50 protein-coding genes and 1 tRNA gene (1 of these 51 running past the window's edge) are annotated in these 57,671 nt (G+C 68.7%); 33 read left to right on the top strand and 18 right to left on the bottom strand.

Features of this window, described 5'->3' with window-relative positions; all coding sequences use genetic code 11:
- The 7 genes from obgE to H507_RS0110030 all read left to right on the top strand — a co-directional run.
- Window positions 1-1,554: the 3' portion of a GTPase ObgE gene (obgE, locus tag H507_RS16040; RefSeq protein WP_022910588.1), read on the top strand. It extends 42 nt beyond the left edge of the window; only the last 1,554 of its 1,596 coding nucleotides appear in the window; the start codon falls outside the window, past its left edge; it ends in the stop codon at window positions 1,552-1,554.
- Entirely contained in the window at window positions 1,547-2,671 is a 1,125-nt protein-coding gene (gene proB / locus H507_RS0110060) for a glutamate 5-kinase (RefSeq protein ID WP_022910587.1), read from the top strand. Before obgE ends, proB begins: the two co-directional genes overlap by 8 nt.
- Window positions 2,668-3,324: a SemiSWEET family sugar transporter gene (locus H507_RS0110055; RefSeq protein ID WP_022910586.1), complete on the top strand. Its 657-nt coding sequence runs from the start codon at window positions 2,668-2,670 to the stop codon at window positions 3,322-3,324. The genes proB and H507_RS0110055 overlap by 4 nt, the downstream gene beginning before the upstream one ends.
- A gap of 19 nt (window positions 3,325-3,343) precedes the next feature.
- A complete protein-coding gene (locus tag H507_RS0110050) occupies window positions 3,344-4,618 on the top strand; it encodes a glutamate-5-semialdehyde dehydrogenase (protein WP_022910585.1) in 1,275 nt (424 codons plus the stop codon).
- Between the two features lie 123 nt (window positions 4,619-4,741).
- On the top strand, window positions 4,742-5,494 hold the full coding sequence (nadD, locus tag H507_RS16035; protein WP_022910583.1) for a nicotinate-nucleotide adenylyltransferase: 753 nt from the start codon (window positions 4,742-4,744) through the stop codon (window positions 5,492-5,494).
- Window positions 5,491-5,898: a ribosome silencing factor gene (rsfS, locus tag H507_RS0110035; protein ID WP_040438073.1), complete on the top strand. Its 408-nt coding sequence runs from the start codon at window positions 5,491-5,493 to the stop codon at window positions 5,896-5,898. The genes nadD and rsfS overlap by 4 nt, the downstream gene beginning before the upstream one ends.
- A gap of 23 nt (window positions 5,899-5,921) precedes the next feature.
- Window positions 5,922-6,539: a histidine phosphatase family protein gene (locus tag H507_RS0110030; RefSeq protein ID WP_026378073.1), complete on the top strand. Its 618-nt coding sequence runs from the start codon at window positions 5,922-5,924 to the stop codon at window positions 6,537-6,539.
- Between the two features lie 176 nt (window positions 6,540-6,715).
- Here H507_RS0110030 and H507_RS0110025 read toward each other — a convergent pair whose 3' ends face one another.
- On the bottom strand, window positions 6,716-7,663 hold the full coding sequence (locus tag H507_RS0110025) for an L-lactate dehydrogenase (protein ID WP_026378072.1): 948 nt from the start codon (window positions 7,661-7,663) through the stop codon (window positions 6,716-6,718).
- A 93-nt stretch (window positions 7,664-7,756) separates the two neighbouring features.
- On the opposite strand from H507_RS0110025, the gene H507_RS0110020 reads away from it, so the two are divergent.
- The 4 genes from H507_RS0110020 (at window position 7,757) to trxA (ending at window position 9,557) form a co-directional block, all read left to right on the top strand.
- Window positions 7,757-7,832, top strand: a tRNA-Ala gene (locus tag H507_RS0110020).
- Window positions 7,833-8,023: 191 nt separating this feature from the next.
- A complete protein-coding gene (locus tag H507_RS16030) occupies window positions 8,024-8,560 on the top strand; it encodes a DUF2127 domain-containing protein (RefSeq protein WP_022910581.1) in 537 nt (178 codons plus the stop codon).
- Window positions 8,561-8,634: 74 nt separating this feature from the next.
- Complete coding sequence (locus H507_RS0110010) at window positions 8,635-9,108, top strand: hypothetical protein (protein ID WP_022910580.1); 474 nt, start codon at window positions 8,635-8,637, stop codon at window positions 9,106-9,108.
- Between the two features lie 74 nt (window positions 9,109-9,182).
- Complete coding sequence (gene trxA, locus H507_RS0110005) at window positions 9,183-9,557, top strand: thioredoxin (protein ID WP_022910579.1); 375 nt, start codon at window positions 9,183-9,185, stop codon at window positions 9,555-9,557.
- Window positions 9,558-9,609: 52 nt separating this feature from the next.
- On the opposite strand, the gene crcB is transcribed toward trxA, so the two are convergent.
- Window positions 9,610-9,987 (bottom strand): fluoride efflux transporter CrcB, encoded by a 378-nt coding sequence (gene crcB, locus H507_RS0110000; RefSeq protein ID WP_022910578.1) that lies wholly within the window; start codon window positions 9,985-9,987, stop codon window positions 9,610-9,612.
- Complete coding sequence (locus H507_RS0109995; protein WP_022910577.1) at window positions 9,984-10,571, bottom strand: fluoride efflux transporter FluC; 588 nt, start codon at window positions 10,569-10,571, stop codon at window positions 9,984-9,986. The genes crcB and H507_RS0109995 overlap by 4 nt, the downstream gene beginning before the upstream one ends.
- 205 nt (window positions 10,572-10,776) lie before the next feature.
- Here H507_RS0109995 and H507_RS0109990 point away from each other — a divergent pair, with 205 nt between their 5' ends.
- Window positions 10,777-11,652, top strand: a complete 876-nt coding sequence (locus H507_RS0109990; protein WP_022910576.1) for a hypothetical protein — start codon at window positions 10,777-10,779, stop codon at window positions 11,650-11,652.
- Here the strand turns inward: H507_RS0109990 and H507_RS17365 are convergent.
- Window positions 11,623-12,162 (bottom strand): DUF1707 SHOCT-like domain-containing protein, encoded by a 540-nt coding sequence (locus tag H507_RS17365; RefSeq protein ID WP_051139738.1) that lies wholly within the window; start codon window positions 12,160-12,162, stop codon window positions 11,623-11,625. The genes H507_RS0109990 and H507_RS17365 overlap by 30 nt on opposite strands.
- A 268-nt stretch (window positions 12,163-12,430) precedes the next feature.
- On the opposite strand from H507_RS17365, the gene H507_RS17360 reads away from it, so the two are divergent.
- Window positions 12,431-13,594 (top strand): L,D-transpeptidase family protein, encoded by a 1,164-nt coding sequence (locus H507_RS17360; RefSeq protein ID WP_022910575.1) that lies wholly within the window; start codon window positions 12,431-12,433, stop codon window positions 13,592-13,594.
- 59 nt (window positions 13,595-13,653) lie between these two features.
- Here the strand turns inward: H507_RS17360 and H507_RS0109975 are convergent, their stop codons facing one another.
- Window positions 13,654-14,352, bottom strand: a complete 699-nt coding sequence (locus H507_RS0109975; RefSeq protein ID WP_022910574.1) for a hypothetical protein — start codon at window positions 14,350-14,352, stop codon at window positions 13,654-13,656.
- A 146-nt stretch (window positions 14,353-14,498) separates the two neighbouring features.
- On the opposite strand from H507_RS0109975, the gene H507_RS0109970 reads away from it, so the two are divergent.
- Window positions 14,499-15,461, top strand: coding sequence for a DUF4192 domain-containing protein (locus H507_RS0109970; RefSeq protein WP_022910573.1), 963 nt, complete (start codon window positions 14,499-14,501; stop codon window positions 15,459-15,461).
- 19 nt (window positions 15,462-15,480) lie between these two features.
- Here H507_RS0109970 and H507_RS0109965 read toward each other — a convergent pair whose 3' ends face one another.
- Window positions 15,481-16,524 carry a Gfo/Idh/MocA family protein gene (locus tag H507_RS0109965; protein ID WP_022910572.1) on the bottom strand — a complete coding sequence of 348 codons (1,044 nt, stop codon included), beginning with the start codon at window positions 16,522-16,524 and terminating at the stop codon, window positions 15,481-15,483.
- A 257-nt stretch (window positions 16,525-16,781) separates the two neighbouring features.
- On the opposite strand from H507_RS0109965, the gene leuS reads away from it, so the two are divergent.
- From leuS to holA, 6 genes are all read left to right on the top strand, one after another.
- A complete protein-coding gene (leuS, locus tag H507_RS0109960) occupies window positions 16,782-19,301 on the top strand; it encodes a leucine--tRNA ligase (RefSeq protein ID WP_022910571.1) in 2,520 nt (839 codons plus the stop codon).
- A gap of 125 nt (window positions 19,302-19,426) precedes the next feature.
- Window positions 19,427-20,323, top strand: coding sequence for a ComEA family DNA-binding protein (locus tag H507_RS0109955; RefSeq protein ID WP_022910570.1), 897 nt, complete (start codon window positions 19,427-19,429; stop codon window positions 20,321-20,323).
- Between the two features lies 1 nt (window position 20,324).
- On the top strand, window positions 20,325-22,739 hold the full coding sequence (locus H507_RS0109950; protein WP_022910569.1) for a ComEC/Rec2 family competence protein: 2,415 nt from the start codon (window positions 20,325-20,327) through the stop codon (window positions 22,737-22,739).
- A 45-nt stretch (window positions 22,740-22,784) separates the two neighbouring features.
- Complete coding sequence (locus H507_RS0109945) at window positions 22,785-23,432, top strand: SanA/YdcF family protein (protein WP_026378068.1); 648 nt, start codon at window positions 22,785-22,787, stop codon at window positions 23,430-23,432.
- A 3-nt stretch (window positions 23,433-23,435) separates the two neighbouring features.
- Complete coding sequence (gene treY, locus H507_RS18290; RefSeq protein ID WP_245558888.1) at window positions 23,436-27,611, top strand: malto-oligosyltrehalose synthase; 4,176 nt, start codon at window positions 23,436-23,438, stop codon at window positions 27,609-27,611.
- 67 nt (window positions 27,612-27,678) lie between these two features.
- Window positions 27,679-28,641 (top strand): DNA polymerase III subunit delta, encoded by a 963-nt coding sequence (holA, locus tag H507_RS0109930; RefSeq protein WP_022910567.1) that lies wholly within the window; start codon window positions 27,679-27,681, stop codon window positions 28,639-28,641.
- A gap of 136 nt (window positions 28,642-28,777) precedes the next feature.
- On the opposite strand, the gene rpsT is transcribed toward holA, so the two are convergent.
- Entirely contained in the window at window positions 28,778-29,041 is a 264-nt protein-coding gene (gene rpsT / locus H507_RS0109925; RefSeq protein WP_022910566.1) for a 30S ribosomal protein S20, read from the bottom strand.
- Window positions 29,042-29,317: 276 nt separating this feature from the next.
- Between rpsT and lepA the strand changes: the two genes are divergently transcribed.
- On the top strand, window positions 29,318-31,180 hold the full coding sequence (gene lepA / locus H507_RS0109920) for a translation elongation factor 4 (protein WP_022910565.1): 1,863 nt from the start codon (window positions 29,318-29,320) through the stop codon (window positions 31,178-31,180).
- Between the two features lie 24 nt (window positions 31,181-31,204).
- Here the strand turns inward: lepA and H507_RS0109915 are convergent, their stop codons facing one another.
- From H507_RS0109915 to H507_RS0109905, 3 genes are read right to left on the bottom strand one after another with little or no spacing between them, the layout of a single operon-like run.
- A complete protein-coding gene (locus H507_RS0109915; RefSeq protein WP_026378066.1) occupies window positions 31,205-32,038 on the bottom strand; it encodes a carbohydrate ABC transporter permease in 834 nt (277 codons plus the stop codon).
- 2 nt (window positions 32,039-32,040) lie between these two features.
- A complete protein-coding gene (locus H507_RS0109910) occupies window positions 32,041-33,057 on the bottom strand; it encodes a carbohydrate ABC transporter permease (protein ID WP_022910563.1) in 1,017 nt (338 codons plus the stop codon).
- On the bottom strand, window positions 33,057-34,370 hold the full coding sequence (locus H507_RS0109905; RefSeq protein WP_022910562.1) for an ABC transporter substrate-binding protein: 1,314 nt from the start codon (window positions 34,368-34,370) through the stop codon (window positions 33,057-33,059). Before H507_RS0109905 ends, H507_RS0109910 begins: the two co-directional genes overlap by 1 nt.
- A gap of 195 nt (window positions 34,371-34,565) precedes the next feature.
- Here H507_RS0109905 and hemW point away from each other — a divergent pair, with 195 nt between their 5' ends.
- The 3 genes from hemW (at window position 34,566) to H507_RS16010 (ending at window position 37,547) form a co-directional block, all read left to right on the top strand.
- Window positions 34,566-35,810: a radical SAM family heme chaperone HemW gene (gene hemW, locus H507_RS0109900; RefSeq protein ID WP_022910561.1), complete on the top strand. Its 1,245-nt coding sequence runs from the start codon at window positions 34,566-34,568 to the stop codon at window positions 35,808-35,810.
- 25 nt (window positions 35,811-35,835) lie between these two features.
- Window positions 35,836-36,699: a DUF3097 family protein gene (locus H507_RS0109895; RefSeq protein ID WP_026378064.1), complete on the top strand. Its 864-nt coding sequence runs from the start codon at window positions 35,836-35,838 to the stop codon at window positions 36,697-36,699.
- A 62-nt stretch (window positions 36,700-36,761) separates the two neighbouring features.
- Window positions 36,762-37,547 carry an inositol monophosphatase family protein gene (locus H507_RS16010; protein WP_022910559.1) on the top strand — a complete coding sequence of 262 codons (786 nt, stop codon included), beginning with the start codon at window positions 36,762-36,764 and terminating at the stop codon, window positions 37,545-37,547.
- Window positions 37,548-37,621: 74 nt separating this feature from the next.
- Here the strand turns inward: H507_RS16010 and H507_RS0109885 are convergent, their stop codons facing one another.
- Complete coding sequence (locus tag H507_RS0109885; RefSeq protein ID WP_022910558.1) at window positions 37,622-41,182, bottom strand: ATP-binding cassette domain-containing protein; 3,561 nt, start codon at window positions 41,180-41,182, stop codon at window positions 37,622-37,624.
- A gap of 65 nt (window positions 41,183-41,247) precedes the next feature.
- Window positions 41,248-42,150 carry an MBL fold metallo-hydrolase gene (locus H507_RS16005; protein ID WP_022910557.1) on the bottom strand — a complete coding sequence of 301 codons (903 nt, stop codon included), beginning with the start codon at window positions 42,148-42,150 and terminating at the stop codon, window positions 41,248-41,250.
- Window positions 42,151-42,223: 73 nt separating this feature from the next.
- On the opposite strand from H507_RS16005, the gene hrcA reads away from it, so the two are divergent.
- The 4 genes from hrcA to tgt are packed head-to-tail and all read left to right on the top strand — an operon-like array spanning window position 42,224 to window position 46,434.
- The gene (gene hrcA / locus H507_RS0109875; protein ID WP_022910556.1) at window positions 42,224-43,240 is read left to right on the top strand and encodes a heat-inducible transcriptional repressor HrcA; all 1,017 of its coding nucleotides are present in this window, start codon (window positions 42,224-42,226) and stop codon (window positions 43,238-43,240) included.
- Between the two features lie 28 nt (window positions 43,241-43,268).
- Window positions 43,269-44,465: a molecular chaperone DnaJ gene (gene dnaJ, locus H507_RS0109870; RefSeq protein ID WP_022910555.1), complete on the top strand. Its 1,197-nt coding sequence runs from the start codon at window positions 43,269-43,271 to the stop codon at window positions 44,463-44,465.
- The gene (locus H507_RS0109865) at window positions 44,462-45,199 is read left to right on the top strand and encodes a 16S rRNA (uracil(1498)-N(3))-methyltransferase (protein ID WP_022910554.1); all 738 of its coding nucleotides are present in this window, start codon (window positions 44,462-44,464) and stop codon (window positions 45,197-45,199) included. The genes dnaJ and H507_RS0109865 overlap by 4 nt, the downstream gene beginning before the upstream one ends.
- A complete protein-coding gene (tgt, locus tag H507_RS0109860) occupies window positions 45,196-46,434 on the top strand; it encodes a tRNA guanosine(34) transglycosylase Tgt (protein WP_022910553.1) in 1,239 nt (412 codons plus the stop codon). The genes H507_RS0109865 and tgt overlap by 4 nt, the downstream gene beginning before the upstream one ends.
- A 28-nt stretch (window positions 46,435-46,462) precedes the next feature.
- Here tgt and H507_RS0109855 read toward each other — a convergent pair whose 3' ends face one another.
- From H507_RS0109855 to H507_RS16000, 3 genes are all read right to left on the bottom strand, one after another.
- Window positions 46,463-47,170, bottom strand: a complete 708-nt coding sequence (locus tag H507_RS0109855; protein ID WP_026378062.1) for a queuosine precursor transporter — start codon at window positions 47,168-47,170, stop codon at window positions 46,463-46,465.
- Window positions 47,171-47,203: 33 nt separating this feature from the next.
- On the bottom strand, window positions 47,204-47,980 hold the full coding sequence (locus H507_RS0109850; protein WP_051139770.1) for a hypothetical protein: 777 nt from the start codon (window positions 47,978-47,980) through the stop codon (window positions 47,204-47,206).
- A 262-nt stretch (window positions 47,981-48,242) separates the two neighbouring features.
- The gene (locus tag H507_RS16000; protein WP_022910550.1) at window positions 48,243-48,938 is read right to left on the bottom strand and encodes a PadR family transcriptional regulator; all 696 of its coding nucleotides are present in this window, start codon (window positions 48,936-48,938) and stop codon (window positions 48,243-48,245) included.
- A 220-nt stretch (window positions 48,939-49,158) separates the two neighbouring features.
- Here H507_RS16000 and H507_RS15995 point away from each other — a divergent pair, with 220 nt between their 5' ends.
- Window positions 49,159-49,653, top strand: coding sequence for a DUF5709 domain-containing protein (locus H507_RS15995; protein ID WP_022910549.1), 495 nt, complete (start codon window positions 49,159-49,161; stop codon window positions 49,651-49,653).
- 22 nt (window positions 49,654-49,675) lie between these two features.
- On the opposite strand, the gene H507_RS0109835 is transcribed toward H507_RS15995, so the two are convergent.
- Window positions 49,676-50,971, bottom strand: a complete 1,296-nt coding sequence (locus H507_RS0109835; protein ID WP_022910548.1) for an MFS transporter — start codon at window positions 50,969-50,971, stop codon at window positions 49,676-49,678.
- 309 nt (window positions 50,972-51,280) lie between these two features.
- On the opposite strand from H507_RS0109835, the gene H507_RS0109830 reads away from it, so the two are divergent.
- From H507_RS0109830 to era, 4 genes are read left to right on the top strand one after another with little or no spacing between them, the layout of a single operon-like run.
- Window positions 51,281-52,240, top strand: a complete 960-nt coding sequence (locus H507_RS0109830; protein ID WP_022910547.1) for a PhoH family protein — start codon at window positions 51,281-51,283, stop codon at window positions 52,238-52,240.
- Complete coding sequence (gene ybeY, locus H507_RS0109825; RefSeq protein WP_022910546.1) at window positions 52,237-52,695, top strand: rRNA maturation RNase YbeY; 459 nt, start codon at window positions 52,237-52,239, stop codon at window positions 52,693-52,695. The genes H507_RS0109830 and ybeY overlap by 4 nt, the downstream gene beginning before the upstream one ends.
- The gene (locus tag H507_RS0109820; protein ID WP_022910545.1) at window positions 52,696-53,997 is read left to right on the top strand and encodes a hemolysin family protein; all 1,302 of its coding nucleotides are present in this window, start codon (window positions 52,696-52,698) and stop codon (window positions 53,995-53,997) included.
- The gene (era, locus tag H507_RS0109815; protein ID WP_022910544.1) at window positions 53,990-54,946 is read left to right on the top strand and encodes a GTPase Era; all 957 of its coding nucleotides are present in this window, start codon (window positions 53,990-53,992) and stop codon (window positions 54,944-54,946) included. The genes H507_RS0109820 and era overlap by 8 nt, the downstream gene beginning before the upstream one ends.
- A 36-nt stretch (window positions 54,947-54,982) precedes the next feature.
- Here the strand turns inward: era and H507_RS0109810 are convergent, their stop codons facing one another.
- Both H507_RS0109810 and H507_RS0109805 read right to left on the bottom strand, forming a co-directional pair.
- Window positions 54,983-56,509, bottom strand: a complete 1,527-nt coding sequence (locus H507_RS0109810) for an amidohydrolase (RefSeq protein ID WP_022910543.1) — start codon at window positions 56,507-56,509, stop codon at window positions 54,983-54,985.
- An 82-nt stretch (window positions 56,510-56,591) separates the two neighbouring features.
- The gene (locus H507_RS0109805; RefSeq protein ID WP_084707739.1) at window positions 56,592-57,638 is read right to left on the bottom strand and encodes an LCP family protein; all 1,047 of its coding nucleotides are present in this window, start codon (window positions 57,636-57,638) and stop codon (window positions 56,592-56,594) included.
- Window positions 57,639-57,671 lie beyond the last annotated feature (33 nt).

Here is a 57,671-nt window from a genome sequence, read left to right as displayed (position 1 = left end):
CGGGCGGGCCATGGCGGCCACGGATGCGTCTCGGTGCACCGCGAGAAGTTCAAACCCCTGGGCGGCCCTGACGGCGGCAATGGCGGCAACGGCGGGTCCATCATCCTGCGGGTCGACACCCAGCTGACCACGTTGGTCGACTATCACCGACAGTCGCTGCGCAAGGCTCCCAATGGTGAACCCGGCAAGGGTGACCACCAGAACGGCGGGCTGGGGGAGGACATCGTTCTGCCCGTGCCCGACGGAACCGTGGTCACCGACACGGAGACCGGCGAGGTGCTGGCCGACCTCACCGGCGAAGGCACTCAACTCGTCGTCGCCCAGGGCGGGAAGGGCGGTCTCGGGAATGCGTCCCTGGCCTCGTCCACCCGCAAGGCACCCGGTTTCGCACTGCTCGGCGAGGAGGGGGAGGAACGCCAGATCCAACTGGAGCTCAAGGTCGTGGCAGACGTCGGCCTGGTCGGCTTCCCCAGCGCCGGCAAGTCGTCATTGGTGGCGGCCATCTCCAGAGCTCGTCCCAAGATCGCTGACTACCCCTTCACCACCCTGATCCCCAACCTCGGTGTCGTGATCGCCGGGAACACGACCTTCACGGTCGCCGACGTGCCGGGGCTGATCGAGGGTGCCTCGGACGGTCGCGGCCTCGGCCACGACTTCCTGCGGCACATCGAGCGGTGCCAGGCCCTCGTCCATGTGATCGACACCGCGACCTTCGAGCCTGGGCGGGATCCCCTGTCGGACCTCGACATCATCGAAGCTGAGTTGGCTGCCCACGGTGGTCTCGAGGACCGTCCGAGGTTGGTTGCCCTGAACAAGGTCGACGTTCCCGATGGCGCCGAGATTGCCGCCATGGTCGAAGCCGAGATCCGTGCGCGCGGCCTCAAGGTGTTCCCGATCTCGACGAAATCGGGCGAGGGGCTGCAGCAGTTGACGTTCGCGATGGCCGAGATCGTTCGTCAGCGACGGGCAGCTCTGCCCCCCAAGGCGGCGCCCACCATCGTGCTGCGGCCCAAGGCCGTGAAGGCAGCCTCTGAGTTCAGTGTGAAGAAGCAGGGTGACGGCGAGGGTGGATTCGTCTGGCGGGTGCGGGGCGAGAAGCCCGAGCGCTGGGTGCGACAGACCGACTTCAGCAACGCGGAGGCGGTCGGGTTCCTCGCGGACCGGCTCAACCGACTCGGTGTGGAGGACCAGCTGTCCAAGCTGGGTGCGGTTCCGGGCGATGCGGTCGCGATCGGCGGGGACAACGCCGTCGTCTTCGACTACGCACCCCAGATCCAGGCCGGTGCCGAGATGCTGGGGCGACGCGGCGAGGACCAGCGCTTCGACACCGAGCGTCCCTCGGCCACCCGCCGCCGGGAGGACGACAAGGCCTACCACGAGGCTCGCGAGCAGTACGGCGTGGTCGGACGGGATCCCCGCGGCGTGAACTGGCGTGCGGGCGTGCCTTTCGACATCGACGCCGACGAGGAGGACGCGGCGAATCGTCCCAAGGCGAGCGACTTCGGCGACTTCGACGAGGACTTCTCGGACGAGGCAGACCACGGCCGTGACTGAACGCCAGGCCCTCACCCAGGCGCGGCGCGTGGTGGTGAAGGTCGGGTCGTCGTCGCTCACCTCGTCCGACGGCGGCATCGCACCGGATCGCATCGCCCTCCTGGTGGACGCTCTGGCGAACCTGCGGGCCTCCGGCAAGGAGGTGGTGCTGATCTCGTCCGGTGCGGTCGCGGCGGGGTACCCGAGGCTGGGTCTCCCCAGCCGTCCCCGTGACCTGGCCGGCCAGCAGGCCGCGGCGTCGGTCGGACAAGGACTGCTGATGGCCCAGTACGGCGAGCAGTTCGGGCGGCACGGACTGACGACCGGGCAAGTGCTGCTCACGGTGGACGACCTCACCCGCCTGTCGAGCTACCGCAATGCGACCCGAACCCTGGGGCGGTTGCTGCAGCTGGGGGTGGTACCCGTGGTCAACGAGAACGACACCGTGGCCACCCATGAGATCCGCTTCGGTGACAACGACCGGCTGGGCGCGCTCGTGGCCCAGGCCGTACGCTCCGACGTGCTGGTGCTGCTGTCGGACGTCGACGCTCTCTACACCGCCCACCCCTCCTCGCCGGACGCCGCGCGCATCGCCCGGGTACCCGACATCGACGAGTTGGACGTCGACACCTCCCGAGGCGGCAGTCATGTCGGCACAGGCGGGATGACGACCAAATTGCAGGCAGCGCAGATCGCCACCAGCGTCGGTATCCCGACCCTGCTGGCGGCCGCCGACCAAGCGGCCCGAGCGTTGGCCGGCGACCCCGAGATCGGCACCTGGTTCGACCCTGCCGGAAAACGGCGTCCCCGACGCCTGCTGTGGCTGGCCCACGCCTCGCACGTGCGCGGAAGGCTGCTGCTCGACCACGGCGCCGTGAGCGCACTGGCCCACCGCGGCGCTTCTCTGCTCGCTGCCGGTGTGACCGCGGTGGAGGGTGACTTCGCCGCCGGTGACCCCGTGGAGTTGGTCGGACCGGACGGCCGCATCGTCGGACGCGGCCTGGTCGCCTTCTCGTCGGAGGAACTGCCAGCCATGCTCGGCAAGAAGACGGCCGAACTCGCCGAGACCCTCGGCGCCCAGTACGAGCGTGAGGTCGTGCATCGCGACCAATTGATGTTGAACAGGAGACGGGCGTGAGCGCCTTCGAAATCTACGGTTGGACGATCGCCCTCATCAGTTCGGTGTCGGCGGTGCCCCAGTTGCTGCGGATCCTGCGCTCGCGCACCAGCGCGGGTGCCTCGCTGGTGATGTGGCAGATCACCGCCGCCATCACCGGGACCTGGTTGGTGCACGGCAGCCTCACCGGCGCCTACAACCTGGTGCTGGCCAATGGCATCGCATGCCTGATGTCAGTCCTGATCCTGTGGTTCGTGCGCCGGGACCGCACGCTGTCGCTGCTCCGCACCTTCGGCGTCCCGGCCCTGGGCATCGCCGCGCTCGTCGCCACGGACCTGTGGAACCCCCTCGTCTTCGGTGCCTTCATCTCGATCCCGCAGTTCATCGGTGGGGTCGCACAATTCCTCGACCTGCTGCGCTGCCGCGACATCCGTGGTGTCAGTGTTGGCTTCCTCGCCTGGCAGGTCGCGGTTCAGGTGTTCTGGTTCGTCTGGGGGCTGTGGGGTGGCGACGTCGCCATCCAGATCGCCGCCGGCTCGTTCTTCGTGATCTGCCTGCTCAACTTCATCTGGTGGCTGCTGCGACGATTCGGACTGGTGCGAGCACACGGTCCGCAGCCGGAGGACGGGCTGGTCGACGCCGCCGTCCGGACGCCGGCCGCCGAGGCGAGCTGACCGCCTACTCTGGACTGTCGTGACTGCTTTCACCGACCAAGCCAGGGCCGCGCGCGTCGCCGCCCGAGCGTTGGCCCTCGCCGACCGTGCCCGCAAGGACCAGGCACTCAACGCCATGGCCGATGCCCTGCTCGAACACACCGCGATGGTGCTCAGCGCCAACACTGCCGACGTCGAGGCCGCGGAGGACGCCGGCGTCGCCCCCTCGCAGATCGACAGGCTGCGGCTCACTGTCGACCGCGTCGCCGGTATGGCGCAGGGGCTGCGCGACCTCGCTGGGTTGCCCGACCCCGTGGGCGAAGTCGCTCGACAGTGGACGACCACCACTGGCCTGCACATCAGCCAGCAGCGGGTGCCGTTCGGGGTGGTCGGCATCATCTACGAGGCCAGGCCGAACGTCACCGCCGATGCCGCGGGGATCTGCCTGAAGTCCGGCAACGCCGCACTGCTCCGGGGCTCCTCGTCCGCTCTGCGCACCAACCGAGTAGTCGTCGAAGCGCTGCGGGCGGGGCACTCAGCCAGCGGGATCGACCCGAACTCCATCCAGTTGGTGGAGGGGGGTCGTGAGGTCACCACCGAGATGATGACGGCCCGCGGTCTGGTCGACCTGCTCATCCCGCGTGGGGGAGCGGGCTTGATCGAGGCGGTGGTCACTGGTTCCACCGTGCCCGTGATCGAGACCGGCACCGGCAACTGTCACCTCTACGTCGATCGCGACGCGGATCTCGAGGTGGCCGCCAGGATCACCATCAACGCCAAGGCGCAGCGCCCCAGCGTCTGCAATGCGCTGGAAACGGTGCTGGTGCACCACGACGTTGCCCGTGACTACTGGCAGGCCCTCGCTCCTCTGCTCGCGGAGGCCGGGGTCACCGTCCACGGCGACAAGGCCACCCTCACCCTCGTTCCGGGTGCGGTCCCGGCCACCGATGCGGAGTATGACGCCGAGTACCTGAGCCTCGACCTCGCTGCCCGCGTGGTCGACGACATGGACGAGGCCATCGAACACATCCAGACCCACAGCAGCGGTCACTCCGAGACCATCGTGACCACCGACCAAGCGGCTGCCGCCGAGTTCGCCCGACGCATCGATGCGGCCGCGGTGCTGGTGAACGCCTCGTCGAGGTTCGTCGACGGTGGCGAGTTCGGTTTCGGCGCCGAGATCGGCATCTCGACGCAGAAACTGCACGCCCGCGGTCCCATGGGGTTGGCCGAGCTGACCTCGACCAAGTACGTGGTGGTGGGGCAGGGCCAGACGCGCTCATGTGAAACGCACCAGTGCCACCGACCCGGCTAGGCTGTCCGCCATGATCGCGCTCGTCACAGCATCCTCTCTCATCGTCGGCGGCATCGCCCTTGCGTTGCTGCTCGGTGCCCTCATCCTCGTGAAGACTTTCGGGGACTCACGTCCCCACAGCTGATGAGCGCCGTCCCCACCAGCCCCGTCACGCCCCCGTCGACCCGCACGTCCGGTTCAACCCCGGGGATCAACCGCCAACCGGGTCATCGACACCGGTTGGGCGTCATGGGCGGCACGTTCGACCCCATCCACCACGGGCATCTGGTGGCAGCGAGCGAGGTGGCAGCGCGCTTCCAGTTGGACGAGGTCGTCTTCGTCCCCACCGGTATCCCGTGGCAGAAGGCGGGACGGATCGTCTCCCTCCCTGAGGACCGTTACCTGATGACCGTCATCGCCACCGCTTCGAACCCCTCGTTCTCGACGAGCCGGGTCGACATCGAACGGGCCGGTGACACCTACACCGTCGACACCCTCAAGGACCTGCGAGCCGAGCGCGGGGACGACACCGACCTGTTCTTCATCACCGGCGCCGATGCCCTCGCCAAGATCCTGACGTGGCGAGGCGCCGAGGAACTGTTCGACCTGGCGCATTTCGTGGGAGTCTCCAGGCCCGGGGTGCCGCTGGGTCCGCAGGACATCGCACACCTGCCCAAGGACAAGGTCACCCTGCTGGAGGTGCCCGCCATGGCGATCTCGTCGACCGCCTGCCGTGAGCGCGTCTCCGAAGGCCTCCCGATCTGGTACCTCGTGCCCGACGGAATCGTGCAGTACATCAACAAGCGCGGCTTGTACGCGCAGGGGTTCGCGAACGCCGACAACGACGCCGAATTCCCCACGGACTTCCCACCCATCCCTCTCTCAGGAGCGCAGTGACTGCCACCGACATCGCCATCCACACCACCCAACTCGCCGCCCAGGCGGCTTCCGACAAGCGCGGCAAACGGATCGTGGCCTTCGACGTCTCTGACCACCTCGCCATCACCGACGTCTTCCTCGTGATCGGCGCCTCGTCCGACCGTCAGGTGGGAGCCATCGTCGACAACATCGAGGAGCAGCTTCTCGAGGCCGGCCTGAAGCCCGTGCGGCGGGAGGGCGAGCGCGAGAACCGGTGGGTGCTGCTCGACTACATCGACGTGGTCGTGCACGTGCAACACGACGAGGAGCGCGAGTTGTACTCCTTGGAGCGCCTGTGGAAGGACTGTCCCCGGATCGACTTGGTGCTCGACGAGCCGCCAGCCGATGCCGAGACCTTCGAGGACGACGACCGGGGCTGGTGATGGAGGCACGTTCCGGTACGGCGGTGACCACCACGCTCCTGCTGTGGCGCCACGGGAGAACGGCATGGAACGCGGGTGGCCGCTTCCAGGGCCAGCACGATGTCGAGTTGGACGAGGTGGGCCTTGACCAGGCCGAGACTTCCGCGGGGGCGCTCGCGGCCCTGCACCCTCAGGTGCTCTACTCGTCCCCGTTGTCTCGCGCCCGCCAGACTGCTGCGGCCCTGACCCGGCTCACGGGCCTCGAGGCGACGCTCGTGGACGAACTGGCCGAGATCAATGTGGGGTCCTGGGTCGGTCTGACCCCTGCCGACCTCGGGCACGATCCCGAGTACGTCAAGGCGGCCCGGGGAGTCGACTTCCGCCGCTCACCCACCGGTGAGACGGCAACCGAGGTGGGGCAGCGGATGGCCGGCGCGGTGCGCGGCATCGCCGACACCCACGTCGGCAAGCGGGTCGTCGTGGCCTCGCACGGCTTGGCGATCCGGATGGGGGTGGGCGCCCTGCTCGGCTGGGACTTCGAGTCCACGTGGTGGCTGGGGGCCCTGCGCAACTGTCACTGGGTCGAACTCACCGTCAGTGAACCGTTGCAGGAGCACGGCCGTCGTCGATGGCGACTGCAGGCCTACAACGTCGGGGTCTGAATCCGGCCCCGGCTCGTCCGCGGATGCCGCAGACTCTCGCCTCCGGCGCAGACTTCACCGTTGGAACCATGCAGTTCGGTCCCGAAGGCGAGAGTGTGCGGGCCTGTGGGGCTGAACGAGTGATGCCGAGCGAGAACGCTGGGTGATGGTCAGCGGGGGGTGAGAGCGAGCGATGGTCAGCGGGCGATGGTCTGCAGCGAGCGTCGCAGGGTGTCCGCGGAGGCATGGAGCTTGGTGGTCTCGTAGGGATCCATCGCCGGGGTGAGCACCTGCTCCACACCCGCGGCCGAGACCACGCAGGGAAGGCTCAGGGCGACGTCATGGATTCCGTACTGGCCGTCCAGCACCGTCGACAGCGGCAGGATGGAACGCGCGGGAGCGAGCAGCGCCTCCACCAGTCGCGCGCCCGCGATGCCGATGGCGTAGTTGGTCGATCCCTTGCCGTCGATGATGCGGTAGGCGGCCGTTGCCGCCTCGTGGGCGAGTTCGGTGAGGTAGGAGTCGGTGAAGATCTTCTGCCCGTCGACGGACCACTGGCGCAGGGGGACCTCGCCGATCGTGGCGGAACTCCACAGGGGGAACTCGGTGTCGCCGTGCTCGCCTGCGATGGTCACGTGCACGTTGCGCTGACTGATGTTGAGTCGACGTCCGACCATCCAGCGAAGCCGAGAGGTGTCGAGCATGGTGCCGGTGGAGAACACTCGTCCGCGGGGGAGGCCCGACAGGCGTTGTGCCACGACGGTGAGCACGTCGCAGGGATTGGTGACCAGGACGAACAACGCCTCGGGGGCCTGCTGGATCAGCTTGGGCAGCAGATCGGCCAGGATGCGCGCGTTCGTCTCGGCCAGGTCGAGCCGGGACTGGCCCGGGTGCTGCTTGGCTCCCGCAGTCACCACCACCACGTTGGAATCCTTGACGGCAGAGATGTCGGCACCACCCATCACGATGGACGAGGTGAACTGCGTGCCGTGCGCGAGGTCGGCCACTTCTGCCTCGACCTTGGCGCGGTCGATGTCATAGAGGGCGATCACGTCGGCTGAACCCCTGATCAGGGCCGCATAGGCCAGCGAGGTTCCGACGGCGCCCGCGCCGACGACGGCCAGCTTCGAGTTCATCCTGCTCATGCTCTGAGGGTACTGGCAGGCGCGATGTGACAAGGCTGCGGTGGGTGCGCTAATGTTTCGGAGTCCCAAGCGGCAACGTACGGGATCCCACAAGGGGCTATGGCGCAGTTGGTAGCGCGCTTCCATGGCATGGAAGAGGCCAGGGGTTCGAATCCCCTTAGCTCCACCACAGCGGTGACGTTGGCCGAGCAGTGATGCTCGTGGCGTCCGGCGCACCGGCCACCCCGTCGCTGACACGCCACTCCACGCAACGTGGGTCAGCCTCCCACTGCTCGGGGCGCAGGGTCTCGAGGAAGCTGACCAGATCCGGCGCTCGTGCGCCGAGCGCTGGCTTGTGTCGGAGCGTGTTAACTCTGTTGCATGAAGCAACCGCCGCTCGACTCGGTCAGCACCGGCTCTGACCACACGTTGCTCGACCGGACCTTCCGAGTCAGCCTGCTGCTGAAGGGGCTCAATGGTGTGCTGGAGTTGGTGGGCGGTCTGGCGCTGCTCCTGGTGGGCCCCGGTCAACTCCACGCGATTGCGACCGCGCTCACCCACCGTGAGCTGATGGAGGACCCCGGCGACTTCCTGGCGAATGCGCTCGTGCGGCTCGCCTCCCGGCTCGACCTGTCGACCCAGCTGTTCGCCGCCATCTATCTGCTGGTGCACGGGGTCGTGAAGGTCGTGCTCGTGCTGGCCGTGCTCCGAGACCGGCTCTGGGCGTACCCGTGGCTGATCGCCACCCTGATCGCCTTCATCGGCTACCAGACCTTTGAGCTGTTCCGTTCGTTCGGCTGGGGCCTTCTCCTGCTGACAGCATTCGACATCTTCATCGTGGTGCTGACGTTCCGCGAGTACGGACTGCACAAGCAGCGCGTGGAGGTCCCGGACACGGGGCCCGATCCCTCACCCTGAGTCGCCGGGAGTGCCCTGGAGGCGGGTAGCAGAGTCTCGCTTGCATACCCCCCCGGGTATGACATACTTGAGACGTGAAGACCTCAGACCAGCAGCTCGGTGTCTCGCCCGGACTCATTCGACGCACCAACGCGACCCCCGTGGGCCACGTGGCGGTGCCGGCGTCGGGGCCGAGGTACTGGAAGTCGGTGTGGTCGTCGCGACACACCGTCGCTGCGGTGGTGGCCTTCCTCGTGCTGGCGCTCGTGCTGTTCTCAGTCCGGTCCACGGCTCTGGCCGGACAGCTCCCCAGCGCGTTCGACCTGTTGTTGCTCGCGCCCGCCGCTGCCCTGGGGGCGGTCACGTTGGCCACGTACGTCCCTCCCGCCGGGGTGGCAGCACGTGAGCATCTCGCCGGAGGATCCTGCGCCATCGTCCCGATCGCGCTCGTCGTCGGATCGCCACTCCTGGTGGCCCAGTCGGCTGGGACGACCTACCCGCTGGTGCTGCTGCTGGTCTTCCTGGTCGCGGCGGCCGCCAAACGGATCACCGATCACGCGTCCTGCTGAGCACCCTCGCCTCCCTGAGCAGACCGAACAACCTCGTCAGAACCCACCCACACCAACCATCGACAGGAGTCCCCGTGCCCACCCTTGAACTGACCCACGACAACTTCGAGTCCACCGTCACCGCCGAAGGCATCACCTTCGTCGACTTCTGGGCGGAATGGTGCATGCCCTGCCGCGCCTTCGCCCCCGTCTTCGAGAAGGCGGCGCAAGCACACCCGGACGTCCGCTTCGGCAAGGTCGACACCGAGGCCCAGCCCCAGCTGGCGGGAGCGGCCGAGATCTCGGCCATCCCGACGTTGATGGCGTTCCGAGACGGGGTGCTGGTCTTCCGCCAGTCCGGAGCCCTGCCGGCCAAGGCACTGGAAGAAGTGCTCACCGCCATCCGGGAACTCGACATGGACGAGGTCCGGCAGCAACTGGCCGAGTCCCCCCAGGCACAGAACCGCTGATCACATCGTGGGGCCGGGGCATGTCCCGGCCCCTCGCTGGCACGGCCACCTGTCAGAGGCGGGCGCCGAACCACCATCCTGCAGCGGCTGCCGCAGCGGCTCCGACCACCGTGCCGCTCGCCTTGGCGAGTGCGGTTCCCGGGCGCCCCTCCTGGGCGAGGCGGACGGTCTCGAAGCTGGCCGTGGAGAACGTGGTGTACCCGCCGAGGAGGCCCGTTCCCAGCACGGTCTGCCAGTGCTCGGGGAGAACGCGGGCTCCGGCCAGTCCTGCCAGGACGCCGAGCAGGAACGATCCGGACAGGTTGATGAACACGGTGCCCCAAGGCACCACCCCGTCCACCCTGGAGCGGATCAGGCCGTCGACCACCAAGCGGGTGGCAGCCCCGAACCCGCCAGCCACGGACAGGGCGAGGAACAGCGCCGGCGTCATGCACCCTCCCCGGACCCGGCGAGCCGCGTGAGCCGGCCTGCGTGGGCGTGCAGCCGGGCGGCGACGGTGATCCCGGACCACGTCGCCATCACCCCCAGCACGGCGGTACCCACCGCGAACGCCACCGCGCGCGCGACGGCCCCTGCGTCGAGGAGGCGGACGATGTCGAGCGCGAAGGTGCTGTAGGTCGTGAAACCGCCCAGGACGCCGGTTCCCAGCAGCAGTCGGACCACGCGGCGTCCCCCTCGGTCAGGGCCGAGCCGATGCAACACCTCGAGCAGCACACCCAACAGGAATGCCCCGACCACATTGACGGTGACGATGGCGACGGGTAGGTCGGCGACCGAGGGCACGACCAGCGAGACGCCCTCACGCAGGGCAGTCCCCACCATGCCCCCGGCCGCGACGACGGCCACCAATCCGGGTCTCATATGGGCCGGCCGATGCTGGGGGACCGTGGGCTCGTCCGGATCGGACTCGCTGTCATCGATCGGGTCGGGGTCGACGGGCAGATCGTCGAAATCGGCCTGGCGGGCACGCCACCGGCCGAGGGCGCGAAGTCCGCTGGTCTCAGGTTTCGTCACGAGGGATCTCCCACCGTCAGGGCCTTCCCATCATCTGGGCAGGGGTGCCGTTCGGGTAGGGACTGTTGTCGGATGTCCGAGGTTGGGAACGGCGAGCCCCACCGCCGCGAGGAGCCCGGGGGCTCCTCGCGGACCAGTGTGGCACAGGGCCGTCGTCCCGCCACGGCAGGTCCATCGGCGAGCTGGACGGGTATCGTGACTCCTCGTGCACCACCTGCCTCGCGACGTCTGGACGGCCCGGGCGGCCGAACACCGCGAGCGGGCGCTGGCGGTGCTCGCCCCCACGATCGAGCGTCGGCAGAGGGGGGAGCGGCACCCCGTCTGGGACTTCCTGTTCGACTACTACCGGCTGCGCCCGGCCGAACTGGTCGCGTGGAGTCCGGGGGCGGGGGTGGTTCTCGATGACGCCCCCGAGTTCGCCGAGCGGCGTCACTTCCGGATGGACGAGGACGGTTCGGCCTCGGTCGACGCGGCTGCCCTGGTGGCAGCGCGCCGGACCACCCTCGAGTTCACCGGCCGGCTGCTGTCCGCCGTGTCGCAGCGTCCTCCGCAGTTCGGGTGTTTCGGGCTCCACGAATGGGCCATGGTGTATCGCCAACCGGCAGATCGGGTGCGCCACGGAATCGCCCTGAGGTTCTCGACCGACGAGACCGCCGGCATCGTCGAATCCCACGAGCTTCGTTGCACCCATTTCGATGCCTTCAGGTTCTTCACCCCGCCAGCCGTACCCCTCAACCACGTGGCCCTGACGCGTGACGATCAGGTCGACAGCGACCAGGGTGGCTGCCTGCACGCCAACATGGACCTCTACAAGTGGGCCGGCAAACTGCATCCGCTCACCTCGTCGACGCTGCTGTTCGACTGCTTCGAACTGGCGCGGGACGTGCGGGAGCTGGACATGCGCGCCAGCCCCTACGACCTGCGCCCGTGGGGGTTCGAGCCCGTTGCGGTCGAGACCGCAGCAGGGAAGGCCGACTACGTCCGCCAACAGCGCGGCTTCGCCGAGCGCGCACAGCTGTTGCGTGAGCGGCTCCGGGACGAGATCGACGTGTCAGGCCTGACCGGCTCCCGTCGATCGTGAACCCAGGACCCTCGGGCCGAAGTAGCACAATCCCGCAGTCGTGACGCTGGCGCCCAGAGCCGCCAGGAAGGCCACCGGGAACATGGCGGTGCCGCTCATGCCCAGCACCGCCAGCAGCAGGATGGTGCAGACCAGGGCCGACACGCTCACGAACCCGAACAGGGCGATCGCCATCGAGCGGGCCGGTTCACTGGTCGACGCCCGGGAGGGGGAATGGGCTGACGCGGCCCCGGCGACGGCGGCCGGAGCGTTCGACCCCACACCGGGCAGGTCGGCGCACAGCGCTGCCAATTCTCGGGCGGTGCGTGCCCGGACGGCGAGGTCGGTTCGTTCGTCCACCTCGGCGGCGGTCAGGCGACCGGCTGCGTAGTGCTCCGCCAGACAGGCGCAGGTGCGATCACGCTCGGCGTCCCCGATGCGCAGTGACCCGTCATCCCAGCGTCGAGGTGGGCCATCGGCCTGCACGGGGCGGAGCGCGGGGCGCTGGTTCAGCTGCATGATCGGGTCCATGGCCCGACTCTGACGTCCGGTGCCCACGAGAGGGAAGTGGTGCGACCCGATCTCGGCCCCCCGGCGTGGTGCGAGGGACCAGGGTGTGGTCCCGGATGGGTAGGTGGTCGGTCGCAAGTCGCAGGGGAGCCCTCGGCGGACTTCTCAGGGAGTTCTTGGTCACGATCAGGCAACCAGCCGTGGGCCACTGCGCGTATCCGAGATGACCGCAGTTATGGTGTTCCAGCGGTCCATACCCCAGATCGCCCTTCCGTGAGGATCCGCCGCCATGAAGACCGCCTTCCACCGCGCTGCCGCCGCCACTGCCGTACTCGCCCTCGCCCTGACGGCAGGATGTGCCAAGGACATCGGTGCCGCGCACCCCTCGAGCCTGCCCACCCTGCAGAGCAGCGTCCCGTCGTCGCCGGCAGCGCCCAGTTCGACGGCCACCCCTGACGAACAGCCCAGCGACACCCCCACGCCGTCCGTCGAGCCGAGCAGTCCGTCCGCGCCGGCCGTCCCGTCCTCCCCCGCCAGTGCTCCGACGCCGTCGGCGGTACCGGCGCTGCTGAAGTCCGGTGACAGCGGCGACAAGGTGCGCGAACTCAACCACCGACTGCTGCAGCTCGACTGGTACGCGGGCAAGATCCAGGCCGTCTACGACGCCGCCACCGTCGAGGGCGTCTCGGGCTTCCAGCGCAAGCGCGGGTTCCCGGTCACAGGGCAACTCGACCAGCAGACCTGGGACAAGCTCGTCTCGATGACCTCGACGCCCACGCACGACCAGATGTACAACATCCTGCGACCCGGTCCGGCACTCTACCGACAAGGATCGAACGGCGACGCAGTGCGGCGCATCCAGGTGCGACTCAAGGAGATCGCCTGGTATGAGGAGAAGCTGATCACCGGCACCTACGGCTCGGCGACGGTGGCCGCGGTGAAGGGCTTCCAGGACAAGCGTGGCATCCCGGTGACCGGTGAGGTCGACCAGCGCACTCTCGACCTGCTGGTCGCGATGACCTCCACTCCGACCCAAGAGCAGATGTACAACAAGCCGCCCAAACCGGTGGCCGCGGCGAAGCTCGACCCGCGCTGCCTCACCGGGCGCGCCATGTGCATCGACAAGAACACCCGTCGTCTGGTCTGGGTGGTCGACGGCAAGGCTCAACTGACCGTCGACGTGCGCTTCGGCTCGGAGCTGACCCCGACCCGCGAGGGATCGTTCTCGGTCGGGTGGAAGTCGCGCAACCACGTCTCGAGCATCTACCACACCTCCATGCCGTACGCGATGTTCTTCTCGGGCGGCCAGGCCGTGCACTACTCCTCGGACTTCGCAGCCCGCGGCTACAACGGCGCCTCCCACGGGTGTGTCAACGTTCGCGACCTGCAGGGGATCAGCTGGTTGTTCGACCAGGTGCACGTCGGCGACAAGGTGATCGTCTACCGTTCCTGACCCGGACGACCGCGACGCCCGGCTCCCGTCAAGGGGGCCGGGCGTCTCCGTGTCCGGGCTCAGCCGCGTACCACCAACGCCGTGACCTGGCGTCCGCTCCCGGCCAGGTAGACGGTGGTGTCGCTCTGGGGTTTGTCGAAGATCACCACGCCGGTGACCTTCTCACCCTCACTGGCGGTGCCGTGCGACAGGGTCTCGGTGCTGCCGGGCGCCGGGTCGTAGTCCTGGGTGGTCGCGTTGTCGAGCGCGAAGAATGAGTAGTCCATGGTGCCGGAGGTGATGGTGAGTTCCATGGTGAGTTCCAGCCCGGAGCTCGACCACCGCTGGCTCGTGATCGTCCAGTAACCGTCGGCATTGTCTCGTTCTGAGTGGAAGGGCACGCCGTTGCTGGACGCCGCGGTCGGCCCTTGGGGGCCGCTCGACACCGGCGGCGTCGGGGAAGGGGTGGTCACCGATTGGGGCGTCCGTCCCACGGAGAAGGCGGCGGCGACCAGCCCGGCGACCACCACGGCCACGGCCGCCGCCACCCACCAGACGGCCCGGCTGCGGGGCTCGCGGAACTGGTCGATCGAGACGCTCTCGGGGCGTTGCCTGCCCAGGGGGATGCTCCCCGGCGTGGGCGGGGGAGCCGGAGGCAGAGGACGCTGGTAGGGGTTCGTCTGGTGGAAGGCGCCCGGCGCCTGGGCTGGTGGCGGGCTCCCCTGCGGACCAGTCGGCGGGCGCCACTGGTTCTGCGGGGGCTGGTTCGTCTGGCTCATCGTTCCCCATCGTACGTGCGCTCTCCCACAGGAGACCGCCACCCAGCGCCACGGTCCTCATCCACAAGGAGGCGATGGCGCAAGCGGTTGTCCACAGATCCAGCCGGGGCCGGAGCATGGTCGCATCGGCTCCGCACAGTGCAGACATGAAGAAGACACGTCTGCGCGCCGGAAGCCCCGCCGAGCTGCTCGCCCTCGGGCCCTACCTGCTCGGATTCGAGCCGACCGAGTCGATCGTGGTCGTCGCCGTCTCCGAGGGCGAATCCGCAGGCGTCGCCCGCGCCGACCTGGAAGCCTTCGAGTCCGATCGCCAGTTGGCCCGGCGCACCTGGCAGACGCTGAGCCGGCCCACCCCCGACGCGCACGCCCTGATCCTCGGCTATGGCGCTGACCATGAGCGGATGGTGGCGGCCCTCAGGTCGGTGGCCTGCTCGATCGAGGAATGGACGGGATCACTGTTGGTCGACCACGTCTGCTTCACCGACGGTCACCTGTGGTGGCCGCTGTGGGAGGACTGGGAGTTCGATCCGGACGCTGGTCAACCGTATGACCCCGCCCCGCCGTCGGTCGTGCAAGCGGTCTGCGAGGGATTGTCGGTGACCGGCGACAGGGCTCAGCTGGAGCGATCAGTCGAAGGGCCACGCGGGAAACAGGCCGCGTCCTTCGCCGCGAAGGTGCGGCGTCAGCTTCGGCTGGTGGGTTCGATGACCGATGCCGACGCCACCACCTGCGTGCTCGACCTGCTGATGCGAGGGCTGGAGGCGCCCGCCGGGATGGACGACCTCGACCAGGCCCGGCTGGTCGCCCTGGTGCAGAAGATCCACCCGCGCGACGACGTCTGGTTGAGTCAGACCAGGGCCAGTGCCGAACAGCACCAAGTGCTGTGGCACCACCTGGCTCAGCGGACCCCGGTGGAGTTCGCCGTGCCGGTGCTGTCCTTGCTGGGGTTCGCCGCGTGGCTGTCCGGACACGGAGCGCTGGCCAACATCGCCTGCCTGCGAGCTCTGAGCCTCGATCCCTGCTACCGGATGGCCCGGTTGCTCGATGAGGCGCTGGTGAACGGGGCGCACCCCGACCTGTGGAACGACATGCCTGATGTCAGTGCCTGAGCCGGGGGCGCCCCGACGATCACAGCTTGACGGCCTCGCCCGACTCGGCAGAGCGGTACATCGCGTCGACGATGCGCGTCACCTGCAGGGCCTGCGAGGGCTTGGTGACGACCGTGCCACCGGTGCGGACCGCGTTCACGAACTCAGCGGCCTGGTGGGCGCCGGGGTCGAGCTTGGCGTCCGCGATCCAGTCCGGCTTCCACGTGGTCAGCATCTCGTGGTCGGCCTTGTTGACGCTCAGCGGGAAGACCTCGAGGCCCGCCTTCGTGCCTGACAGTGAGATGTTCTCGCGCGACTCGGGGATGTTGATGGCCCACGCGCACTCGAGCATCATGGTCACGCCGTTCTCGAAGCGGACGAACGCGGCCACCTGGTCCTCGACGGTGAACTCCTGGTAGTTCCAGTCGCCCCAGGTGTTGACGTTGGGCGACTTGCCCAGGCGCTGCGACAGGCTCGCGGTCACCTCGATCGCCTTGGGATTGCCCATCAGCCACAAGGCCGAGTCGAGCAGGTGGACGCCGAAGTCGATCATCGCGCCGCCACCCTGGATGTGCTTGTGGACGAAGGTGCCCCAGCTCGGGATGCCCCGGCGGCGCAGTGCCTGCACCCGCACCATGTAGACGTCACCCAACTCGCCCGAGTCGACCACGCGGCGGGCGGCCATCACCTCGGGCATGTGGCGGTAGTGGAAGCCGAAGGTCAGCAGCTTGCCTGACTTCTCGGCTGCCGCGAGCATGGCCTCGCCCTCGGTCGGGTCGAGCGCCATCGGCTTCTCGCAGAGCACGTTGATGCCCCGCTCGAGTGCCGCGATGGTCGCCGGGGCGTGCACGTCATTGGGGGTGCAGACCACCACGGCGTCGAGATTCTCGTTGTCGTACATCTCGAGGTAGTCGGTGTAGCGGGCAGCGACGTCGAAGTCGTCTCCCGCCTTCTTCAACACGTCTGGCTTGATGTCGCACAGGCCGACCAGCTCGGCTGACTCGTTCTCGGTCAAACAGGGCAGATGACGTGCGCGGGCGATACCGCCGGTGCCGACGATGCCGACCCTGACCTTGGCAGTCATGAAAGATTTCCTCCGGGGGGATGGGGGTCTGGTGGAGGACGCCGGGTCGGCGCCCTTGCCACCCCCAGTCAATCAGAGGTGAGCTGCGAGGTTCCACGGGAGTACACTTCTGGCATGCAGATGGAGTCGCTCCTTCCGTAGCCGCACCACCGATGGTGGAGCGGCTGTCCTCGATGCCCATGGGGCCTCGGGGACTTTTCATGTGAGGACGGCTGTGACTCGACCCGGGGTTCGGGGCGAGTGGAGACGAGGCGCCGATGGTGCCGGTGGGAGGACACGACGTGAGCGAGCATCACGGCAGCGGGCACGAGGAGCGCCGCGGCTATGTGGCGGCTGAGGCCGAACGCAAGTGGCAGGCCTTCTGGGAGGCCGACAACACCTTCGGCACGCTCGATGACGGATCGAAGCCACGGCGTTATGTGCTCGACATGTTCCCCTATCCGTCGGGTGACCTGCACATGGGCCATGCCGAGGCCTTCGCGATGGGCGACGTGCCCGCTCGGTTCTGGCGCATGCAGGGCTACGACGTCATGCATCCCCTGGGGTGGGACTCGTTCGGACTGCCTGCCGAGAACGCCGCCATCGCCAGGAATGCCCATCCCTCGGAGTGGACCTACGCCAACATCGAGACCCAGGCGCGTTCCTTCAAGCGGTACGGCGTCTCGGTCGACTGGAGCCGGCGACTGCACACCTCCGACGCGGAGTACTACAGGTGGACCCAGTGGCTGTTCCTGCGCTTCTTCGAGCGAGGCTTGGCCTATCGCAAGAACTCCTACGTGAACTGGTGCCCGGTCGACCAGACGGTGCTGGCGAACGAGCAGGTCGTCCAGGGGCTGTGTGAGCGCTGCCACAACCCGGTGACCAAGCGGCAGCTGAACCAGTGGTACTTCAAGATCACCGATTACGCCCAGCAGTTGCTCGACGACATGCAGCAGCTGGAAGGGGGATGGCCCGACCGGGTTCTGGCGATGCAGCGCAACTGGATCGGTCGCTCCGAGGGTGCCTACGTGAAGTTCGCCATCGAGGGCCGCGAGGAGCCGGTGACGGTGTTCACCACACGTCCCGACACCTTGTACGGCGCCACGTTCATGGTGGTGGCGCCCGACGGCGCACTGGCCTCCGAGATCGTGTCGGACGCGGCTCGTCCGGCGTTCGAGGAGTACCTGGAGAAGACCAAGCGCGCCTCGGAGATCGAGCGGCAGTCCACCGACCGTGAGAAGACCGGCGTCGACCTGGGGGTCTTCGCGACCAACCCCGTCAATGGTGCGCGCGTGCCCGTCTGGGCTGCCGACTACGTGCTGGCCGAGTACGGCACCGGCGCCATCATGTCGGTGCCCGCCCACGACTCCCGCGACCTGGAGTTCGCGCGGACCTTCGGACTGCCCGTCGTGCAGGTCATCGACACCGGTGACGGGGACCCGGCCCAGACCGGGATCGCCACCACCGGTGACGGCACCTACGTCAACTCAGGCGTTCTGGACGGGCTGGAGGGCAAGGCCGCAGGTGTCGCCCGCATGGTCGAGAAGTTGAACGCCGACGGTACCGGCGAGGCGACCGTGACCTTCCGGTTGCGCGACTGGCTGCTGAGCCGCCAGCGGTTCTGGGGTTGCCCCATCCCGATCATCCACTGTCCGGCGTGCGGTGAGGTGCCGGTACCCGAGGACCAGTTGCCGGTTGAGTTGCCCGACCTGCGTGGTTCCGACCTGGCACCCAAGGGGACCTCCCCCCTCGCCGGCCAGGCAGCAGCCGAATGGCGCCACGTGGAGTGCCCACGCTGCGGTGGTGAGGCCGAGCGTGACACCGACACGATGGACACCTTCGTGGACTCCTCGTGGTACTACTTCCGCTACTGCTCGCCCGGCTTCCAGGACGGACCCTTCCGAGTGGAGGATGTCCGGAACTGGATGCCCGTCGCCCAGTACGTCGGGGGTGTCGAACACGCAATCCTGCACCTGCTGTACATGCGCTTCTTCACCAAGGTGCTGCGCGATCTGGGGATGGTCGACTTCGATGAGCCGATGCAACGTCTGCTGAACCAGGGCCAGGTGATCAACCAGGGCCGGGCCATGTCGAAGTCCTTGGGCAATGGCGTCGACCTCGGCAAGCAGATGGACGAGTTCGGGGTGGATGCCGTACGCCTGACCGTGGTCTTCGCGGGACCCCCCGAGGACGACATCGACTGGGCCGACATGTCCCCAGCCTCATCGCTGAAGTTCCTGCAGCGGGCTCACCGTCTGGCCACCGACGTCGTCTCTCCCGTCGACGCCGATCGCGAAAGTGGCGACCGTTCCCTGCGCCAGACGACCCATCGCACCATCGCCGAGGTGACCGAACTGCTCAACGGGCAACGGTTCAACGTCGTCGTGGCCCGGGTGATGGAGTTGGTCAACGCCACCCGCAAGGCGGTCGACAGCGGACCGGGAGCGGCTGACCCGGCCGTGCGTGAGGCCGCCGAGTTCGTGGCCCAGGCACTCAGCTTGGTCGCGCCCTACGTCGCCGAGGAGATGTGGGAGGCGTTGGGTCGTCCCGCTTCGGTGGCCAATTCGGTGTGGCCCGAGGCTGACCCAACCCTGCTGGTGGCCGAATCGGTCACTATGGTGGTGCAGGTGGCGGGGAAGATCCGGGCCAAGTTGGAGGTCTCGCCCGAGATCACCGAGGCCGAGGCCACCGAGATGGCGGTCAACGACCCCGGGGTGCAGCGCGCACTGGACGGTCGTCCGGTCGCGAAGGTGATCTGCCGGCTGCCGAAGATGGTCTCGATCGTCCCCGGGACGTGACACCGGAGGCGAGGGTCGCGGCTCCCGGGGCTGGGTTCTCCACAGGCCGCGGAGCGGTCGAACCGTTGTCCACAGACGGCTGCTTGCCGCGGGACTGAACGGCGGGTGGTGAGCACAGTCAGGGCGTGACCGAGACACCTCGCACGCCGCCGGACCGTCCCACCCCCGCCGAGAGGTTGTGGCGAGTGCTGGGCGGCCCGCCCAGCACCACCGCGGCAAGCCGTGGGCCGTCCTCGGAACCGGTGCCGGCGCGCCATCGGTCGCAGGAGGACGACGTCCGCGACTTCGCCGACCTCCCTGACCTGCCTGATCCCGACGGGCCACGTTCGACCGAACGGCGCTCCCAACCGGTGCTGGCCAGGGTCCGTCGATTCGGCGCCCGCCACCTGGGCGCCGTCGGCGTGTTCGTGGTGGTGGCCCTCGTGTTCTGTTCGGTCCAATTGCTGCGCGCCCGCACCGATGAGGTGCCACTCGCGGTCCAGGCGTCTCACGAGGCCAGCGGCTCGGTGGGTGCCGACCCGAGCGGCTCGGGCCGGACGAGTTCTGGCATCCCCAGTTCCACGCCCGCCCCCCTGGTGGTTCATGTCGTGGGACGGGTGTCCCACCCGGGTGTGATCCGGCTCCCACCGGGTTCCCGCGTCGCGGATGCCATCGCTGCCGCCGGGGGACTGGCGACTGGCGCCCAGACCGGACGGCTCAATCTGGCCGAGCCGCTGGCCGACGGCAGCCAGGTCGTGGTGGGTCCCCACGCCGGAGAGGAGTCCACCGTGAGGGGTCCGGGTTCGTCCGGGGGTGGTGGAGTGGGCGCGCCCGCTGACGGCCAGTCGTCCGCCCAGCTGGACCTCAACGCAGCGACCGCGGAGCAGTTCGAGGCGCTGCCGGGGATCGGCCCGGTCACCGCCCGAAGCATCGTCGACTGGCGCACGCAGCACCAGCGGTTCACCAGCGTCGATGAGTTGCAGGAAGTCGACGGCATCGGGCCCAAGACCTTCCAGAAGCTGGCCCCGATGGTGCGGGTCTGAGATGGGTGCTGCCGATCGTCCCGCTGAGCGACCCGACCTGCGCATGGTGGCCACAGCCGCGATCGGTTGGGCCGTCACCTTCTTCTGTCTGACCGCCACCAGCCCATCGATCGTCCTCGTCGCCGGTGGGGGAGCCGTGCTGGCGATGGCCGCCGCCGCACGGGGACGGTGGCAGCTGTCGGCCGTCGCAGTCGTGGGGTGCTGCTTGGCAGTCACCACCTCCCTGCGCGTGGGCCTCGTCCATGACAGCCCGACGGCCGATCTCGCCGCCCAGCGAGCGGCGGGCAGCCTCACCTGTGTCGTGACCAGCGACGTCCGGCTCCGACCCGCCCAAGGGGTTCGCCCCGAGGTCGCCACGGTCGTCGTCCGCGTCGTCAGCCTGGATGCCCGGGGCAGGCAGCTACGGGGTGGACCTCACCTGACGGCCCGGGCCTCGGGCGAGCTCGCGGAGGCCCTCTCACACCAGCCCGCGGGCGCCACCGTCGTCCTGCAGGGACGGCTGGGGGCGGCCGAACCGGACGACCCGACCGCTGGCTCGTTCACCGTCCGCGCCCCGCCGGTGCTCGTCAGGGGACCGGGGTGGGCAGATCGAACCGTGAACCGCATGCGCGCTGCCCTCGTGCACGCAACTCGCCACTCGCCGCCAGACCAGGCCGCCCTTCTGCCCTCGCTGGTGGTGGGCGACACGTCTCGGCTGCGCGTGGACGTCGTCGAGCAGTTCAAGGCAACCGGCCTCACCCATCTGACGGCCGTCTCCGGGTCGAACCTGGTGCTGTTGCTGGGGTTCGGCACGATGGTCGCGACCCGTCTGGGGGCCCGCGGAACCGTGTTGCGCATGGTGCAGGTGGGTGCCGTCCTCGGTTTCGTGGTGCTCTGCCGGGTGGAGCCCTCGGTCGTGCGTGCGGCCGCGATGGGGCTGGTCGCCCTCGCCGCCCTGGGACGCTCCGGGGTCGGGCGGGCCAAGGAGCGTTCCCGGGGCATGAGGCACTTGGCGGTGGCGGTGCTGGCCCTGATGGTGGTCGACCCGTGGCTGTCGCGCTCCTGGGGGTTCGCGTTGTCCGCCGGTGCCACCGCCGCCCTGATCGCCTGCGCCTCGGCCTTCCAACGGGCCATGGCGTGGGCACCTGCGTGGTTGGCCGAGGCGGTCGCTGTCCCGCTCGCGGCGCAACTGGCGACTCAACCCCTCGTCACTGCTCTCTCGGGCACCCTGAGCGTGTCTGGTCTGGTGGCGAACGCGCTGGCTGGCCCGTTCGTGGGCCCGGCGACCGTCCTGGGCATGCTGGCTGCCTTCACGTCGCTGCTCCCCGGGCGTCCGGGCGAACTGGTGGGCGGTGGCTTCGGGTGGCTGGGTGGGTGGACGGTCGAGCCACTGTTGCGGATCGCACGACTGGGCGCTGCCCTGCCCGGCGGGTCGCTGACCTGGCCGGCGAGCCCTGCGGGGCTGACAGTGATCTCGGTCCTGAGCCTGGCGCTGTGTTGGCTCGCTCCGATGCTGCTGAGGCGCCGTTGGCTGCTGCTCGCCCTCGGTCTCGTGCTCCTGCTGGCCCTCGGTCGTGCCCCGGCCAGTCCCGGCTGGCCCGGCCGGTGGCAGGTGACCTTCTGCTCGGTGGGGCAGGGTGATGCGGCGGTGCTGCGCGCCGGACGGGGGCAGGCCGTGGTCGTTGATGTGGGCCCGGACCCCAAGCCCGTGGTCACCTGCCTGAGACAGCTGGGTCTGGTGGCGCTCCCGGTGGTGGTGATCACCCACTTCCACGCCGACCACCTCACGGGGCTCGGCCAGGTGCTCGACACCTTCAGGGTGGGACGCATCGTCATCTCCCGCGAGGACCCCTCGTCCGCCTCCGCTCGGGAGGTCCACCTGCTGGCGGCCAGCCATGGGGTCCCGGTCGTATCGGCGCATGCGGGTGAACAGTGGCGGGTGGGCTCGGTGACGTGGGAGACCATCCGCACCGGTCCCGTCGCCGGTGATGTGCCAGCAACGGGCAGTCAGCGGGTGGATCCCGAGAACTCGTCGGAGAACGACGCATCCGTGATGGGGGTGGCCACGGTCGGCGCGGTCGGTGACCCCCGGGGCGGACCCGTCCGCGTGCTCCTGGCCGGTGACTCGGAACCGGACGCGCAACGCGCGGCGTTGCGGGCGTTGACCGACGATTCCGTCTTGAGGGTCGATGTGATGGCCATGCCCCACCACGGGTCCTCCCGGCAGGAGAAGAGGTTCTGGCAGGCGGCGGGGGCGCAGGTGGCGGTCTCCTCGTCCGGCGTCGACAACGACTACGGGCATCCGGCGGTCAAGGCGGTCGACCTGGCCCACTCCCTGGGGATGCGCGTGGCGCAGACGAATGAACTGGGCTCGATTGCGATCCGTCGCGAGGACGGCTCGCTGGTCCTGGTCAGCAACCGTGGACCCCAGCGGTGAGCACAGCGCTGGGGTGCTGGCCCGGGTACGGGCAGACTGGGACTCGTGCGCATCCGCAGAGTGGCCCTCGCCCTGACCACCGTCGCAGCCATCGGTCTGGCTCCCACGGCCATCGTGCACGCCTTGGCCTGGGGTCATCAGGCGGGCAGTGCCAATGCCGCCCCCCACCGCGACGTGCTGCTGGTGCTGGGGGCCGGGGTGCTGCCCGACGGGCAGCCGGGCGCCTACCTGAAGGCTCGGCTCGATCTCGCCGCCGACCTCTACGCCTCCGGGAAGGCCTCCGTGATCCTGGTCTCGGGCGACAACCGGGAGGCGAACTACAACGAACCGTTGGCCATGCAGCGCTACCTGGTCAGGCACGGGGTGCCCGCGGGTCGCATCGTCCGCGACCCTGCCGGGTTCGACACCTACGACTCCTGCGTACGCGCCAAGCGCATCTACGGCGTCAGCCGGCTCACGCTCGTCACGCAGGGCTATCACCTGCCGCGGGCGGTCGCGACCTGTCGGATGGTGGGGGTCGACACCTTCGGCGTGGGCGACCACAGCGCCAAGGCTGCCAGCCCCGGCCAGTGGCGCTACGGAGTGGTGCGTGAACTCCCGGCCGCCTGGAAGACCATGTACGACGTCGTCTCGCGACGTACCCCCACCCTTGGGCAACCCGATCCGAGCGTCCAGCAGGCGCTAGGCTCCTGAACAATGCGCATCCCGGCGAGCACGTACCGACTCCAGATCACCGAGGACTTCGACCTGCTCGAAGCAGCGAAACGCCTCACCTACCTCCACGCCCTCGGCATCGACTGGGTCTACCTGTCTCCCCTGCTGTCGGCGGGCACCGGCTCGACCCACGGCTACGACGTCTCGGACCACTCAGCAATCGACCCCACCCGCGGACGGGGTGCCGGCCTTGCCGCCCTGGCGAACGAGGCCCACCGTCTTGGCATGGGGGTTCTGGTCGACATCGTCCCGAACCACGTCGGGGTGGCTCGTCCGTGGGAGAACCCCTGGTGGTGGCACGTCCTCACCCACGGCCAGTCCTCACCGTGGGCGAGCGCCTTCGACATCGACTGGGAGGCATCCGGGGGGAAGGTCCGCATCCCCGTCGTCGGCGACGACGACCTGAATCCCGACGGCACCGTCGCCAACCTGCGGGTACTGGCCGGAGAACTGCACTACCACGACAACCGTTACCCCCTCGCACCCGACTCCGGGGGACCCGACGACGACCCCTCCGCCGTGCACGGTCGGCAGCACTACGAACTGGTCAGCTGGCGCCGGGCCGACACCGACCTCAACTACCGACGCTTCTTCGCCGTCAACGACCTGGTCGCGATCCGGGTGGAGGACCCGGAGTGGTTCGCCCGCAGCCACGAGGAGATCCGAAGGTGGTTCACCGAGGGCCAGGTCGACGGGCTGCGGGTCGACCATCCCGACGGGCTCCGCGACCCGGTGCGCTACCTCGACGACCTGGCCGCGCTGACCACCACCGAGCGATCGCCCGAGGGTGCCTACGTGCTCGTCGAGAAGATCCTCGAGCCGGGCGAGGAACTGCCCACCGGTTGGGCCACCGCAGGAACCACCGGCTACGACCTGCTCGGTCTGGTCGACCGGGTGCTGGTCGACCCCCAGGGTATGCAAGCCCTCAGCGACCTCGAGGACGAGCTCCGCGGTCACCCCACCGACTGGCCGTCCCTGATCCATGACACCAAACGAACCGTGGCCGACACGATCCTCAACTCCGAGGTACGTCGTATCGCGCGCGACTCCGGTCTGCTCCACGCCCCTGACGGGCAGCACCAGGCGCCGGTCGACGAGGGTGAACTCATCGACGCCGTGGCCGAGCTGCTCGCCTGCTTCCCGGTCTACCGCAGCTACCTGCCGGAGGGGCGCGAACACCTCGAGCAGTGCTTCACCTCGGCTCGCGGCCGGCGCCCTGAGTTGGCCGACCTGTTCGACCGGTTGTCCGTGGTTCTCTTCGACGGGGCCTCCGGTGCTGCGCAGCGCTTCCAGCAGACCAGTGGCATGGTGATGGCCAAGGGTGTGGAGGACTGCGCCTTCTACCGGTGGGCGCGCCTCACGTCACTGAACGAGGTGGGCGGCGACCCCAGCGTGTTCGATGTCAGCCCCGACGACTTCCACGCTGCCCTGTTCTCGCGCCAGCAGCTCTGGCCGCACGCCATGAACGCCGGCACCACCCATGACACCAAGCGCGGTGAGGACGTGAGGGCACGGATCAGCGTGCTGGCCGAACGGCCACAGTGGTGGGCCGAGGTCGTGCGACGCCTCGACGGCCTGGCACCCATCCCCGACCAGGGGATGGCGAACCTGGTGTGGCAGGCCATCATCGGCGCGTGGCCAGCCACCCCTGACCCCACCTGGCGTGAGCGCCTGCACGGCTACGCCATGAAGGCCATGCGTGAGGCTGGGGAGCACACCACGTGGACCGCACCTGACGAGGCCTTCGAGGCAGCCGTGCACGCAGCAGTGGATGCCTGCTTCGACAACGGCGAGGTGGCCGACCTGCTGCAGGAGGCGGTCTCGCAGTTGGCCATCCCCGGGTTCAGCAATGCCCTGGCCGCCAAGCTGCTGACCATCTTCGCCCCGGGTGTCCCCGACGTGTACCAGGGGTCGGAACTGTGGGAGCAGTCGCTCGTGGACCCCGACAACCGTCGAAGTGTCGACTTCGACCAGCGTGAGAACGTGCTCGCGGGCATCCGGCTCGGTGACCGTCCCCGGCTCGCGGAACCAGCTGGCGACACCGACGCTGGTGAGGATGGCGCCGGCGACCCCGGGGCCGTCAAACTGCTCGTCAGCCACGTCGCCCTGACCACCCGCCGCGATCGTCCTGAACTGTTCACCGACTACTCGCCCCTGCACGCCGAGGGGGAGGCGAGTGAGCACGTGCTCGCGTTCAACCGTGGCGGGGCGGTGGCCGTGGTCACCCGACTGCCGCACGGTCTGCGCGAGCGCGGCGGGTTCGGCGACACCACCCTGCAGCTTCCCGGTGGCATGTGGGTCGACCTGCTCACCCACCGCACCGTCTCGGGCACGGTGGCGGTGGCTGACCTGCTCGACCAGCACCCGGTCGCGGTGCTGGTGCGGCCGCTGCCGCAACAGCTCAAGGACGGTCGGGGACGATTCGACGTGTGGGCACCCCGCGCCGAACGGGTGCGGCTCAGCGTCGGCGATCGGGTGCTCCCGATGACCCGTGGCAGTGACGACTGGTGGCGACTCGACGGTCCGGAACCCCAGGGGGAGGTCGACTACGGCTACGTGCTGGACGACGATCCGACGCCCCGTCCCGACCCGCGTTCCCGGCGTCAACCCGAGGGCGTGCACGGTCGCTCGCGCACCTTCGACGCCGCCAGTTTCGCCTGGTCGGACGACCACTGGCACGGACGCCCACTGGCGGGGTCCTCGGTGTACGAGTTGCACATCGGCACGTTCACCCCCGAGGGCACGCTCGACGCGGCCATCGGCCGGCTCGACCACCTGGTCGACCTGGGCATCGACATGGTCGAACTGATGCCCGTCAGCGCCTTCAACGGTGTGCACAACTGGGGCTACGACGGGGTGGCGTGGACGGCGGTCCATGAACCCTACGGTGGCCCGGTCGCCTACCAACGGTTCGTCGACGCTGCCCACGAGCGCGGGCTGGCGGTCGTGCAGGACGTGGTGCACAACCACTTCGGACCCTCAGGCAACTACCTGCCCCTGTTCGGCCCGTACCTGAAGGAGGGCGAGAGCCCGTGGGGTGCCCTGGTCAACCTCGACTCGGAAGGCTCCGACCAGGTGCGCCGGTTCATCCTGGACGGGGTGCGCATGTGGTTCACCGACATGCACGTCGACGGCCTGCGGCTCGATGCCGTGCACGCCCTCTCCGACGAATCCGAGGTGCACCTGCTCGAGGAGTTGGCCCTCGAGGCCGCGAACCTGTCGGCGCACCTGGGTCGTCCGCTCACCCTCATTGCCGAGTCGGACCTCAACGACATCACGCTGGTGACACCGCGTGAGGCCGGGGGAATGGGCGTCGACGCGCAGTGGTCCGATGACTTCCACCACGCGCTGCACGTCGCTCTGACCCGCGAGACCGACGGGTACTACGCCGATTTCGAACCGTTGGCGGCCCTGCAGAAGGTGCTCACCGGGGGCTTCTTCCACGACGGCTCGTTCTCGAGCTTCCGTGGACGTGAGCACGGCGCACCGATCGACACCTCCCGTGTGCCGGGGTGGCGACTCGTGGTCTGCAGCCAGAACCATGACCAGGTCGGCAACCGCGCCCACGGCGACCGCCTGACCGAGGCGCTCGACGACGACCAGTTGGCCGTCGCCGCCCTCGTGACCTTGGCCGGCCCCTTCACCCCCATGCTCTTCCAGGGGGAGGAGTGGGCGGCCAGCAGTCCCTTCCAGTTCTTCACCGACCACCCCGAGGACGACCTGGGACGAGCCGTGAGCGAGGGCCGACTCTCGGAGTTCTCGCGCATGGACTGGGACACCAAGCAGGTGCCCGACCCGCAGGACCCGGACACGTTCCTGCGGTCGAAGCTCGACTGGGACGAGGTGGGCGAGGGACGCCACGCCCGGATCCTCGAGTGCTACCGCAGGCTGCTCAGGCTGCGGCGGGCCCTGCCCGAGCTCACCGACCCCGACCTGCGCCACACGAGTTGCGAGATCGACGAGGACACGAGGGTGCTGCACCTGCGGCGTGGCGGGGTGAGTGTGGTCGTCAACTTCGGCGACCAGCCCGTGACGCTGCCCGTCGGTCGGGTGGGGGCCCTGCTCTTCAGCACGCCGGCGGGTGCCGAACTCGAGGGCGACGACGAGCATGGCGCCACGGTGCACCTGCCTGCCCACGCGGGCGCGATGCTCGCGTGAGCCCGACCGTCGGGCACCTGTGTCCATGGTCAGCCGGCATGTCGGGGGCGACTGGCAGGATGAAGCCATGACGATGGGACGAGCGCTGCTGGTGACCGGGCCCGAGGCCCTGCTGGCCGAACGGCATGTGGCCGCCCGGGTGCGTTCGGCCCGCAAGCAGGCGCCGGAGGCCGACCTGCACCAGGTCGAGGCGAGCTCGGTCGACGCGGGCACGTTCGCGGAACTGACGGGCGGTTCGCTGTTCGCCTCCGCGTCGATCGTGGTGCTCAACGACGTCTCTGGCCTGGACCAGTCATTGTTCGACCTGGTCGCTGCCACCGCAGCCGACCCGTCCGAGGAGTTGTGCCTGGTCATGACCCACCCGGGCGGGGTCAAGGGCAAGGGACTGCTCGACAAACTGAAGAAGGCCAAGGTCGAGACGATCGAGGCACCCGCGATCAAGACCTGGGAGTTGGGCAAGTTCGTCGAGAACGAGGCCAGACACGCGAAGTTGAGGCTCGAGGCCGGTGCGGCGCAGGCGCTGGTCGACGCCATCGGCAACGACCCGAGAGCGATTGCCGCCGCGGTCGTGCAGTTGTGCGACGACCTCGTCGACCAGACGTTGACCGTCGAGGCCGTGCAGACCTACTTCGGCGGACGAGCCGAGGTCACCAGTTTCGCCGTCGCCGACGACGTCATGGCCGGACGAACCGGTGACGCCCTCGAGAAGCTGCGGTGGGCCCTGGCGACCGGCGTGGCGCCCGTCCTGGTGACCAGTGCCCTGGCGAACTCGCTGCGAGGGCTGGGGAAGTACCACGACCTGCGCTCGTCCCGCCTCAACGACGGAGAGGTCGCACGCCAGATCGGTGTGCCGCCGTGGAAGGTGAAGGACCTGACCCGATTGTCACGCAGTTGGAGCCCGCGTGCCATCGCTCAGGCCGTGGTCGCGGTGGCCGAGGCTGACGGTGCGGTCAAGGGGATGGCTGCGGACGCCGACTTCGCCCTCGAGCAGATGCTGCTGGCGCTCGACCGAGCCCGCACCGCTCGCTAGCGCACCAGCCGGGTTCGGACACGCAGAACGCCCCCCGATCACCCAGACGGATCGGGGGGCGTTCTGCGTGTGAGAGGTACGACTGGCGGCCGTCAGCTGCCTGATGGCGCGCGGCCTGCCGTAGAACCCCGGGTGCTCAGGAGAGCTTGGCGGCAGCCGTCGAGATGGACGACTTGCGGTTGGCGGCCTGGTTGGCGTGGATGACGCCCTTGCTGGCTGCCTTGTCCAGCGCGCGGTTCGCGGCCTGGGCGAGGGTCTGGGCCTTCTCGGAGTCGCCGGCCTCGACAGCGTCACGGAAGCGGCGCACGTGGGTCTTGAGGGCCGACTTGACGGCCTTGTTGCGCTGACGCGCCTTCTCGTTGGTCTTGATGCGCTTCATCTGGGACTTGATGTTTGCCATCGGGCAGGCTCCAACTTTCGTGGTTCAGTGATCTGGGTGTGTGCGTGTCGCCGAGGCACACGCGCGAACAACAAAGTTACCAGTCCGGCCCTCCGCCCCCAAATCGAGACCCCCCGTGGGTGCCCTCACCCGGGCCGCCACCGTCCGCCGGTGCAGCGGCGCCAGGTGGCAGGGGTCCCGGGTACAGGGGAGCCCGGTGTCAGGGGCGCCATGTGAGAGACTGGGGAGCCGCGCCACTGGGCGCGTCCGTGTCTCGACTTCGACTGGATCTGCTGCATGCCCGCCTCCACCCACGTTCCGGCACCCGGCGCCACCCCGTCGGAGGTGATCAGGAACTTCTGCATCATCGCCCACATCGACCACGGCAAGTCCACGCTGGCCGACCGCATGCTGCAGTTGACCGAGGTCGTCGACGCCCGCAGCGCCCGTGCCCAGTACCTCGACCGGATGGACATCGAGCGCGAACGTGGGATCACCATCAAGTCGCAGGCCGTTCGGATGCCCTGGGATGTCGACGGGCGCACCCACGTGCTGAACATGATCGACACCCCGGGCCACGTCGACTTCACCTATGAGGTGTCCCGCTCACTGGCTGCCTGCGAGGGTGCCGTGCTGCTGGTCGACGCCGCCCAGGGCATTGAGGCCCAGACGTTGGCGAACCTGTACCTGGCCATCGAGGCCGACCTGCACATCATCCCGGTGCTCAACAAGATCGACCTGCCCAGTGCCAACCCCGACAAGTTCGCCGCGGAACTGGCCGGGATCATCGGCTGCGACCCCTCCGACGTGCTGCGGGTCTCGGCCAAGACCGGGGCGGGGGTGGCCGACCTGCTCGACGAGATCGTCCGACAGATCCCGGCACCGGTCGGCGATCCCACCGCTCCCGCCCGCGCCCTCATCTTCGACTCCGTCTACGACACCTACCGTGGGGTCGTCACCTATGTCCGCGTCGTCGACGGCGAACTCTCCCACCGTGAGCGCATCCTGATGATGTCGACCAAGGCCACCCACGAGGTGCTCGAGGTCGGCGTCATCTCGCCCGAGCCGATCAAGTCCCAGGCCATCGGGGTCGGCGAGGTGGGTTACCTGATCACCGGTGTGAAGGACGTGCGCCAGTCCCGCGTCGGCGACACCGTCACCCTGTCGACCCGTCCCGCCACCCAGGACCTCGGAGGGTACAAGCACCCCAATCCGATGGTCTTCGCCGGGCTCTACCCCATCGACGGGGACGACTTCCCCGAACTGCGCGAGGCCCTCGACAAGCTGCAGCTCAACGATGCCGCGCTCACCTACGAGCCGGAGACCTCCGGGGCGCTGGGGTTCGGGTTCCGGGTCGGGTTCCTGGGCCTGCTGCACATGGAGATCGTCCGCGAACGACTCGAACGTGAGTTCAACCTCGACCTGATCTCGACCGCCCCCAACGTCGTCTACCGCGTGGTGATGGAGGACGGCACCGAGCACACCGTCACCAACCCCTCGGAATACCCCGAGGGCAAGATCGCCGAGGTGTACGAGCCGATGATCCGGGCCACCCTGTTGGCGCCGGCGGAGTACATCGGCACCATCCTGGAGCTGTGCCAGACCCGGCGCGGCATCCAGTTGGGTCTGGACTACCTGTCGGAAGACCGCGTCGAGATCCGCTACCGCCTGCCGTTGGGTGAGATCGTCTTCGACTTCTTCGACGCGCTGAAGTCGCGGACGAAGGGCTACGCCTCCCTCGACTACGACGCCGACGGGGAGGCCTCGTCCGACCTGGTGAAGGTCGACATCCTGCTGCACGGTGACCCGGTCGACGCGTTCTCGGCCATCGTCCACAAGGACAAGGCCTACGCCTACGGGGTGGCCATGGCCGCCAAGCTGAAGGAGCTCATCCCGCGCCAGCAGTTCGAGGTGCCCATCCAGGCCGCCATCGGTGCCCGGGTCATCGCCCGCGAGACGATCCGTGCCATGCGCAAGGACGTGCTCGCCAAGTGCTACGGCGGCGACATCAGCCGCAAGCGCAAGCTCCTGGAGAAGCAGAAGGAGGGCAAGAAGCGGATGAAGATGGTCGGACGCGTCGAGGTGCCCCAGGAGGCCTTCGTGGCCGCCCTGCAGACCGGCGAGGGCAGCGGCAAGGACAAGGACAAGAAGCAGGGCTGATGGCCCGCTCGTGGCTGCCGGTGACTACTTGATGCCCGAGGTCTCGACCCCGGCCACCAACCAGCGCTGCAGGAAGAGGAACACCACCACCACCGGTACGACGGCGACGAGCGCCCCGGCGAACAGTTCGGGGTACTTCACCCCCTGCGAGGTCATGAACTGACTCAGGGTCAGCTGGATGGTGCGGGTGTTGTCGCGAGCGATCAGCAGGGGCCACAGGAACGCGTTCCACGCCCCGATGAACGTGATCGTGCCCACCGCCCCGATGATGCCCATCGAGTTCGGCACCACCACTCGCCAGAAGGTCGACCACGGGTTCGCGCCGTCGATGGCGGCGGCTTCCTCGAGTTCCGCGGGGAAGGTGAGGAAGCTCTGCCGGAACAGGTAGACCGCGAAGGCCGAGAACATCACCGGGACGACCAGACCGGGCAGCGAGTCGACCCAGCCGAGCTGGGAGGTCATCACGAAGGTGGGCAGGAAGGTGACCGCCGCAGGCACCATCAGGGTGAACAGGGTCACGCCCGTCAGCACCCGACCGAGCCGGTTGTCGAGTCGGGCCAGGGCGTAGCCGGCCAACAGGGCGATCACCACGGTGAGCACCGTCTGCCCGACCGACTGCAGGGCCGAGTGCCACAACGACCCCACGATGTCGAGTTGCTCGTCGGCGAACATTCGGCCCAGCACCCCGACGTCCCAGTTCTTGGGGATCCACTGCCAGCGGGCAGCGACGATCGTCGAGTTGTCACTGAACGCGTTGCGCACGATCACGTAGAACGGCAGCAGGAACAGCACCGCGAGCACCACCAACAGCAGGTAGCGCAGGCCGCGGGTGAGACGTGAGCTGCGCGAGCCGACCATGCTCATGGTCGCGACCCCCTCATCGTCCCGGACTCCTTGCGCTCGCTTCGGCCCAGCAGCCAGTTCTGCGCCAGACCGAAGATCACGATCAGGGCGGTGACGATCATGGTGCCCGCCCCGCCAAGGCCCAGATCTGCCTGCGAACCGCCCAGGCTGAGCAGGTAGAGGTGCACCAGCGGGGGCCGCGCGAAGGTCGGGTAGGACCCGATCGCCCCGAACAGGTTGAAGAACTCGTCGAACGCCTGGAAGGCGCTGATCAGCAGCAGCATCAGCACGGCCACCGTGGTCGTCCGCAACTGCGGCAAGGTGATCCAGCGCAGCTTGCGCCAACCCGTGGCGCCATCGATGGCGGCCGCCTCGTAGGTGTCCTGGGGGATGCGGTTGAGTCCGGCGATGATCAGGATCATGTAGAAGCCGACCTGCAGCCACAATCGCAGGCTGATCACCACGAACCAGTACCAGTAGTTGTCGCCGCCCAGCAGCCACGCCTTGTTCTCACCGCCGACGCTGCGCAGCAGCGAGTTGGCCAACCCGAACCGCGCGCCGTTGAAGAAGCTCAACCGCCACACCATGGCTGCCACGACGTACGAGACCGCCGTCGGGATGAAGAAGACGGAGCGGAAGAAGGCTCGTCCGACCCTGACACCGTCGAGCAGCAGGGCGAGGCCGAGCGAGCAGACATAGGTGACGGGCACGATGAAGGCTGCGAACAGCACGAAGGTGCCGATCGACGAGCGGAACATCGGGTCGCCCAGCAGGTAGCGATAGTTGGCCAGACCCACGAACTTCGTGGGATGCACGGTCGCGCGCGCGTCGAAGAACGACAGGTAGGCCGACCACCCGATCGGGATGTAGACGAAGACCAACAACCCGGCAACGAAGGGGAGCGCGAAGGCCAGGAACCAGAGGTTGCGCCCCTGGTTCCCGGCGATCCTGTTCCACGCGCTGACCGGACGGGGCCGCTGCCCGTTCGGCAGCAGCCCCGTCTGCGGTCGACCTTCGCTGGTCAGCTCGCTCATCAGCCCTTGAGGCGCTTGAGTTCGTCCTTGGCCTTCTGGGCGACCGAGGCGAACTCCTTGGCCGGGTCGGCACCCTTGGTGATGACGTTCGACACCGCCGCACCGTAGGCCTCGCCCAAGGCCCCCGACCACATGATGTCGTTGGTGAATCCGTTGTCGGCCACGAACTTCGCAGCGTCGGCGCCGGGACCCGAGGCCAGCTTGTCGGCCTTGGCGACCAGCGAGAGCTTGGCCGGGATGTGGGTGCCGTAGGAGTTGGCGAAGTCGACCTGGTCGTCGTCGTTGTCGATCCACAGCCACTTGACGAACGCCTTGGCCGCGTCGATGTTCTTGCCCTTGGCCGCGACGCACGAGCCGAACGCGCCGAACGGCACCGCGGGCCGACCGGACGAACCGATGGCGGGGAAGGCGATCACGCCGAAGTCGTCACCCAGCGCCTTCTGGATGTCGGGCATCGACCACAGGCCACCCCACTGCATGGCCGTCTCGCCCTGCGCGAAGGGGGTGCCGTCGTACCAGTCCTTCGAGGCGGCCTTCAACAGTCCCTTGCCGTTCTTGTAGAAGTCGCCGTAGGCCTTCAGCCCGTCGTAGAAGTTCTGGTTGATGAACGTGGCCTCGGTGCGATCGGCGTTGAGCTGCTCGTTGCCAGAGGCCCAGATGAAGATGGTGCCCAGCACACCCAGACCGCCGTCGTTGCCGGCGAAGAAGCCACCCATGTCGCCGGTGGCGACGGCGTTCGCCACGTCGACCAGTTCGGTGAGGGTCTTGGGGGGCTGCTTGCCGGCCTTCTCGAGCACTGACTTGCGGTAGTAGAGCAACTGCATGTCGATGACCTGCGGGATGCCGTAGATCTTGCCCTCGAAGGTGAAGCGGTCGACAACCTTGGGGTTGAACTGGTCCTTGACCGAGTCGAAGATGTCGTTGAGGTCGACGATCTGCTTGCCCTGGATCATGTCGAGTGATCCACCCTGCTCGGCCTCGAAGACGTCTGGCACGTCGTTGGTCAGCAGTGTCGCGGACAGCTTCTTGTTGTAGTCACCGACGTTCCAGGTGACCTTCACGGTGGCATCGGGGTAGGCGGCCGCGTACTTCTGGACTGCCTCCTTCACCCCGGCCTCGCCGTACTCGTGGTACCACTGCTGCAGGGTGACCTTGGCGCCGCCCGAGCTGGCTCCCGAGGCAGCCGACGTGCCCGCCGACGAGGGAGCGGTCGAGGAGCCGATGCCGCCGGAGTTGCTTCCGCAGGCGGCGAGGGTGGCCAGGGCGGCGATTCCGCCAGTGGCGCCGAGAATGGAGCGACGAGACAGGTTCATGAGGCCCACCTTAGGACTCGGTTGTGACAGTTGCTCCCCTGTTCGCTGTGGGAGTGCCGATCGTGACCTCGCCGAGACCGGGGGCGTACCCTCACGCGGTGAAGGTCATCACCCGAGTTCGATGGTTCGTCCGACCAGCACCATGCCCCATTGGTGCCCGAACCCCCCCGCCGCAAGGTCTCTACAGTTGACCCCATGCCCTCCTCGCTGCCTGACGGTGAACCCGTCCCCTCCGACGGATCGCTCCCGGCGGAGGCGCTCGCCGAACTGGGCGAGGGTGCGCACGGGTTGTCGTTCTACCTGCACGTGCCGTTCTGCTCGTCGCGCTGCGGCTACTGCGATTTCAACACCTACACGCCCTCCGAGCTGGGTGGGCTGTCGATGGCCGACTACTTGGTCGCCGCTCACCGCGAGATCGACCTGGCGGCCCGGGTGCTGCCGGACGACCGTCCGAGGTTGCAGTCGGTCTTCATCGGCGGCGGCACTCCGTCACTGCTCTCGTCCGACCAGTACGGCGAGTTGCTGGGGCATCTGCGTGACGTCTTCGGGTTCGCGGATGGGTGTGAGGTCACGAGCGAGGCCAATCCCGAGTCCGCCAGCCCTGGCCTGCTGGAAGCCATGCTCGAGGCAGGCGTCAACCGGCTCAGCCTGGGCATGCAGTCCGCTCGACCGCACGTCCTTCAGGTGTTGGAGCGGGTGCACACTCCCGGACGCGCGCTCGAGGTGGTGGCCGATGCCCGGGCCGCCGGGTTCCAAGACATCTCCCTCGACCTGATCATGGGCACACCGGGGGAGTCACTCGACGACTGGCGAGCCTCGCTCGAGGCTGTCCTCGGGGCCGGGGTCGACCATGTCAGCGCGTACTCGCTGATCGTCGAACCCGGCACCCGCTTCGCCAGGCAGGTCGAGCAGGGCAACCTCCCGCTCCCCGACGAGGACGACCTCGCCGACAAGTACTTGCTCACCGAGCACCTGCTCACCGGTGCCGGTTTCGAGAACTACGAGGTCTCGAACTGGGCCCGCCCCCGCGCAGGACGATTGCACCGCTCCGAACACAACCTCGCCTACTGGCGTGGCGACCACTGGTGGGGCATCGGGCCGGGCGCGCACTCCCACGTGGGCGGGGTGCGCTGGTGGAACGTCAAACATCCGCGCACCTACGCCAAGGCCCTGCACGAGGGAAGATCCCCGGGCGCAGGCCGGGAGCTGCTGACTCCTGAGGAGCGTCGCACCGAGCGGGTGCTACTGGAACTGCGGATCGCCGACGGACTGCCTCTGTCGGTGCTGACCGCTGCCGAGCGCGAACGCGTGGCCGACCCGCTGGCGCGAGGGCTCGCGATCGTCCGGTCAGGCGCGGGGCCTGAGGCGGAGGATCGGTTGGTGCTCACCCTGCAGGGCCGACTGCTCGCCGACGCGGTGATCCGGGACCTGCTCGACTGAGCGGCGGCCGGTAGGCTCGGGAAGCGTGACTTCCCCCACGTCCCACCCCTTTGACCGCTACGGCAACGACGTGCTCGCCGCACCCCGCGAGAAGCCCAAGCCGCGTGAACTGCCGCTGGCCCGCGACCTGGTGCTCGAGGTGCCCGGCTCCTTCACGGGTGCAGTGGTGGGGTGGGAGAACGGGCTCGTGCTGCTCGAGGACCGCAAGGGGAAGCAGCGGGCCTTCCCCGTCGGGGGCACCTTCTGGGTCGACGGCAAGCCTGTCGCGGTGCGCATCCCCCCTCGGGTGGGGACATCGAAGCCCACCCACACGGCGTCGGGATCGCGGGCCAGTGTGACCACGGCGAAGGTTGCCCTGCCCAGCCGCATCTACGTCGAGGGCCGCCACGACGCCGAACTCGTCGAGAAGGTCTGGGGTGACGACCTGCGCCACGTCGGCGTTGTGGTCGAGTACCTGGGCGGCATCGACGACCTGCCCGGCATCATCGGTGAGTTCCGACCCGAGTCCGGACGACGCCTCGGCGTGCTCGTCGACCACCTGGTGGCCGGGTCGAAGGAGTCACGGATCGCCAGGGAGTGCATGAAGTCGGGTTACGGGGACTTCCTGATGATCACCGGTCACGCCTACATCGACATCTGGCAGGCGATCAAGCCCAGCAGTCTGGGGTTCAAGGCCTGGCCCGCCGTTCCCATGGACGAGGACTGGAAGAAGGGGACGCTCAAGCGACTCGGCCAACCGCATGCCGAACAGGCCGACGTGGCCCGCGCCTGGCAGGCGATGCTGGCCAGGGTCAGTTCCTTCCGGGACCTCGACTCCCGGCTCAACACCGAGGTCGAGAAGTTGATCGACTTCGTGACCGCCGATCACCTCGGCACCCTCGACCAGTGACCACCCCCTCCACAGGCGATGAGCCCTCGACGAGTGATCAGAAGGAAGCAGAGAAAGAGCGCATGACGATCCCCAGCACCCAGGCCGTACTCGAGCAGATCCGGCAGGTGGCTGACGAGGTGATCCGCCCCCGGTGGCGCAACCTCGGCGCTGGCGAGGTGGACGAGAAGCGCCCCGGTGACCTGGTCACCATCGCCGACCGGGAGTCCGAGGAACGGCTCACGGCCTGGCTGCGGGAGGTTGCACCGGGCGCGCTGGTGGTGGGGGAGGAGGCCGTCTTCGCCAACCCCGACCTACCTCGTGGTCTGGTGGATGCCGACCTGGCCTACACCGTCGACCCGGTCGACGGCACCCGCAACTTTGCCGCCGGCAGTCCCGACTACGCCGTGATGGTCGCCGAGGTGCGCCGTGGTGTCACCACCCGGTCGTGGATCCTGCAACCCGAACACGGGCGAGCCTTCGTCGCCGAACTGGGTGCCGGGGCCACCCTCAACGGGCAGCCGCTCACCGCGCTCAGGGCGAGCGACCAGCCCAGTGGGATGTCGTCGCGGCGCGAACTCCATGGCATCTCCGTCGCCGAGGGTTGGCCCGAGGTCACCGAGACAGCCCTGTGTTGCGGCATCGACTACCCGATGCTCGCCCTCGGCGAGATCGACTTCATCTGCTACTGGAACCTCAACCCGTGGGACCACCTGCCCGGCGCCCTGTTGATCCGTGAGTTGGGCGGCAGCGTGAGCCTGCTGGACGGATCCGACTACGGCATCGAACTCGACCAGCACGGGCTGGTGGTGGCAGCCTCGTCGGACGTGGCGGCCACCGTGCTCGCCCGGTGGCGCCCGCGGGCCTGACGGTCCCTGACGCCAGCCAGCCCCAGGTCAACCAGCCCCAGGTCAACCAGCCCCGGATCAGCCAAGCGCGACGGTCAGCCAGCCAGGTGCGACCAGCGGGTCGACAGTTCTTCCCACGGTCCCTCGGCGGCGATCTCCCCGTCGACCATGACCACCACCCGGTCGGCCCGGGCGAGGGCTGCTCGCTTCGAGGTGGCGCCGACCACGGTCGCCGAGCGGTGGCGGAGCGCCTCCCACAGTTCGACCTCCGTCCTCGCGTCGAGGGCGGACGAGACGTCGTCGGCCAGCAGCAGTTCCGCGTCGGCAGCCAGAGCCCGTGCCAGCGCCAGTCGCTGCACCTGGCCACCCGACAACCGGACGCCACGGTGACCCACCATGGCGGTGGGGCCACCCGCGTCCTCCACGTCGGGCGTCAGCCGGGCGTCGGAGACAGGCGCGTCGAACGCGCGGGTGAAGCCCAACTGCACGTTGTCGGCGAACGTGCCCGACATGACGCGCGGCACCTGGGCCACGTAGGCGACCTGGCCGGGGCGCATGAACAACTCTGCGTCGCCCACGACCTGCCCGTTCCAGAGCACCTCTCCGGAGTAGTCAATCAGGCCGGCGAGAGTGCGCAGCAGGCTCGACTTGCCCGAACCCACCTGACCCAGCAGCAACACCAGTTCGCCGCGACGCACGGTCAGTGAGACGTTCTCGACGCCGACCGTACCGTCCTCATGGATGGCGGTGACGTCGCGGACACTGAGCACCTCGAGTGGGATCTGCTCGACCGGGGGAGCGGCCGGTGCCTCCCCCGTCTCGAGGTCGACACCATCGGGCACCGTCATCAGGTCGACACCGCCGGCCATCTTCTGGGTCGCCACCTGCCAGGAACGGGTACCGGGTGCCTCGGTGACGACGGCGCCGGCGACTCGTCCGAACCACTCGAATCCGTTGAGGGCGTTGACCACCAGCAGGGCAGTCGCCAGCCCCCACCAGCCGCCGACCACGGCAGCCCACACGACCACCACGCCGACCTTGATCATCACCACGGGCACCGCGTCCAGCACAGCCTGCACGTGGTGCTCGCGGACGGCCGCGTCGACACGCCCGGAGTCCACCTTGAGCAGGTGGGCGTGCACCTCGGGGGTGCGTCCCGCCAGCTTCACGGTGCGAGCCGACTCGAGGGTCGAGACGAGGGCTCGCCCGAAGGTGGCCCGCATGGCCGACGCCCTGGTCGCCGTACGCCCCGCGATCGGACGACCGATGGCCGAGGCCAGGGTGGCCGCAACCACGACAGCGAACAGCACCAGCCCGGCAACCGGGTTGGAGGCTGCGATCGCGGTCACGACCACCACCACCAGGCCGTTGATGAAGTCGACCCAACGGTCGGCATAGCGGGCGTACCGGTCGGAGTCCATGGCACGCGCGACGACCTCACCGGCGGGCACCTTCTCGAGTCGGTGCTGGGCGGTCTGGCCCACGAGCACCGCCAACCGGACCCGCAACAGCACCTCGATCCACCAGCGCGGATAACGGGCGATCCCCTCGGAGAGCATGACCGGGCCGGCGAAGACCATCACGACGAGTGCTGCCAGCCACCACCACGGCTGCTGGCCAGCCGCGACCTGCTCGACGGCGTGTCCCCAGGCGAAGCCAGTGAGGGCGCCAGCCGACCCGGTCAGGGACACCCCCAGGAACAGCCCCACCGAGAGAAGGCCCCACTCTGGGCGCACCGTGAGCGCACTCCAGATGCCGCGGGCCAGGCTCGGGCCCGTCTCGACCGCTGCCCGCGCGAGCACCTCGCGGCGTCGGCGTGCCGACCCGACGGACTCCACCAGCGACCCGTTGGCGTGGGCGGCAGCGTGTTCGGCCCCCGCCTGGGGCAGGGCCACCGGGCGGGCATCGTCCGGCTCGTCGACGCCGACGCCAGCGCTACCGGCCGATCGCAACAGGTCACGGAAGGGGCCCTCGGTGCGGCTGAGGGCAGTCTGTGACCCGAACTGGACGAGTTCGCCCGCCCTCATCACCGCCACCAGGTCGGCGCGGGCGATGGTCGACAGACGGTGGGCCACGAGCAGACCGGTGCGTCCGCGCAGCAGTCGGTCGCTGGCGGCGACGACGCGGTGCTCGGTGAGGGGGTCCATGCGGGCGGTTGCCTCGTCCAGCACGACCACGTGCACGTCGCGGATCAGCAGCCGCGCGAACGCCACCAGTTGTTCCTCACCGGCCGACAGGGTGGTGCCGCCCGGCCCGAGCAGGGTGTCGAGTCCTTGGTCGAGTCCGGCCACCCAGTCGGTGAGCCCGAGTTCGTCGATCACCTCGACGACACGTCGGCGGGGCAGGTCGGCGAACAGGGTGATGTTCTCGGCGAGCGTGCCCGCGAGGATCTCGGTGCGTTGGGTGACCACACCCACCTGGCGGCGAAGGTTCTGCAGATCCAGGTCGAGCACGTCCACACCGCCCAGCAGCACCATGCCGGGGCTGGGTTCCACCGCCCTCGAGATCAGCGAGGCGAGGGTTGACTTGCCCGATCCGGAGCGTCCCACGAGCGCGAGGGTCTGGCCCGCAGGCACGTGCAGGTCGATGTCGCGCAGCGCGAACGTGCCCTCGTCATAGGCGAAGGTGAGATGGCGGAACTCGAGGTCGACCTCGTCGGACTCGATCTGGCGACCACCCACGGGCTCGGGCTGCAGGGCCATCATCTGCCGCAGCCGTGCGACGGCACCCAGCCCGGCCTGGATGTCGGGCATCTGCTCGGCGACGAACCCCACCACGCCCACGAACTGGGTGGTGATCAGGAACAGGGTGACCAGCTGGGCCACCGAGGTGTGGCCCCGGGTGGCCATCGTCGCGCCGATCACCGCCACGGCCGCGAGCAGCGCGTTGAGCAGGATGATGCCGCGCAGCAGGATCTTCTTCTCCAGGTCGAGCACGGCCTTGAACTTGCGGTGCACGTCGGCCGAGAGCTGCGCGAGTCGGCGGATGGCGAACGACTGACCCAGGCTGGTGCGCAGGTCGTCCCGACCCGCGATGCCCTCCTCGAGGGCGGCGGCATGGTCGGTCCACGCGGCCTCCTCGACGATCTTGCGTTCCTGGATGGGCTTGAGCAGTGAGCGCATGCCCAGCCAGGTGAGCGCCGCGAAGCCGGGGAACATGAACCAGGCCGGCCACCACGTGAGTCCGGCGATGATCCACATCGGCACGGCCCCGAAGAGGGCACGCAGCACCATCCACGACTGCCAGCGCATCAGGTTGCCGACCTCGCGGGTGTCGTCGTCGACACGGTCGAGCACCTCACCGACGGCCTGCTCGCCGAGGTGGGCCAGCGGCTGGTTGAGGGCAGCATCGAGGAGGTCTCGACGAAGCCCGCCCTCGACCCGGTCGATCTCGCCGAACCACAGGTATCGACCGGACATGTCGAGGATCGAGCCGCCGATCATGGCGATGGCGAGCCAGCGGACGACCTGCCAGCTGGGCTGCTGGGCCACCTGGCCGGCGAAGACATTGCCGAGGACCATCGCGAGCGAGCCGATGGCGAGCACGATCAGCGCCACGGTGTTCACCGGCGTGACGAGGCGCCGCCAGTCGACGGTGCGGGTGGTGGAATCGGTGACGATCGCCGCGATGGGCGCGGTGCTGGTGCTGGTGCTCATGGCGCCGACCAGCCTAGGTCCAGGGACTGACGAATTGCGCGCCAATTATCGCTGGACGGTCCTCCTCAGAGGCGTCCCAGCAGCGGCAGGGAGGTGCGGGGCTCGAGGCCCTTGGCAGCCAGTTCGGCATAGGCCAGGGGAAGGGCGGTGCGGATCGTCCGAGCTGAGTACGGCCAGTCCCACTGAGAGGCCCCCGGGTGGGGTCGTCCGTCGATCTCCGGGGTGTCGAGTGCCTCGAGGGCCTGATCGAGTCTGATGCCCCGACCGACGAGTTGTTCGGCCTGGCCGTAGATGGTCGAGACGTTGGCGCGCTGCTCGAAGACGACCTGCTTGTCGACGACGGAACCGTGGCCGGGCACGAAACGGGTCGAGTCCAGGGTGGCGCCCAGCATGCCGTCGAGGGTGGCGGCCCAGGTCTCGACGGTGCTGTCGGGCCCGAAACTGGGTTCGGCGCCGACCTCGACGAGGTCTCCGGTGAACACGACGTCCCGCTCGGGCAGGTGCACCACCAGGTCGCCCTGGGTGTGACCACGCCCGTGGTGGATGATCTCTGCCCTGGCCCCGCCCAGGTCGATCGCCTTCACCATGGCGACGGTCGTCGTGGCGGCCGCCAGGCCCTCCGGGACGGCGGGTGTCGGCTCGCCAGGGCCGTCAGGAACCTCACGCCCATCGCCTGTGGGCAGGTGCGCGGACTCGTGCGCGATCGAGACCACCTCGGACCCGAAGCCGGCCAACCCCCAGAAGTGGTCGAAGTGGTCGTGCGTGACAACCACGTGCGTGACGGGTCGTCCGGCATGTTCGGCGGCGGATGCGGCGATCATCGCGCCCTGCTCGGGCGAGGATCCGGTGTCGACCACCAGTACGGCGCGGTCGCCGACCACGAGCCCGATGTTGACCGAGGCGGGCTCCGCCACGGCGACCCAGACGCGGTCGGCCACGGGCTGCCACTGACCCAGAGAGAACTCCATGTCCGCGAGCCTAGCGTTACACTGGCACTCGGCCTGGCGGAGTGCCAGCGCCACCGGCCGGCAGGAGGTGACCATGGACGACCGCAAACTCGAGGTGCTCCGCGCCATCGTCACCGACTACGTCGAGTCGCGCGAGCCAGTCGGGTCGAAGGCCCTGGTGGATCGCCACCAGCTCAACGTCTCGCCCGCCACCGTGCGCAACGACATGGCGGTGCTGGAGGAGGAGGGCTACATCACGCAGCCCCACACCAGCGCCGGACGAATCCCCACCGACAAGGGCTATCGCATCTTCGTCGACCGCTTGGCCAGCATCAAGCCGCTGTCGGCGGCCGAACGGCGAGCCATCCAGACGTTCCTCTCCGGTGCGGTCGACGTCGACGACATCGTGCTGAGGACGGTGCGCCTGCTGGCGCAGATCACCCAGCAGGTGGCGATCGTGCAGTACCCGGCGTCGAACTCGGCGATCGTCCGCCACGTCGAACTCGTCAGCCTCACCGTTGACCGGGTGATGGTGGTGCTGATCACGTCGACCGGGCGTATCGAGCAGCAGGTGATCGAGCTGCCTGATCACGACGAGGCCCTGTTGGCGCGGTTGCGCGAGAAGCTGAACGGCAGCATCGTCGGCCTCGCCACCTCGCAGGCCGCCCAGCAGTTGACGGCCCTCTTGGCCGACATCTCACCCGACGACGCCATGCCCGCGGCCGCCCTCGTGGCGACGGTGCTCGAACTGTTGGCCGTCGACCGGGCCTCGGCCCGCGTGGCGGTCGCCGGAGTGCCGTACCTCACCCGTTTCACCGACCAGTTCGAGAGCACCGTCAAGCCGGTGCTCGAGGCGCTCGAGGAGCAGGTGGTGTTGCTCCGCCTGCTTGGTGAGACAGTGCAGGGCCACGAGATCGGGGTGAGGATCGGGCACGAGAACTCCGTCGAACAGCTGCGTTCGACGTCCATGGTGGCCAGCGCCTACGGCCCACAGGCCTCGGCATGGGCCAGCCTCGGGGTCGTCGGCCCCACCCGCATGGACTACCCCCAGACGATGGCCTCGGTGAGTGCCGTCGCGCGATATCTCGGCCGTTTCCTGTCAGAAGGTTGACCAACCCCAGAAGGATGTCCCAACGCAGATGAGCCCCTCCCAGACCGACTACTACGAGGTTCTCGGCGTCGCCCGCGACGCCACCCCCGAGCAGATCAAGAAGGCCTATCGCCGGATGGCGATGAAGGTGCATCCCGACGTCGCAGCCGATGCCGATTCGGCAGAGAAGTTCAAGCAGGTGCAAGAGGCCTACGAGGTGTTGCACGACCCGAACAAGCGGGCCGTCTACGACCGCGGCGGAGACCCGATGGGGTCGGGTTTCAGCGGCTTCGGCGGCGGCCAGGGGTTCGACGGGTTCGGCGGCAACTTCGGTGGTGCCGGGTTCGACTTCACCAACCTGGTCGACGCCATGTTCGGGGCCCAGTCCTCGAGAGGACCCCGCAGCCGGGTGCGGCGTGGTCAGGACGCGCTGGTGCGCGCCCAGCTGACCCTCGCCGAGGCGGCCTTCGGTCTCACCAAGCCGATCAGCATCGACACGGCGGTCGTCTGCCCCACCTGTGCCGGCAAGGGTTCCGAGGACGGCCAGGAGCCGGTCACCTGCACCGTCTGTGACGGGCACGGCGAGATCACCCAGATCCAGCGATCCTTCCTCGGCGACATCCGCACCTCCCAGGCCTGCCCCAACTGCCGCGGCTTCGGCTCGATCATCGCCCATCCCTGCACCGAGTGCTCGGGGGAGGGTCGGGTCCGGCACAAGCGCACCATCAACGTGAAGATCCCCGCCGGGGTCAAGTCGGGCAACCGCATCCACCTCGAGGCTCAGGGTGAGGTGGGTCCCGGTGGTGGCCAGGCCGGTGACCTCTACGTCGAACTGATCGTGGCCAACCACGAGACCTTCACCCGCGAGGACGACAACCTCGAGACGGTGATCCGGGTACCGATGACCGCCGCCGCGCTGGGCACCACGGTGCAGATCGCCACCCTGGAATCCGAGCGCGAGGAGACCGACGAGGCCGACCGCTGGGTCGACGTCGAGATCCCCACCGGTACCCAGTCGGGCACCCGGTTGGTGGTCGAGGGACGCGGCGTGCCCAACCTTCGCAGCGGACGACGGGGCGAACTCGGTGTCACCCTGCTGGTGCAGACCCCCACCAAGCTCGACGACGAGCAGCGCGAGCTGCTGGTCCGACTGGCTGAACTGCGCGACGAGACCTCCGTGGTGCCCAAGATGACCAAGCACGGCAAGGGAGTCTTCGGACGCCTGAAGGAAGCCTTCGGCGGATGACCGACGCGCTCTTCCTCGGGGAGATCGACGGCGCGGTTCCAGGCTCGGTGGTCGAACTGACCGGCGACGAGGGACGCCACGCGGCCGTGGTCAAGCGGATCCGGGTGGGGGAGTCGGTACTCGTCTCCGACGGCCGGGGACGCGCCGTCCACGGCCCGGTGGTCGAGGTCACCAAGCAGGGGATCCGGATGCGGGTGGACGAGGTGCTCAGCTCTGCGGAGGGCTCGCTCCGCTTCCGGGCGGTGCAGGCCCTGGCCAAGGGCGACCGCAGCGACCTGGCGGTCGAACTGCTCACCGAGATCGGCTGTTCCGAGATCGTTGCCTGGCAGTCGCACCGGTCGATCGTCCGGTGGGACGCCAAGGCCGACAAGGGACTGGCCAAGTGGGCGGCCACCGCCCGTGAGGCCACCAAGCAGTCGCGTCGGTTCCGCGTGCCCGTGGTCGATCGGGTGGTGACGACTCCCCAGCTGGTGAAGCAGGTGGCGGCCGACGAGGGCCTGGTGCTGGTGCTGCACGAGGACGCCACCGAACCGCTCAGTTCGCTCGACCTGCCCCACTCCGGCACGGTGACCGTGGTGGTCGGGCCCGAGGGCGGCATCGCCCCCGAGGAACTGGTGCAGCTGACCGAGGCCGGGGCTCGTCCGGTCGTCATCAGTGACGGAGTTCTCCGCTCCTCGACGGCGGCCGCCATCGCCATCACCCAACTCCAGACCCTGGCCGCGGTGCGGCCGTGAGCGAGTTCGGCTTCGTCCCCGACGCCGTGCTCGACAACGGGCTCGGGCGGGCCGGGGTGATCCACACCCCACACGGCCAGATCGAGACCCCCGCGTTCGTCGTGGTCGGCACCAAGGCGACCGTCAAGGCCGTGCTGCCCGAGACGGTGGCCCAGGTGGGGGCGCAGGCGGTGCTCGCCAACGCGTACCACCTCTACCTGCAGCCCGGATCCGATCTGGTCGACGAGGCAGGTGGGTTGGGGCGGTTCATGAACTGGCCGGGCCCCACCTTCACCGATTCCGGCGGCTTCCAGGTGATGAGCCTGGGTGCCGGGTTCAAGAAGGTGCTGGCCATGGACGCCTCGCGCGTCTCCAGTGACGAGGTGATCGCCGAGGGCAAGGAGCGGATGGCCCACGTCGACGACGACGGGGTCACCTTCAAGAGCCACCTCGACGGTTCGAGGCACCGGTTCACCCCCGAGGTGAGCATGAGGGTGCAGCACGAGTTGGGTGCCGACATCATGTTCGCCTTCGACGAGCTGACCACGCTGATGAACACGCGTACCTACCAGGAGGAGTCCCTCGAACGGACGAGGCTGTGGGCCGAGCGCTGCCTGGCGGCCCATGCCACCCTGACCCGCGAACGCGCCGACAAGCCGTACCAGGCGCTCTTCGGGGTACTGCAGGGAGCCCAGTACGAAGACCTGCGGCGCAAGGCGGCGCGCGACCTGGCGGCCATGGAGGTCGACGGGCAGTCCTTCGACGGTTTCGGCATCGGCGGTGCGCTCGAGAAGGAGAACCTGGGCACCATCATCGGCTGGGTCTGCGAGGAACTTCCCTTCGACAAGCCCCGTCACCTGCTGGGCATCTCGGAGCCGGAGGACTTCTTCGCCGCGGTCGAGGCGGGCGCCGACACCTTTGACTGCGTCAATCCTTCGCGGGTGGCCCGCAACGCCGCCATCTACACGGTCGACGGACGGTTCAACGTCAACACCGCGGCCTCACGCCGGGCCTTCGTGCCCTTGGACGAGGAGTGCGACTGCTACACCTGCGCCCACTACACGCGCGCCTACCTGCACCACCTGTTCAAGGCCAAGGAGATGCTCGCCTCCACGCTGGCGACCATCCACAACGAGCGGTTCACGGTGCGGCTGGTCGACCAGATCCGGGCCTCGGTGAGGTCGGGGGAGTTCGACGACCTGCGCACGGAGTTCCTGGGTCGGTTCCACGCCCGCAGGCGGTCCACCGCGCTCTGAGGGGGCCGGGTTCCGGTGGACGAGCGGCTCAGCGGGGACGGTAGCTGGGCTCGTGGCGCTTCAGCCACTTGATCAGCCAGGCGGTGGCCGGCATGACGGCGTACTGCACCGCCACCTTGTAGACGAATCCGAAGCAGGTGTAGTTGGCCCACTGGCCGACGGTGGTGATACCGATCGCGGTCGCTGCCACGGTGCAGAAGACCAGGGTGTCGACCAATTCGCCCAGACCGGTGGACGAGGCGAGTCGCGCGAACAGCCCCCGCTCGAGGGTGCGCCTCTTCATCAGCACCATCACGGTCGAGTTGAGCGTCTGCCCCGCTGCGTAGCCCAGCAGCCCCGCGAGCACGATCTGCCAGACGGGGCCCAGGGCCGTCTCGAGGGCTGACTGCTTCGCGATGCCGTAGTCGTCGTTGAACCCGGGCAGCACGATGATGATGGCGTAACAGATCACCGAGACGACCGCGGCGATGAATCCCATCACGATCGCCCGGCGGGCCGCCCTCGCGCCGTACAACTCGGTGATGACGTCGCCGAGGATGTAGGCCAGCGGGAACAGGAAGAAGCCACCGTCTGTGATGATCGGTCCGAACTGCACCCCCTTGGAGCCGCCGATGTTCGACAGGATCACGACCACGCTGATGCTGGCCAGCAGCACCGCGTAGTGGCCGGACCCCGGGTCGGCCCACGCGGGGCCGGCGGTGTCGGGCTGGGTGCGGGACGTGGGGGAGGTCTCGATCACGATCGGTCAGTGTATGCGGAGTCGGTTGGCTCACTCGTACATGACATAGACGGGGTGGAGCGCGAGTACCTCTGCCGGGGTCATCAGTCGGCCCCCGGTCTTGACGTCCTCCTGGTAGAAGAGCTTGAAGCCCAACCGCACGAAGTCGGGAGTGGTGGCGGTCACACGCTTCCACGTCGCCACCTTCGCTCCCGGGCTGCCGATGCCGTCGACGGATTTCACCCAGGCCATGCCGGGGTAGGGGCGCAGCGTGGATTCCTGGCGGACGACCCCGGGGTTGAGCTGGTGGAAGACGGCCACCTTCTCGGGCAGACCACGACGGGAGACCAGCGCCGACAGGTACTGCCCCACCAGGTTGAGCTCCGCTCCGGTGGTGTGTCCGAAGACCCGCCCGGGCACCTGTCCCGGTTGGACCGACCATTCCGGGTCGAGGGCCACGCCGACGTCGGGCTCCTCCAACCAGCGTTCGTAGGCCCTGACCTCATCGATGAAGCGCGCCCGGCCGGGCTGGATGTTGAGCAGCAGCAGCGCCCGCCGGCGTCTGGCCATGGCCAGCCACTGGTCGATGACGGCCCCGTCGATGCGGGTGCGGTACGTGCCGTCGGCGCCCGGCGTGGCGTGCACGGTGGTGACGATGAGTTCCATCACCGGGACGACGGGCTTCGCCCCGGCGTACTGACGGGTCAGGGCAAGCATCTCGGTCGTGCGGGCGGCCAGGTCGTTCCCGACCCCGAGGCGTCCCTGCCCCGGTGCGCCGGGATGGCCGCACCAACCGACGAGCCGGGCACCGCTCGAGAGGGGCGTCATTCCTCCCGGCGTGTCGAACGAGGGGGTACTCGCAGGGCTCGAGGGGGCTGAGGGCGAGGAGGGAGGGGTCGCGCTGGCGGTGGGCACCGGTGACCGAGTGGCGGTGGAGCGCCCCTTCACGGACGATCCGTGCCCGGGCGTGGAGGAGCCGCCGCAGCCCGCGAGGGCGGCAGCGGCTCCGAGTGCGGAACTGCCGGTCAGGGTCAGGAGGTGGCGACGATCCATGTGTCCATCGTCGCCGATCGGCGTGCCGCGGGGCACATCACTGCTCGGCGAGCAGGCCGTAGAGCTGCTTTCGAGTGCTGGTCACCAGCTCGGCGGCCCGCTTCGCGAGCTCCTCGTCACCGGTCTGTGCGACGGCCTTGGCGGCGTGGGCGAGTCCGCCGAGTGCCTTGAACAGTTGGGCCTGGGCGTTGTCGTCCGAGCCATCGCTGGTCTGCTCCCAAGGAGCGGGACGATCGGCGGCCCGCTCGGACTCGGCTCGGCCCTCCTCGGTGATCTCGTAGAGACGGCGGCCGCCGGACTCGGTCTCGCGGATCAGGCCCTCGTCGGTCAGTTGGCTGAGGGCGGGGTAGATGGCGCCGGGGCTTGGCTTCCATGCTCCTTCGGAGCGATCACCGAGTTCCTGGATGATCTGGTAGCCGTTTCGCGGTTCCTCGGCGATCAGCAGCAGGGCCGCCAGTCGCACGTCCCCACGTCGGGCCCTGCCGCCGCGGCCACGAGGGCCGCCGAAGCCGGGCCCGAAGCCGGGCCCGAACCCGAAACCCCGGCCGAAGCCCGGGCCGCCGAAGGGTGGATTGAAGCCCGGAGCCTCCGGACCGGGCCCGAAGCCATCATGGCGACGGTGGCGACCACGCGGTCCGCGCCCGTCACCGTCGGGGCCCTCGGGTTCGGGGCGATGGTTGTGGGGGTGCTCGTGGCGCCCCCCGAATGGGGGAGTGAAGTCGAAGCTCTTCATGATTGCTGTCTCGTTTCGTGTTGGTCGGTGGGCCCCGGGGGCGCCACGCTGGAGTTGTGGAGGTGGGCACGACGTCTCGGGCTCACGAGATCAACTGTGACGGCCATATCGCGATATGTCAACGATATATCTAGAACTGTCGCGAAGTGCTCCGATGGATACCCGCTGGAACCTCGGCGTTCCGCCTTGCCTGGACGTGAGTCAGTGGCAGAATCGGGTCATGGAAGGCTCATTCAGCACCGACGAAGTGGTCCCCGAGGACTCCGAGCAGCTCGACCAGCTCGACCAGGTCGACACCCTGATCGACCGGGGGGTGAACGATCCCCTCGACGAGGGCTGGATCGCTCCCGACCACTGGTCCGCGGCCCAGGGCTTCGGCAACACGGCCACCGAACAGCGCGAGGGAGAGACCCTCGAGATGCGGATCAGCCAGGAGGAGCCGGAGGTCGTCCGTCGCCACGAGGACTGGAATCCCGACCACGAGAAGCGCGAGGTCGGACGCCAACGCGCCGGCCGACTGGTCGATGCCAAGCTCGGCGAGGACGGCGTCGACACCGAGAAGGACGAGGTCGGCGTCGACGTCGGCTTCGCGGGTGGTGCGGCCTCCGCGGAAGAAGCGGCCATGCACATCTACGATCCCGACCACGACGATCCCGACGAGGAATGGGACGGCGAGGAGTGGGACGAGCCGGTGGCCTCCGAGGTCGCCCGCTGACAGCCCACCGCCCTTGGTGGGATCAGGTGGTTCTGAGCGCCGTCACCTCAGGGGCCCGGTAGGCGCGGAAGGATCGCCCGAACACCGCGCACGCCGCCACGCCGAGCACCACCAACACACCGCCCCACAGGGACGCCCAACCCGCGCCGATCCTCGCGGCCGCCAAGCCGTGCGCCACGTCGGCGACCCGGGGTCCGCCGACCACCACGACGAAGAACACCCCTTGCAGCCGTCCCCGCACGTCATCGTCGGCCGCCTGCATCAACATCGTCGAACGAAACGCGGACGAGGCCGTGTCGGACGCACCGCCGACCGCCATGGCGGCCACGGCCACCACCAGCCAGGGCAGCATCGTGCCTCCCGCCAGCACGCAGGCGAGGCCGAAGGCGATGACGCACAGACCCCAGCAGAGGACGCAGACCAGCACCGCGACCCCGTGGTGGCGCACCCGGGAGACCCAGCCGGAGAACACACCACCGAGGAAGCCGCCGAAGGGGATCGCCGCGAACAGCACGGCCAGGGCCACGCCGCCATCGGAGGGTCCGCCGAAGTTGACGTCGGCCAACTGGGGGAACAGCACCCGCGGCATGCCGAAGATCATCGCCACCAGGTCGACCACGAAACTCATCAACAGCACCGGCGACCCCTTCAGATAGCCCAGACCGTCGGCAATGGAGCGCAGTCCGGGACGACGATGCGTTGCCGCGCCCTCGGAGCGGCGGGGGAGCATCGGCGGCAACTTCCAGACCGCGTAGACCGTGCTCAGCAGGAAGAGGGCGTCGGCGAGGTAGAGCCAACTGAAGCCCAGCACTGGGATCAACATGCCACCGACGAGCGGCCCCGCGATGCCACCGAAGAGGAAGACGGTGGTGTTCAGGGCATTGGCGGCGGCCAGTTCGTCCGGTTCGACCAGGCTGGGGAGCATGGCCGTGCGCGCCGGTGAGGTGATGGCGAAGAAGGCTTGCTGCACCGAGAACAGGCCGAGGATCAGCCACACGTTGTGCAGCCCCGCGAACGCCTGCACGGCGAACAGGCTGCTGGCTGCGACCAGGCCGACCCCGGCGAGCAGGGCGAGTTTGCGCCGGTCGAAGTGGTCGGCCAGCGCCCCGCCCCACAGCCCGAACACGAGCAGGGGCACCAGTCCGAAGACACCGGTCAGACCGACGATCGCGGAATCGTGGGTGAGTTGCCACAGCTGCGCCGGCACGCTGACGACGGTGAGTTGGGCACCGATCGTGGTGACGATCTGGGCGGTCCACAGGCGCCGGTAGTCGGGGTGTCTGAGCGGCCGCGTGTCGGCGAACAGTCGGGGAGCCACCGGGGAACCCTAGTCCTCGGACGGGAGCGCAGCGGGGCCCACATCCACGCGAGAAGAGGCAGTTGAGGGGCCTTTCCGTCACCCTGCGTGACGACAAGCCCTCCCACGTGCCCCGATTGGCGCGGATCCGGCGGGAGGATTTCGCCTCGAGCCGATGCCGACCCCACCACGGTCAATCGGGTCGATCACGCGGGCGCGCGCGCCTAGAATGGTGCCGTCCACCCCATCGGTCCTGCCCCGGAGGCCCTCCTGAGTACCGTCACGCCGCTCCCAGCCGAGCGCATCGTGCAGATTCCTGCGTCCATCCCCATGGTCAACGTGCTCGGCCCGCGCGATGAGTTCCTGCGCATCCTCGAACGTGAACTCGAGGCTGACCTGCACGTGCGCGGCAACGAGGTGACCCTGCGTGGCACCCCCGACCAGGTGGTCTTCGCCCAAGAGGTGCTGACCGAGTTGATCACCATCCTGCGCACCGGTCAGGGGCTGACTGCCGAGACCGTCGAGCGCGTGGTGACGATGAGCGAGGCCCAGGAGCAGGTGGCGCCCGCCGAGGTGCTCACCCAGAACATCCTCTCCAACCGCGGCAAGACGATCCGCCCGAAGACGCTCAACCAGAAGCGGTACGTCGACGCCATCGACCAGCACACGGTCGTGTTCGGCATCGGCCCCGCGGGCACGGGCAAGACCTATCTGGCCATGGCCAAGGCCGTGCAGGCGCTGCAGGCCAAGCAGGTCAACCGCATCATCCTGACCCGCCCCGCGATCGAGGCGGGCGAGAAGTTGGGCTTCCTGCCCGGCACCCTCAACGACAAGATCGACCCGTATCTTCGTCCGCTCTACGACGCCCTGCACGACATGGTCGACCCCGAGTCGGTGCCCAAGCTGTTGACGGCGGGCACCATCGAGGTGGCGCCGCTCGCCTACATGCGCGGGCGCAGCCTCAACGACGCCTTCATCATCCTCGACGAGGCCCAGAACACGTCGATGGAGCAGATGAAGATGTTCCTCACCCGGCTGGGGTTCGGTTCGAAGATGGTGGTCACCGGCGACGTCACCCAGGTGGACCTTCCCGGTGGGCAGCTGTCCGGGCTGCGCGCCGTGCAGCACATCCTCGACGGGGTCGCCGACATCACCTTCTGCCAGTTGACCAACCACGACGTGGTACGACACAAGCTGGTCGGACGCATCGTGGCCGCCTACGACCGCTACGAGACGGCACAGCCCCACGAGGACGAACGCGGTCAACGTCACGACCGGTTCCGTCGATGATCGACCTCAACAACGAGTCGGGTGAGCCTGCCGACGAGCAGGGCCTGATCGCGCTGGCGTCGTTCGCACTCGACCACCTGCGCATCAACCCCCAGTCGGAGTTGTCCATCCTGCTCGTCGACGAGGACACCATGGCCGGCTACCACGAACGGTTCATGGACCTGCCCGGACCGACGGACGTGATGAGCTTCCCGATGGACGAGATGCGGGCGCCCTCCGACGACCAGGACCCCCCGCGCGGGCTGCTGGGTGACATCGTGCTCTGCCCGACCGTGACCGCCAGGCAGGCCGCCGAGAACGGACGATCCGCCGACGACGAGGCGGAGTACCTGCTGATCCACGGGCTGCTGCACCTGCTGGGGCATGACCATGCCGAACCGCAGGAGAAGGCAGTGATGTTCGGCCTCAACGACCGCATCATCGCCGCCTGGCAGTCGCGCAAACCGGGGGCCTGAGTGGGCACCACCGACTGGGTGATGCTCGGTTTCGCCCTGGCGTCGGCCATCCTCGCCAGCATCCTGGTGGCGACCGATGCCGCCCTGCAGTCGTTCAGCCGTTCACGCTCCGACCAGTTGGTCGAGGACGGTCGTCCCGGGTCGGCCCGCCTGCAACGGATCGTCGTCGACCCCGCCCCCTACGTCAACGCGTCGATGTTCGTGCGCATCCTGGCCGAGATCGTCTCGATCGTGCTGGTGGCCTTCGTGGTCTACGGGCAGCTCGAGCCGACCTGGCAGCGGATCCTGATTGCCGCCGGCTCGATGGTGGTGACCTCGTTCATCTTCTGGGGGGTCGCGCCCCGCACGATCGGGCGCCAGCGCGCCGACCAGGTCGCCCTCGCGATGTCGGGCCCCGTGACCTTCCTCGACGCCATCCTCGGCCCCATTCCGCAGCTGATGATCCTGATCGGCAACGCACTCACCCCCGGGCGAGGGTTCGCCGACGGACCCTTCTCGAGCGAGGCCGAGTTGAGGGAGATGGTCGACCTGGCCCAGGCCAACGAGGTGATCGAGGCAGGTCAGGTCAAGATGATCCACTCGGTCTTCGAACTGGGTGCCACCTATGTCAAGGAAGTGATGGTGCCCCGCACCGACGTGGTGTGGGTCTCCGCCGACAAGACCTTGCGCCAGGGCCAGGCGCTCTGCCTGCGCTCGGGCATCAGCCGCATCCCCGTGGTGGGCGCCGGCGGTCTCGACGACGTGCAGGGCATCCTGTTCCTCAAGGACGCCACCCGCCGCATCTTCGACCACCCCGACGCCGGACGCCACGAGACCGTGGCGCAGGTGATGCGACCGGTCACCTTCGTGCCCGACTCCAAGCCGGTCGACGAGGTGCTGCGTGACATGCAGCGCACCCGCACCCACCTGGTGATGGTGGTCGACGAGTTCGGTGGCACGGCTGGCCTGTTGTCGATCGAGGACATCCTCGAGGAGATCGTCGGCGAGATCGTGGACGAGTACGACGCCGACCCGACCCTGGCCGAGGAGATCGGCGACGGCACTTGGCGGATCAGCGCCCGGATGCCGATCGACGACCTGGGCGACCTGTTCGGGCTGCACCTCGACGACGACGACGTCGAGACGGTCGGCGGCCTGATGGCCAAGCAACTGTCGGTGGTGCCGATCCCGGGCTCGATGATCGTCTACGAGGGCCTGGTGATCACCGCCGAGAAGGAAGTGGGTCGCCGCCACCAGATCGACACCTGTCTGGTGCGCCGCGCCGAGGACGACGAACCGACCGAGGAGAACGCCCATGCCTGATCACACCCCGACCGCCCAGCGGGGGACCGAGACGCCCTTCGTGTCGGGCTTCGCCTGTTTCGTCGGTCGCCCCAATGCCGGCAAGTCCACCCTCACCAACGCGCTGGTGGGCCAGAAGGTCGCGATCGCCTCGTCGAAGCCGCAGACGACCAGGCACGCCGTGCGTGGCATCGTGAACCGTCCCTCCGCCCAGTTGGTGCTGATCGACACCCCCGGGCTGCACAAGCCCCGCACCCTCCTGGGGGAGCGCCTCAACGACATCGTGCGCGCCACCTGGACCGAGGTCGACGTCGTCGGTGTGGTGCTGCCGGCGAACCAGAAGATCGGCGCCGGCGACACCTACCTGGTCTCGGAATTGGCCAAGTTGCCCCGTCGACCCAAGCTGGTGGCGATTGCCTCGAAGATCGACCTGGTCAGGCCGGAGCAGTTGCGCCAGCACCTGCTCGACATCACTGCCCTCGAGGATGCCCACCAGGTGCGCTTCGAGCACATCGTCCCGGTCTCGGCGATGTCGGGGGAGCAGGTCGACGAGGTCGCCGACGTGCTGATCTCGATGCTGGAACCCGGCCCGGCGTTCTACCCCGACGGTGAGGCCACCGACGAACCGACAGAGACCTTGGTGGCGGAGCTGATCCGCGAGGCAGCCCTCGAGGGGGTGCGCGACGAACTGCCTCACTCCATCACCGTCGTGATCGACGAGATGGGGTTGCGCAAGGATCGTCCCCAGGACAAGCCGCTGCTCGACATCTACGCCTCGATGGTGCTCGAGCGCGACTCGCAGAAGGGCATCATGATCGGCCACCAGGGGTCACACCTGCGCGAGGTCGGCACGAAGGCCCGCGAGCAGATCACCGCGCTGCTCGGCACCCCTGTCCACCTTGACCTCAAGGTCAAGGTGATGAAGGACTGGCAGCGCGACCCCAAGTTCCTCAACCGGCTGGGCTTCTGACGCCACCCGACTGCGGCCACGTCCGCCCCGACCCGCTCACAGACCGGAGTGGGTGATCCGTCCGTCCAACATGGTCAACGACGGACGAGTGGCCGCCAACCGCTGCGGAGCCACGTCGAACGGGTTCTCGTCGAGCAACAACAGGTCGGCCTCCGCCCCGGGCACGAGGCTGGCCACGCCGCGGGTGGACGACAACAGGGCCTGTGAGACGGTGAGCGACTGCTCGGCGTGCCACGCCTCACGAATGCCGTCGCTGCGGGTCACCGCCGCCTGGATCGCCAGCCACGGGTCGAGCGGTGCCACGGGCGCATCGGAGCCGAACGTCATCACCACCCCGGCCTCGGCCATCGACGCGCAGGCGAACGCGCTGGCCGTGCGGTCGGCCCACAGGTCGTCCATCGCATCGCGGTCGTCGAGCAGGTGGGCGGGTTGCACACTGGCGCGGATGCCCAGCTGGGCCATCCGGGTGATGTCGGAGGGACGCACCAACTGTGCGTGCTCGATGCTGCCGCGGGCGCCGGTCGCGGCGAAGGCGTCGAGCACCTGCGAGACGGCCTGGTCACCGATGGCGTGGATGGCCGACTCGATGCCGTTCGCCCATGCCCTCGACATCAGGTGGGCGAGGTCGCCGGTGGAGATGTTCACCACCCCGCGATCGCGGTCGGGATCGACCCGACCCAGTTCGGACGAGGTGTACGGCTCGCAGCAGTAGGCGGTGCGCGCGGTCAGTGAACCGTCGGAGACCACCTTCAGTGGGCCGGCGATCAGCAGCCCCGAGGGATCGAGCAGGTCACCGGAGTGCAGCCCCTCGTCGATGGCTCGTTCCAGCCACTGCGGGTAGATGGCGGGCCTCACGCACAGGGTCTGGAATCCCTCGGCGAAGCGGCGCCGCCACTCGTCCATGGTCCAGCTCATCTCCATGTCGACGATGCCCACGACACCGCGGGAGGCAGCCTGTTTGGCGGTCTCGTTGATCCGGCGGTCGAGGGCTGCGGTGGGCAGGTGGTTGAGCTGGCGGGTGAGCGCGAACGCTTCCTCCTCGACCAGGTGGCCGGAGCCTGTCACGCCGTGGCGTGCCATGGCGGCGGAGTTGAGCCAGGCGGAGTGCAGGTCGCCCGAGAGCAGCACCGTGGGGTGCTGACCGGTGGCCTCGTCCAGCACCTCGAGGGTCGGCGGCTCTGGCCAGCGGGAGTCCCGGAAGCCGAATCCGACCAGGGTGTCGGCCTCCAGCGTCCGTCGGGAGCGGTCGAGGTGGGCGCGGACGATCGAGGCGGCCTCCGCGGCCGACGCGGAGTCCGCGACGCTCACCCAGCGCGAACACATCGCCCACTGCGCCATGTGCACGTGGGCATCCCACAGGCCGGGGATGACGAAACGTCCGTCGGCGTCGACCTCCTCGACCTGGCTCAGTCCAGGACGACGGCTGATCCGGCGCTGCACGATGTGCAGGTCGGTCGGCGAGGAGGCTCGGCCCGTGGCCAGGTCGAGCACTCGGGCGTCCCGGATCACCAGGTCTGGGGCGTCGCCCGTGTGCGTCGCGAGGGCCGGGCTGATGGCTGTCACGGCAGTCATTCAAACCCACCGGGATCAGCGCCGATGACCTCGTCCAGAGGGTGGGCCGATGGGGTCGAGCGGCCCGCACGGGTCACGCGCCGGGTGCATACCCCTGCCCGTACTGCTTCACGTAGGCAGCGGGATCGGCGGTGCGCATCGCCTCGCCGAGGGCCCGCATGCGGGCGGCGTTGACCCGGTTGACCGACGCCCCGTTCACCATGGCGAAGCCCTGGATCGGCACCTGCAGCGAGATCATCGTCCGCTCGTCGACCCGCCGCAGCGCGGGCAGCAACCCCAGCACGTTCTGCTCGGAGATGCCGCCGCTGACCTTGGTGTTCTTCAGCAGCATGCGCAACAACATCGGCAGCTGCGTAGGTTCGGTGGCGGCGTGCTGCTTGAGTCGACTGATCATGCCCTGCAGCAGGGCCCGGTGGCGCTCCGCCCGGTCGAGGTCGCCCAGCGGCAGGGTCTTGCGCTCGCGCGCGTAGATCAGCCCGTCGGTGCCCTCGAGGGTGATCCGTCCCTTCTTGAAGAAGACCACCCGCCCTGTCGAGATCACCTTGGCGGTGGTGGCATGACGGTTCGTCACCGTGATGCCCTTCAACCAGCGGGTGATCGCGATGAAGCCGGCGAACCCGGTCTGGGCGACGTAGTGGATCTGCAGCCCACCGAACAACGCCGACACGGTCTTGACCATGCCGGCGGTGCCACCTCGGGTCTGCGCCGCGTTGATCTTGCCCGAGCCCCCGCCGGCATACGACACGAAGGTGTCCCGGGGAATCGAGACGACCGCCAGCTTGGTGCGGTCGGCCGAGAGCTGGGCGACCATGATCACGTCGGGACGCCCCGACCAGTTGTCGGTGCGTGAGTCATTGCCGAGGAAGAGCACGTTGACCACCCCGGGACGCAACACGTCGGCGATGCTCGCGGTGGCGGTGGGTGTCGGGCTGGGTGTGGGGGTCGCTCTGGCCGAGGAACTCGACTGGCTGGGTGTGGCAGTGCCGCTGGAGGTTGCCGGGGGAGCGCTGGGCGAGGGGGTCTCGGTCTGGGAGCCGCGTCGGCTGCAGGCGCTGAGCAGCGCTGCGGCCGCTCCGAGCAGGCCTCGTCTGGTCCATCGATGGGAGGGCGGCATCGTCATGCACTCATTCAAGCGTGGCGAGGGTCGAGTCGG

It is taken from the genome of Aestuariimicrobium kwangyangense DSM 21549, assembly GCF_000421525.1.
Classification (GTDB): domain Bacteria; phylum Actinomycetota; class Actinomycetes; order Propionibacteriales; family Propionibacteriaceae; genus Aestuariimicrobium; species Aestuariimicrobium kwangyangense.
This window is presented reverse-complemented; position numbering and strand designations above follow the sequence as displayed.

Bases quoted from the DNA above. Each gene is read 5' to 3' on its own strand.
- H507_RS0109950 (WP_022910569.1), top strand. From the start codon at position 20,325: ATGGGTGCTGCCGATCGTCCCGCTGAGCGACCCGACCTGCGCATGGTG.
- H507_RS0109910 (WP_022910563.1), bottom strand. From the start codon at position 33,057: ATGAGCGAGCTGACCAGCGAAGGTCGACCGCAGACGGGGCTGCTGCCG.
- H507_RS16030 (WP_022910581.1), top strand. From the start codon at position 8,024: ATGAAGCAACCGCCGCTCGACTCGGTCAGCACCGGCTCTGACCACACG.
- H507_RS0109885 (WP_022910558.1), bottom strand. From the start codon at position 41,182: ATGAGCACCAGCACCAGCACCGCGCCCATCGCGGCGATCGTCACCGAT.
- treY (WP_245558888.1), top strand. From the start codon at position 23,436: ATGCGCATCCCGGCGAGCACGTACCGACTCCAGATCACCGAGGACTTC.
- H507_RS15995 (WP_022910549.1), top strand. From the start codon at position 49,159: ATGGAAGGCTCATTCAGCACCGACGAAGTGGTCCCCGAGGACTCCGAG.
- H507_RS16000 (WP_022910550.1), bottom strand. From the start codon at position 48,938: ATGAAGAGCTTCGACTTCACTCCCCCATTCGGGGGGCGCCACGAGCAC.
- H507_RS17365 (WP_051139738.1), bottom strand. From the start codon at position 12,162: ATGGACCCGATCATGCAGCTGAACCAGCGCCCCGCGCTCCGCCCCGTG.
- H507_RS16005 (WP_022910557.1), bottom strand. From the start codon at position 42,150: ATGGAGTTCTCTCTGGGTCAGTGGCAGCCCGTGGCCGACCGCGTCTGG.
- leuS (WP_022910571.1), top strand. From the start codon at position 16,782: ATGGTGCCGGTGGGAGGACACGACGTGAGCGAGCATCACGGCAGCGGG.
- H507_RS16010 (WP_022910559.1), top strand. From the start codon at position 36,762: ATGACGATCCCCAGCACCCAGGCCGTACTCGAGCAGATCCGGCAGGTG.
- hrcA (WP_022910556.1), top strand. From the start codon at position 42,224: ATGGACGACCGCAAACTCGAGGTGCTCCGCGCCATCGTCACCGACTAC.
- H507_RS0109830 (WP_022910547.1), top strand. From the start codon at position 51,281: ATGGTCAACGTGCTCGGCCCGCGCGATGAGTTCCTGCGCATCCTCGAA.
- H507_RS0110025 (WP_026378072.1), bottom strand. From the start codon at position 7,663: ATGAGCAGGATGAACTCGAAGCTGGCCGTCGTCGGCGCGGGCGCCGTC.
- era (WP_022910544.1), top strand. From the start codon at position 53,990: ATGCCTGATCACACCCCGACCGCCCAGCGGGGGACCGAGACGCCCTTC.
- H507_RS17360 (WP_022910575.1), top strand. From the start codon at position 12,431: ATGAAGACCGCCTTCCACCGCGCTGCCGCCGCCACTGCCGTACTCGCC.
- H507_RS0109865 (WP_022910554.1), top strand. From the start codon at position 44,462: ATGACCGACGCGCTCTTCCTCGGGGAGATCGACGGCGCGGTTCCAGGC.
- ybeY (WP_022910546.1), top strand. From the start codon at position 52,237: ATGATCGACCTCAACAACGAGTCGGGTGAGCCTGCCGACGAGCAGGGC.
- H507_RS0109965 (WP_022910572.1), bottom strand. From the start codon at position 16,524: ATGACTGCCAAGGTCAGGGTCGGCATCGTCGGCACCGGCGGTATCGCC.
- crcB (WP_022910578.1), bottom strand. From the start codon at position 9,987: ATGACGCCGGCGCTGTTCCTCGCCCTGTCCGTGGCTGGCGGGTTCGGG.
- H507_RS0109915 (WP_026378066.1), bottom strand. From the start codon at position 32,038: ATGGTCGGCTCGCGCAGCTCACGTCTCACCCGCGGCCTGCGCTACCTG.
- H507_RS0109850 (WP_051139770.1), bottom strand. From the start codon at position 47,980: ATGACGCCCCTCTCGAGCGGTGCCCGGCTCGTCGGTTGGTGCGGCCAT.
- H507_RS0109905 (WP_022910562.1), bottom strand. From the start codon at position 34,370: ATGAACCTGTCTCGTCGCTCCATTCTCGGCGCCACTGGCGGAATCGCC.
- lepA (WP_022910565.1), top strand. From the start codon at position 29,318: ATGCCCGCCTCCACCCACGTTCCGGCACCCGGCGCCACCCCGTCGGAG.
- hemW (WP_022910561.1), top strand. From the start codon at position 34,566: ATGCCCTCCTCGCTGCCTGACGGTGAACCCGTCCCCTCCGACGGATCG.
- rpsT (WP_022910566.1), bottom strand. From the start codon at position 29,041: ATGGCAAACATCAAGTCCCAGATGAAGCGCATCAAGACCAACGAGAAG.
- H507_RS0109805 (WP_084707739.1), bottom strand. From the start codon at position 57,638: ATGACGATGCCGCCCTCCCATCGATGGACCAGACGAGGCCTGCTCGGA.
- H507_RS0109975 (WP_022910574.1), bottom strand. From the start codon at position 14,352: ATGAGCCAGACGAACCAGCCCCCGCAGAACCAGTGGCGCCCGCCGACT.
- nadD (WP_022910583.1), top strand. From the start codon at position 4,742: ATGAGCGCCGTCCCCACCAGCCCCGTCACGCCCCCGTCGACCCGCACG.
- H507_RS0109970 (WP_022910573.1), top strand. From the start codon at position 14,499: ATGAAGAAGACACGTCTGCGCGCCGGAAGCCCCGCCGAGCTGCTCGCC.
- dnaJ (WP_022910555.1), top strand. From the start codon at position 43,269: ATGAGCCCCTCCCAGACCGACTACTACGAGGTTCTCGGCGTCGCCCGC.
- holA (WP_022910567.1), top strand. From the start codon at position 27,679: ATGACGATGGGACGAGCGCTGCTGGTGACCGGGCCCGAGGCCCTGCTG.